Here is a 57,671-nt window from a genome sequence, read left to right as displayed (position 1 = left end):
CTGCCGGTTATGCACTTTAAGCGTTTCAGGAAGAAGCATTTCTGCACCGCCTCTTCCCAGTGACTTAATTAAGTGTAATACTCTTACTTCCTCTTGCATGTTGATAGCAATTCCTCAAAAAAATCTATATACTGATACCCTACCCTCTCGATGGTAAAACTATCAATCACTTTACTCTTGGCTGCAGCCCCCATTTTTAATCGGAGGTCTTCGTCTTCTAACATCAAGTCAGCTTTGGCAGCAAGCATTTCTGCACTTTTATCAGTTATAAAGCCAGACACAGTATCCTCAAGACATTCCTTGATACCACCTACGTTTGTGCTTACAGTTGGCACTCCGAAAAAACCTGCTTCCAATACTACTCCAGGTAAACCTTCAGTATCACTTGATAGCATCAAAATATCTGAGGCAGCAATAAAATCACCTACTTTGCTTTGATATCCCCAAAATCTGACAGCGTCTGTAAGTTCTAATTTTTGAGCTAGTTGTTCACTTTCTTCTCTTAGCACTCCATCTCCTACTATCCATCCCTTTAGATTATGATGCCGAGCCTTTAATATCTTTATTGCCCCCAGAAACCGGTCAGGACGCTTCTGTGCTGTAAGGTTTCCCAGAAAAAGAACCACCCTATCATCCTCATTTATTCCCAAGCGCTTACGGATGCTCTCCTTAGAAGATACTCCCTCAAAATTTTTAGTTGATATGGCTCTTGGAATTACTCTGGATGGTTTGGAGAACTTATGCAACTGCTGTACATCCGTTAATGAAGCACGACTCACCCCAACTGCAGCAGCAATGCTTGGCATGACTAATTTTCGGTAATACAGTTGCTTATAGGCATGTGGGTTCCAAAATGTAACGCTGTCTATTATTCTGTAAACTAATGGTACTGTTATACCTTTAATTTTTTTTAACGCAGCGCCATATTTTAGCGTCCTTGAACCATTCAGCAATATTAAGTCAGGCTTCCATTCATTGATAATGGTTGCAACTCTATTTAATACAGACGGGTTAATAGTTGGGAATTTCTCAAAGAAATGGGCATCATCTCCTCCAATTACCGCATCGCCACTATTCAGTTCTAACCTGGCAGCGCCTTCTTCATTATACAAATAAACTTTCTTGACTTGATGCCCCCTGCCAATTATTTCATTACTCAAATCATGTAAAAAAACCTGAGCGCCTCTCCTTATTGGTTTAGTGTCTAGAAACAGTATTTTCATCAATTAAATTACGGTATGTGTCTAAGTATTTTTTGGTTACAGCAGATATTTCTAAATGTAAGTTGGCAAATTTAAATGCTTTCTCTACTTTTAGTTTGCTGTCCCCATGATTCTGGAGAAGAAGCTCCATTTTATCGTATAACTCCGACCAATCTCCTTTCTTGAATGTCCACCCTCTATCATCACCGACTAACTCCAGGTTAGGCTCAATGTCAGAGGCGATAATAGGAAGATTACTAAACATCGCCTCAATAATGGCTCCAGACAAACCTTCGTAGTATGTGCTTGTCACGAACGCATCAGATATATTAAGCAGAGACGGTATGTCGTTTCTGTTGCCTAATAAAATGGTATTAGCCTCTAGGTTGTTGGATGAGATATATTCCTCAATTTCTCGTCTAAATGGCCCCTCTCCAACAATCAGCAAAGAGGTGTTAGGATACTTTAGAGACAGTTGTTTAAATGCCTGTAGTAAAAGTAGATGTCCTTTACTCTCTACTAATCGACCCACACAAACAAATACAAAATGCCCCTCCAAATTATACTGTGGTGAAACTTCTTTTTTAACCTTTTCAGAGTTAACGCTTTTAATATATTTGCCGGCTTCTCTTCCTCTGTATATCGTTACTATTTTACTTTCTGATATGCCTAGACGAGAAGAGTAAGACCTTTTAACAGCGTTAGAATTGGAAATAAATAAATTTACTTTTCCTGAAGTTATCTTGTCAAGTAAAAAAGTATAATAGTGTTTTGCTCTTCTTACAGGATGCATTGAAGATAATCGCTCTTCGCCATAAGAATCGCTAACAATACTGTTTATAACCGGAAGCTTGTATTTCCTGCCGATAAAACGAGATAAAATACAAGACCGAAAAAGCGTGCCATGTATTATATCTGGCTTCTCCCTATCAACTACTTTGGATATCTCCTTGAATGCTTTTCTCCAGTTGTATTTGCCATTTATGCTGAGATGATAAATATTTATGCCTCTTTTGATAAATTCCTGAAGCAAATCATCTCGTTTATACACTCCACATACAACAACTTCTGCTCCTGGTAGATTTGATGTAATATCTAAAAGACTCCTCTCTGCCCCGCCGATCTGAAAAGAGTCAATAATATAAAGTACCTTCATTTATTTTATGGTTTTTAAAGGGGCACTAGCTTAAGTTGATAGAGCTGTCAATGATTATTTAGGTTATTTTAAATCACATTAACTCAATAAATACTTAACCAACCTCGCATAATTTTTGAAGTAGAATGGCCTATATTTTATAGCTTTGATAGTAAAACTCAAGGCATTTTCTTTATTCTTCAGCTTATAGAATGAATGAGCAACAACTGAATAAGAGTTGGATAAAAAATCTCTTTTGTGCTTTTTAAGAAAAACATAATGCTTTTCTGTAAATGCTAATGTACCCGAGCTCACCTTTTGCCAGTTTGTTCTGATCCTGGCGCCTTCATGGACATTGATCTGGATTAGGCATTCATCCAAATTGGAAATTTTGAAAGGGTTTTCCTTCCAGTACATCATTAATCTATACCCTAAATCTGTATGATGATTAGAATGTAACGCTGTATCATAGCCTTTAACTGCCTGGAAAATTTTCCTCCTTACAAACAGAGACCCAGCAGTAAACTTCACAAAGAATTCCTTAGAAAACAGTTTTAAGCTGTAAGGCCGCTCTAAAACAATACTACCATTAGGGAATTTCCTGATAGCACCAACACTAATCAATCCTGTGTCTTTTTCTACTTTCTCTGATACTGACATTAGCCATGAATCTTTGACTTCATCATCACTATCCAGAAAAGTCAGGAAATCACCTGTCGCACTTTCAGCACCTACATTTCTACTATGAGCAGCTCCAGTGTTATCCTTTTGTATAAACCTAATTCTTGCATCGCTTTGATACTCATCAACTATTGTCGGTGAATTTTCAGTAGATCCGTCGTCAACTATGATTAACTCCCAATCGGTAAAGGTTTGTCCCTTCACGCTCTCAATCATTTTTGGGAGTAAGTCAGCTCTGTTAAACGTAGGTGTTATGATTGAAAAAAGAGGCATTGAAGTAGTTTGCTAAAGGTTATGCGTTAACCTTTTTGGATGTATTAATATAAAAGGCCAGGTACCAGTCAACGAACTTCTTAACCCCATCCTTAACACTAGTTTTTGGCTTATAATCAATTGCCGACACTAGTTTCTCTGTATTGGCATGTGTTGCTAATACATCTCCTGGTTGTATTGGGAGCATATGCTTTATAGCTTTTATGCCTAATGCATCCTCAAGGGCCTCAATATAATCCATGAGTTTGATAGGGTTAGAGTTTCCAATATTAAAAACACGATAGGGAGCGCTTGAAGTATCTGTCTTTGGGGCAATACTACTCCATGTTCTATCTGCCGAAGCGGGTTTATTAATAAGCCTACTTATGCTTTCCACAACATCTTCAACGTAAGTGAAGTCTCTTAGCATATCGCCATTATTGAATACTTTTATAGGTTTACCTTCAAGAATAGCTTTTGTAAAAAGAAACATAGCCATATCCGGTCTGCCCCAAGGGCCATACACTGTGAAGAAACGAAGTGCTGTCGTAGGGAGATTGTAAAGGTGACTGTAAGAATGGGCCATCATCTCATTTGCTTTCTTAGTAGCTGCATAAAGAGAAACCGGATGCTCTGTTGACTGTTCCTCAAAGAACGGCAAGGATGAGTTAAGACCATAAACACTTGATGAACTCGCATAGATAAGTTGCTTGACTTTATTAGAGCGACATCCTTCAAGAATATTGAGAAATCCTACAAGATTACTTTCTGCATACGCATATGGATTTTCAAGAGAATAACGCACACCAGCCTGTGCAGCTAAATTAATTACAACATCAAACTTTTCGCTCTCAAACAACTGTCCAATATCGTCCTTGGCCTCTAAATTGATTTTAAAGAATTTATAGTTTCTATAAATAACACTTTGCGAACTCTCAAGATCCTTCCTTATAGAACTAATTCCAGCTTGTTTTAGCCTTTCGTACTTTAGCTGAACATCATAATAATCGTTAATGCTGTCTATGCCTATAACTTCAAATCCTAACTTAGCGAGCTTCAACGAAAGATGAAACCCAATAAATCCTGCTGCTCCTGTTACGAGTATCTTCATTTAATGCCTTCTATGTGTCCTGAAAAACAGAATAATACTTATTTATAGCTTAGGCTAATTAATTAGCTCAAGCTTTGCTAAAACTGGTGGTCTAACATTAACTTTATGCAACTTTAATCTAAATATACTGTGTGTTAAAGCTTGGAATAGGGTTTTCATAAAATATGCTCCTTCAAATGTTTTAATATAAATAAACAACTGCCTACTTATTGTTTTGATTAAATACCTCTTACCTCTATTTCCAGAAGTTATCAATATATCTAGAGCCATAATTCTTGCTAATATCCTGTTATAGAAATATTCAGCGTCTCTACTCTTATATGAAATTGAATCTTCATGTGCTCTGATTCTTACAAGAGATGAGTTTATAATAGCAATCTTAGCTGGAGAACAAAGAATAGTGAAATGGAATAACCATTCTTGAGCATTCTTAAGATTTTGGCTGAAAGGTTTTAATTTTTCACACAGATCTTTACTCCAGAGTCCTGTGCCTGTTTGCCAAGCCAACTGACCTCTGAGATACTCTTTAAGATAATTCGAATCATATATTTTTTTTCTCCAGCCATGCTTTATAATTACGCTAAAATTCTCGTTGTAGATAGAACAATTACATAACACACCATCGTATCCCTTTTCTAAAGCCATGACCTGTTTTTCTAACAAATTTTCCTCCATTAAGTCATCCGAATCGAACCACTTAATATATTTCCCCTTTGATAACGTTAGTCCATATCTCCGACAGGAATTTGCACCTTTTATGAAATGTTCAGGTCTGCTATATAGAGATATCCTTTCATCATCCTTAATAATACTCCCTATTTTATCAAGAGTTTGCCCAGTAGAGCCATCATCAATTATTAAGCATTCCCAATTTCGATAAGTTTGATTGCTAAGGCTTTTGATAGTTTCTTCTATAAGCTCAATTCTATTGTAATGCGGTATAATAACTGATACTACTATATTTGAAATCATATTTGCAATTTTTATGCACATTATCATAACATTCAAAGAATAGATAAGATACTCTTTAAATCTATTTTAGAGAGTATTATAGCTATGACATAGTGCCTGAAGGAAACATATTAATATAATCTGTTCTCTATAAAATTAAATCCCTATAAGAATTCTAATAGATACATTTTTATAATATTTATATCGCATAATTGATTCCTATTTCAGCATTTGCATTGTATCGTTTGTCTGCCTAAGGGAATCGGCGATTGAACTTATTATATTCTCTGCATCTAAATTCCCAGGATTAACTATACTAGGCATTACGCTATCGACAATCTAAAAAAGTCTACTATTCTTCCTGATTTTATCAGCCTCTTAAGATATTTATGCTTCTTTATCTTAATTTCTTTAGCAATTTCCTTCTTCTGATTAGCGTTAAAAACAGCTGACCTCAGCATTACACGTCTGCTCCTAACTGAATTAACATATTTGCCGATTTGTGAATCTCCTGAGTAAATACCACCACTATGTTTACGATAACAGGCTCCTACAAATCCGAGGTTTGCCCCACCACCATATGAAGTTAGAAGTGCAAAGAGTAGAATATCTCCGTTAAGAATTTGTTTCGTTTCTGGTGGATACTGAAGTGGTATATTTCTAAATACCACAGATAAGGGCGGAATATAAATATGGAAAATATCTTGCCAACTATATAAAATTGGAGAATTCATTCTAGTTGCACTAAATAATAAAGTGTTATTTTGATCTACAACATCAACATTATGGAAACAAAATGAAGTGTTTGGATTGGCTTCCAAGAAATCTACCTGCTTTTGTAGTTTAAAGGAATCAGTCCAAAAATCATCGCCTTCACAAATAGCAATATACTTGCCTCGAGCTGCACCAAAAGCAATCTGGGTAACAATACCGTTCCCCTTAGATTTTTGATTCTCTTTTTGGAAAATTGGTTTAATTATATGCGGAAATCTAACTTCATATTCTCTTATAATTGATTGTGTGTTATCTGTAGAGGCATCATCATGAATAACTATTTCAAAAGAAAAATCTGTTTCCTGCATCAAAAAGCCATCAAGGGTTTGCCTGATGAACTTCTCATGATTATACGTTAAAGAGACTATACTTATTAAAGGTTCCAAAGCTTATAAAGGTTTTATTTGTTTATTAAACTCTTTTGCTGGATTACCATATACTTTTTCACCATCGTTTATACTTTTGACAACATTTGAAGCCATACCTATAAAGCAATGGTTCCCAACAGTGATATAGTTATTAAATGTTGAATTAAGACCTACAAAATTTGCATTGCCAAACTCGTTGTTGCTACCAATTGCTGAATGCGCTGCAATAAAGTTATAATCACCCATTTTAGTATCGTGCCCAATTAAGCTATTGGAATGTATAGAGCAGTGATTACCAATTTTAACATTAGGATTAATGACAGCATTTGCTAGAATAGAGCACCCAAATCCAATACTTGCACTTCTCGCTACAAAGCTTGATGGATGAATGAAAGTATAAAATTTATCAGCTGGAATCCTATAGCTATTTAGGAGATCTATTCTTCCCGCCATAACGTCTGGCCGGTACAACTGGTAGATGAACTTGATATCTGAAAATCTAGAATATCCATCCTTAGCTTCATATGTTTTACAAAGTATAGGAAAGCCATTTATTTCTTTACCCAATGATTCATCATCAAAGGCAAAGCCTAAGAGTTCTACATCGGCTCCTTTTATTTGTGCATCATAAATTTGCTCGGCCACAACTATAGCTGCCCCTTTTCCTCCTATAATAATAACCTTAGTTTTCATTCCTTACAATTTTTACTATCCTTTCTAAATCAGATATATTATACCTTTGATCGATTGGCAAATGAACTATGCTTGAAGTATATCTATATTCAATACTATCCTTTCCAACCCATTTTAAAACATTTTCCCAATATCTAGCTGTATAAATTTTGTAATTTGCTAGAATATTCCTTAAAAAACTATTATTTGATAAGAAAGGGTAAGTCATGGGGACTTGACTTTCGTGCAACTCAAAATCAAGTAAGTTTATGTCTTTCAGAGATTCCTTCATAAAAAGGAAGTTATACCTTCTTCTATTAGAAATCTCTGTATAATCTAAAGATTGTAAAATCTTGCATGTTAAATTCGACATTTGAAGCATGGGTTGATTAGATAGAAAAATCTCATTTCTTGTATAGTAATAATAGCCATCTTCAGCATTATTTTCAATTCTTCTCATCAAATGCTCTAATCTTTCGAAGGAGTAGTCTATTTCAAGTTGATTATTTATTAACTTATCTGTATATAGATAAGCTCCATCTGAAACACCAAAAAATTTTCGAGGAGAATAGAACGTATGTGCTCCCTCTAAAGGAAGTGAGAAAAAAGCTTGCGCATTATCTACAATCAAATTATCAACAGTGTTTTTAAGCTTTTTAAGATACTTATCTTTTAAACCAAAGTAATTTGTATACAAAAAAGCTTCATTTTCTTTCAATAGATCAAAATTAAAGATTGGTTCAAGATTAGAGTCTACGGAGTAAAATTCGTAGTTAATAGCCATTTCCTCAATTGGCTCCAGCATTACCTCACAAGTATAAAATGGAATGTAAACCTTTGAATAGGAGTTAGCTAACAAGATATACTTAAATGCGTTCCGACCAGTATTTAATTTAATAGCATTAGCATGCAATTCTTCTCCTCTTCTCAATTCTAGTTCGAAATATCCTCCAATAGCATTCATAGTAATTCATACTGGTTCAACATAAGTTGAGTCTCTTCTTGTGAATTAAACATCAAAATATCAATTATTGATAGCCAAGGTATAAACTCATTTTTCAACTGTTTATACTCTGACAAGTGTGATTTAATAAAATGAAGCTTGATACCAGATTTCAAGAAGGCTTCTTTAGAGTAAAGTTCTGCTCCTCCTATAGGGTTAATATAGTGAGAAGCTTGTTCTTTCATACATATATCCAGCACTCTGTCCTGTGAACTAAGGTTCTGATTATTATATATCCTTGATGTTGCTACGATTTCTGTATTTATTTTAAGATAGCGCATTATTTGTTCTAAGCTATTAAAGCACAACTCAGAAATTGACTCATAATCCGACTCTATGATATCTTGTATCAACTTTAATGTTACTTCATAGTTTGGTGCCTTTTTATAGTTTTGCTCAATAGTTTTATAAAAGGAATTACTCCACCTAGTCAAGTTACCAACATTTATATCGTATATTAATTTGTTAGAACTAGCTCCAACTAACGGAACTGTAAAAAGTGACGCTTTTCCATTAACTAATATATTATTTCGATTAATCCATCCTTGTTTGATATAGGTTACATCATCATAAATAATAAATCTATTTACAGCATGTAGTAAATGGAAATATCCTATATATGGAAATAAGTAAGGTTGCATAATTGCAATCTTCATAGAATTCGCTTTCTGTTAATTAATTTACTCTTCAATAATGTTTTGCCCGCAGCCTTTATCATTGGGGGACCGATGAACTTACCCTCTTTTATGGCCACCCCTTCACCATTCTTAGATGCTTCACCTGCTAATTCGAGCATTTCGACTGCATCCGCCACTTCTTTATCTGAGGGGGAGAAGTATTTATGGACTAAAGGAATTTCTTTGGGATTTAATACTAGCATCCCTTCATATCCAAGTGTTTTTGAAAGCTTTAAGTTTCTCTCCAAATCTTCTAAATCATGCACCTTGACGTGAACAGTATCAATCGGGGTAATATTATATGCTCTTGCAGCCATTGCTATCAGTGCTCTTGGAGTAAACAAGCTAATATGCTCTCTATCATGTACTCCTTCCAAATCAGTGATAAAATCCTCAGAACCATATGCAATCGCTATTACCCGTTTCGACGCTGCACATATTTCCTGTGCATTTAATACTGCGGAAGCAGTTTCTATCAGGGGTATAATTTTAAATGTACCGATTGGGAAACCTTTTTCATACTCAATGGTTTCCAGCAATTTGCAAAAGAAATATATGTCCTCACCTCTCTTGGCTTTTGGATAGACAAACCCATTTATGCCAGGAATAGTTAATTGATATATATCACGCAGTAGTTCACCACTTTCGCGGTCATTCACCCTAGGGTAAACTATACGCTTGTCGAATATACCATCTTGTATATACTTCTGTATTGTATCTCTTGCAACTTGCTTGTTTATAACGGGCTGAACAGAATCCTCTATATCAAATAATAACACATCGGCTTCACTTTTTGCAGCACTTATAAGCAACTTTTCATTGTGCCCTGGCACAAACATCAGGCTGCGCATCAAAAATTCGCTCATGTTTCTTATCTTTTAGGTATAAGTACTTTGCGTCTAAATTTTAACACCTGCTCATGCTTTTGATTGTAAGCTGTAGTCTCAACATAAACAACACCTCTATCTTTTTTTGAGGTTGACTCGCGCTTATCCAAAACTTTTGTTTCGGCATATATTGTATCGTTTATAAATACAGGGTGTAGGTGATCTACATTTTCATAAGCTAAGTTTGCAATAGCTTTACCGCTTATATCTGGGACTGTGATTCCCACCACAATACTGAATACAAGTGTACCGACAACTAAAATTTCTCCATGTTGTCTCTGAGCAGCATAATCAGTGTTTAGATGTACAGGATGATGGTTCATCGTCAACAGACTAAAAAAATTATTATCACTTTCGAATATAGTCTTCGAGAGCGAATGTCTTATTATTTCTCCGACTTCAAAGTCTTCATAATAATTCCCGAGGTTACTTGCTTTCATTTCTTTCCATTTTCTTAATAATCGCTCTAGCTCTATTGAGGTGAGGCCGTTCGATAACTTCATCGTTTATAACGATAGGGGAGAACTCTCTGCTACCGCCTGATAACTTATATGCCTTTAGTACCTGAGTTGCCCACTCCACGTCCTTCTCAGAGTAGTAAGTATAGTTGTTAAAGAGTTCTAACTGCCAGGGGTGTATAAGAAACTTGCCGTCGAACCCTTTCTCGAATCCGTCTTTCAACTCTTCCAGAAAGATATCCTTCCTTTGCAATTCCATAGAAGCGATGTCTATAGCTTCTATACCTACTGATTTTGCCGTATACAGTAGCTTTTGCCGAGGATATTCTAAATTACTAAGAGCATGCTTTGCTCCCATCATTGACATTAAGTCATGACTCCCCAATCCTATGCTCCTAATATGAATATCGTGAGTAGCTAAGAGAAAACTTTCAATCTCGATTAGCAGACGAGGATGCTCAATTAAAACTACTAATTCAACATCAGCTTTACAGATATTAAGTACCTTCTTAAGTTCTTCCTCCGATTTTAATTTTGGTAAAACCATTTTAGAAAATCCATTTCGCATAAATAGAGACAAAAAATTGGTGTCAACTTCCTGCTCAAAGCTTTCTCTTAATGGTACTCTCAACCAATATTTCCTACTATCGGAGGCATTACAAAGGGTATTAATAATTTTTTCACGCTCGGATCCTTTTACTGCGTCCTCCAAATCTATAATAACCTCATCCACTAATTGTGCCTTAACCTTACTTACATTATTGTATAATGTTCCAGGGATGAAGAAGTATGATTTCATATCAGATTAATTATTTTGAACCCTTAGAATAATTCGTACTATCATGTGAATCTCTTCATATGTAAGAGTATGATATAATGGAAGACAAAGAACTCGTTCAACTACAGAATTACATACAGGCAACTCTGTCTCATTTACGTAGTGAAGGCTTGCCAAGGATGGGTAGAAATATCTTCTGCAATTAATGTTACTTACTGCTAGCTTCTTATAACAAAGCTGCATTAACTCAGGTGAATCAAAAACAAATGGGTAGTATGCAAAATTGTATTCTGCCTGAGAATCAAGTTGCGGTGACCGCCCTTTCACATTCTTGAGAAAGGAGTCGTAATATTCACTTAACTCTTTTCTCTTTGCAAGAATTTCTTCTATATACTTAAGGTTAACTAGTCCCATAGCAGCGTGAAACTCCGAATTTTTCCCGTTTATACCTATTTCTGCAAAGCTCTCAGGCCCATCATGCCCAAAGTTTCGCATAAAAGACATTTTTTTTAGAACTTCAGGACATTTCGAGAATACAGCTCCTCCCTCTATGGTATGAAATAGTTTAGTAGCATGAAAGCTAGTGGTACTTACATCACCATATTCAAATATTGACTTACCTTTATACTTCGTGCCGAAGCAATGTGCTGCATCATAAATGACTTTTAGATTATGCCTATCAGCAATTTCCTGAATCGCATCTACATCACAAGGGTTGCCGTACACATGAGTTGCTAGAATACCAGTTGTTTCGGGAGTAATGGCTTCTTCAATTTTTGTTGGGTCTAAATTTAGAGTGTTAGGGTCAATGTCCACAAAAACAGGCTTGCACCCCTCCCATACGATAGAACTTGTTGTGGCAACATAACTAAAAGGAGTAGTAACAATTTCCCCCCTCAGTTCTAATGCTTTTATAGCTATTTGCAAAGCAATAGTACCGTTGCTCAGATAAAGTAGATGAGGCACATTTAGATACTCCTTGAGCTTAAGCTCTAATTCATTAACTAGTGGTCCATTATTGGTTAACCACTGCCGCTCCCATATACTATCGACAAGGTTTTTGTATTCCTCTCTTGGGGGTAGAAAAGGTTTTGTAACAGGTATCATTTCTTAAAAACAAGTAATCTAAAGTCTAAAATAGCAGGCATTTTCGAAAAATAACTTATGCCTAAATAAAGTGTGAAATATATTACTCCTAGAACAATTACTCTAACCACATCAAGAGATAAAGCATGTTTCAGAATAAAATTGTCTATTGCCCAGACAACGCTACCCATAAGTAAGGCGAGCATAATTGTTGGTATTATATCTTTAAGTTGCTCATTTATCCTATAATTAATCATGCGACCACTATACCTAGTGTTTATAAAAAAACCAACAATTGAAAAAATAAGTTGAAAATATAATAGCCCATATATTCCAAACGGAATCGCACACGCTATACCTATTGTTATAATGATTTTTTTAATAATTTCTAACTTAAGAAACAAATCACTTCTTCCCTTAACTTTCAATATATTTAGGTTATAAGCATTTAAAGGGTACATGATACCAATTGCGCACAGAACCTGAAAATAAGTTACAGCCGGGAGCCACTTTTCTCCTAATAAGAAACGAAACAGAGGCTCTGCTACTATACCTAAAAAGATCATAGCTGGCGCTATCCAAAAAAGAACTTGCTGCATTAATCTTTTATAAGCTCCTTTTAGCTTTACATTATCATTTTGAATTGAGGAAAACAAAGGATAAGTAACTTTATTCAATGCTTTAGATATATTCTGAACCGGTAGCTGTTTAAGTGATTGAGCTCTCGTATAAAACCCTAACTGATCTGCTGAAAAGAACTTCCCGATGATTATGTGATATGCATTATTAAAAGTGGTTTCTAAAATTCCTGAAAGAGTAAGCTTATAGCCGAAATTGAAGTGATATCTGAATTTCTCTATATCAAATATTAAGCTCGGCTTCCAACCACTTCTTATCCAAAGTTGTACTGTGGATAGCAACGATTGAAATAGGTTCATATAGACTAAACTCCAGACACCGTAACCATTATTTGCTAACATAATACCCAAAATACCACCTCCTATAAGCGATGGTATTTGGATCGTCATCTGCAACTTGAAGTTCATTTCCTTTGTTAACTTCGTTCGCTGTACACTTGCAAATGCATTGATGATGAATGAAAGGGTGTAAACTTTAATTATATTTTCAAGAATAGATTGATTATAAAAAGCGGCAATGAAAGGAGCAGCGAAAAACAGGATAAAGTATATTACAATACTTCCAACTAGATTAATTAAGAATACGGTAGAATAATCCCTTTGATTTGGCTCCGCAGTTCTAATTAATGATGATGTCAGGCCACTATCAATTAAACTGGATCCAATGCCAATGAATATGGCTAGCATACCTATCAGACCAAAATCAGCAGGCATCAGCAATCTTGCAAGTACAATCGATACCAAAAAATTGATAAATTGAACCCCAAATTGCTGGCTGAATGTCCAAAAGAGCCCTGAAATTGTTTTTTGTTTTAAGCTCAAAATTCCTGTATTCTACTGCTCTTTTAAAATTCTTATGAGATACTCGCCATAACCACTCTTGCGTAATGGTATAGCAATTTCATTGAGCTGCTCTTCGGTGATATAGCCCATGCGCCAAGCCACTTCCTCGATGCAGCCTATCTTGAGCCCCTGCCGCTCCTCTATCACCTGCACAAAAGTGGCAGCCTGCATCAAGGCTTGTATAGTGCCAGTGTCAAGCCAGGCCATACCGCGATTGAGGATACCTACCTTCAGCTTGCCTCTTCTCAGGTATTCCCGGTTCACATCCGTAATCTCATACTCCCCACGCAGACTCGGCTCCAGGCTCTTAGCAATCTCTACCACGGCATTGTCGTAAAAGTAAAGCCCAGGCACAGCATAGCTGCTCTTAGGCTCCTTAGGTTTCTCCTCTATTGAGATGGCGCACCCATTTTCATCAAATTCTACCACACCATAGCATTCCGGGTCCTGCACATGGTAGGCGTATACCACGCCCCCGTCCGGGTCTGAATTCTGACGCAGCACCGAGCCCACTCCCGCTCCGTAAAAAATATTGTCGCCTAGCACCAGCGCCACTTTATCCTTCCCGATAAATTCCTCCCCTATCACAAAAGCTTGTGCTAACCCGTTGGGTACCTCCTGCACGGCATAGCTAAAGCGGCAGCCGATTTGGCTCCCGTCCCCAAGTAACCGCTCAAACATAGGCAGGTCGTGCGGCGTGGAGATGATTAGGATCTCCCGGATGCCGGCCAGCATCAGCGTCGAGAGCGGGTAGTAAATCATAGGCTTGTCGTAAACAGGCATGAGTTGCTTGCTTACTGCCAAGGTAAGGGGGTGGAGACGGGTGCCGGAGCCCCCGGCCAGTATGATTCCTTTCATGTGGTTAATTGTTAAATTGTTGGATGGTTAAATTGTTGTTGGGCTTCCAGCGATGGCGGCCGCTAGTTGCGATAGCTGCACCTGCCCCTGTCTTTTAACCATTTAGCAATGTAGCCATTATCTTTCCCCGTACTGCTGCGCGTAGTAGTCGCGGTAGTGGCCACTTGTCACCTCCTCCAGCCATTCCTCGTTCTGAAGGTACCAATCCACCGTTTTCCTTAGCCCTTCCTCGAAAGTGACTGAGGGCGCCCACTCAAGTTCCCCCATCAGTTTAGAAGAATCAATGGCATAGCGGGCGTCGTGGCCTGCGCGGTCCTTCACGAAGGTGATGAGTCTCCTCGACTCGCCAGGCTGCCTCCCTAATTTCTCGTCCATCACGTCGCAGAGCAATTCTATCAGGTCAATATTGCGCCACTCGTTTACTCCGCCCACGTTGTAAGTATCCCCTAACTTTCCTTTGTGGAATATTACATCAATGGCCCGGGCGTGGTCGAGCACGTAAAGCCAGTCGCGTACGTTATCGCCTTTGCCGTATACCGGCACCGGCTTCCCACTTTTGATATTATGGATAGCCAGTGGGATAAGCTTCTCAGGGAAATGGTTAGGACCGTAATTGTTGGAGCAATTGCTGAGCTTTATGGGCAGACCGAAGGTATGGTGCCAGGCCCGAACGAAGTGGTCAGAGGCGGCTTTAGAGGCCGAGTAAGGAGAGCGCGGGTCATAGGCCGTGGACTCGGTAAAGAGCCCCTCATCCCCCAGAGAGCCATATACTTCATCAGTAGAGACGTGGTAGAAGAGCTTACCCTCCAACTGCCCCAGCCAGTGCTTTCTGCAGGCCTCCAGCAGGTTGACTGTGCCCATCACGTTGGTTCGAACAAAAGCCATGGGACCGGAAATGGAGCGATCCACGTGAGACTCAGCCGCTAGGTGGATAACCGCGTCAAATGCATTCTCAGAGAAGATACTTTCCAGATAGGCCGAATCTGTGATGTCACCTTTTAGGAAGGTATAGTTCTCCTCTACCTCCAGGTCCTTCAGGTTCTGCAGATTGCCTGCGTAAGTGAGTTTATCGAGGTTGAAGACCTGGTATTGTGGGTACTTCTCCACGAACAGCCGCACCACATGAGATCCAATGAATCCTGCACCTCCGGTAATGAGTATTTTCATTATGCTTTACTAAATTTTCATTTAACTGTTAGCTCGCCCCTGTCTTTCTTATGATGGGAGTGATACATGAGTTATAACCTTCTTGAAATAGGCAGCGGTGTGTTACACTAGTGCAGAACAATCCAACCTAAGCCTTGGCTTTTATCTCTACCTTATCATTGTTCTCCTTGTACCAGCCGAAGGCAATACCCAGTCCTTCTAACACTGAGTAGGAAGGCGCATAACCAATCAATTTGTTTGCTTTCGAGATATCTGCTAAACTATGCCGCACATCACCTTTCCGCTCCTCTCTATATTCTGGTGATAGTTCAATACCTGCAATTTCTGTGATTCTTCCCCACAGTTGGTTTAAAGTAGTGCGCTCCCCAAATGCAATGTTCACTACTTCATGTTTCTCCACACTTGTAGCAAGTAATGCCTTCACATTGGCCTGCACCGCATTTTCCACGAAGGTAAAATCGCGGCTTGTTTCACCATCTCCATTGATGTAAGGAGTTTCATTTTGAATAGCTGCTTCAATAAACAGTGGTATTACAGCTGCATAAGGCCCTTTAGGATTCTGCTTCGGACCAAACACGTTGAAGTAGCGCAATCCTATGGTGTGAAAATCATAGGTCTTTGAGAACACGCTTGCATATAACTCATTCACATACTTGGTCACAGCGTAGGGCGATAGTGGATTTCCAATCTTATCCTCCTCCTTAGGCAGGCCTGGATGGTCGCCATATGTACTGGAACTTGCAGCATATGCCATACGTTTCACGCCTGCATCTCTCGCGGCTACCAGCATGTTCAGGAAGCCGCTGATGTTGACATCATTGCTAGTAATAGGGTCATTGATAGAACGAGGAACTGAACCCAGTGCGGCCTGATGGGATACATAGTCTATACCTTCCAATGCTTTCTGGCATGTCTCCAGTTCCCGGATATCACCCTCTAGCAACTCAAAGGCTGGATTGCTTTTGAACTCTTCTATATTTGTGTGAGAGCCGGTAGAGAAGTTATCAAGTACACGCACCTTCCCTGCACCGTACTTGAGAAGGTATTCGACAATGTTGGAGCCGATAAAGCCCGCTCCTCCTGTTATCAGGAAGCTGCTTTGGCTTAGGTCTGTTGTGTGGTAGGGAGTGTTGTACATATATTTACTATCCAAATGGCTTAATTTAACCGGGTCAAACCACCCCTAACCCCTCCTTGTCCAAGGAGGGGATACTTCACTACAAACGTGCGTCGGAAAGTTCTTTTGAGAGGACGCCTTTAACGTCGTAGATCACGGCTTTCTCTTTGCAAAGATCATTTAGGTCGAGCAATTTGAACTCATTGTGAGAAACTGCCAGGATAATGGCATCGCAATCAGTTACACCATTTAGCTCTTTCACAGAGTCCCAACCGTACTCGTGTTTGACCTCTGCTGGTTCAGCCCACGGGTCGTAGATCGTGATATTGGTATCGTAATCTTTGAGCGTTCGTAGGATATCTACTACTTTCGTATTGCGCACGTCCGGGCAGTTCTCCTTAAATGTAATACCGAGTACTAGGATATTTGCTCCCTTCACAGGAATGTCCTTCTTCACCATCAATTTAATCACTTCATGGGCCACATACTCGCCCATACCGTCGTTAAGACGGCGACCAGCCAAAATGATCTCCGGGTGATAACCGGCTTCCTGAGCTTTTTGTGCCAGGTAATAAGGGTCTACCCCGATGCAATGTCCACCAACCAGGCCGGGCTTGAATTTGAGAAAATTCCATTTCGTTCCGGCTGCTTCCAATACCTCGTCTGTATCAATACCCAGACGATTGAAGATTTTGGCAAGTTCGTTCACGAAGGCAATATTGATATCACGCTGTGCATTCTCGATCACCTTCGCTGCTTCTGCAACTTTTATAGATGCTGCCTTGTGCGTTCCTGCTGTGATTACTGCTCTATACAGCTGGTCTACTTTTTCTGCTGTTTCAGAAGTAGAGCCGGAAGTGATTTTTAGAATTTTAGCTACGGTATGTTCCTTATCTCCTGGGTTAATGCGTTCAGGAGAATAGCCTGCAAAAAAGTCTACATTAAACTTTAGTCCAGACATGCGCTCCAGCACAGGTACGCATTCTTCTTCTGTAACGCCTGGGTAAACGGTCGATTCATAAATTACGATATCGCCTCGTTTTAGTACCTTCCCCACGGTCTCGCTCGCCTTGTAGAGCGGCGTCAGATCGGGGCGGTTATTTTTGTCTACCGGGGTAGGCACCGTAACGATGTAATAATTACAATCTTCAATGTCTTTCAGGTTATTGGAGCAATAAAGACCAGTCTGCCCATTAGAGCTTGAAGTTAGAACCGATTTTAAATAATCATTTTCAATCTCTAACGTGCGATCATACCCCTCATTCAGTTCCTGCACCCGACTTTCATTGATGTCGAAACCAACAGTAGGGAACTTCTTAGCAAACTCAACAGCTAGTGGTAAGCCTACATAACCTAAGCCGATTACGGCAATTTTCGCGTTATCTATACCTGACATTTTTTTATGTTCGTTTTTCTTGTCTTGTTATTCTGCACACGATAGGACAGGTTGCGACCTGTCCTTACTAAGTTTACTAACTCCTAAACTCTAAAAAACTTACTTCTTCAACTACTACTATCCTTTCACTAACTTCCTCAGCTTCCCGCCAAAGCCTTTCTTCTCCTCCTCATAATAGTTACCATAGCCATAACCGTAGCCATAAGAGTAGCCATAACTGTTTGACTTTTTGGCATCATTCAGCACGATCATTGGATGCTTAAGTTTACGGGATTTGTAAAGGTCATCAATGATTTGTAGTTGTTTCTTATGCGTGTAATTATAGCGTACAATATATAAACTAGAATCTATATACGGGGCTAAGGCCAAAGTGTCTGCTACTTGGCCAACGGGCGAGGAGTCCAGGATAATATAGTCAAATGCGGCTTTCAATTCATCGATAAGAGTACCAATCTTAGGCAATAACATCAGTTCTGCTGGGTTCGGGGGGATAGGCCCTGAACCAACAATGGCCAATTCTGGCATCTCGGGTGCGAACTGGATCAAATCCTCTATCTGTACCGTATCAGAGATTAAGTAATTCGTAATACCAACGCTATTGGGCAGGTTTACACCTTGTGTCAGCTTCGGCTTTCGTAAGTCAAAACCCAGCACAACCACTTTTTTACCTGTCATCACCAAACTGGCAGCCAGGTTAAGGCTAAAGAAAGTTTTACCTTCTCCACTCATACTGGAGGTAACCAGTATTACTTTATTTTCTTTACCACCAGCAGCGAATTGTAAGTTAGCGCGTAGTAGCCTAAAGAGTTCGGCACTGGAACTTCGGCTTTCCCGTGTGATTACGAGCATATTACCAGAATCATTATGCCCGATTTCCCCTAAAATTGGCGTAGAAGTGCCTTTCTCCACATCGCGCAATTCCTGCACGGAATCATTGAGCATATCGCGTAGGAAAATTCCGGCAAAAGGTATAGCCAAACCGGCTAGCAAGGCCATCAAGTAAATATTGGTGGATTGAGGTTCAATCGGGCTTCCACCAGCGGCAGCTGGATCAAGGACGCGGGAATTGGATGGTGTAATAGCTTGTGAAAGTGCGGCTTCTTCGCGCTTCTGCAAAAGATAAAGGTATAAACCCTCTTTTATACCTTGTTGCCGACTGATATCAGTCAATTCACGCTTCATGGAAGGAACCTGTCGCACTTGAGACTCAAACTGACGGGCGCTAGCCTGTAAATTACGACGAACAACTAATAAGCCCTCCCTGATGTTCCTGATATTCTCAAGGATATTCAGACGTAAAATTTCTAACTGCTCATTGACATTGCGCAGCACTGGATTGTTCTCTGTGACAGACCTGCCTAGGCGGCGACGTTGGTTTTGCAAGTCATTGAAGTTCGCAATTAAGCCTCCAAGAGTTGGATCTGAAATATCAAGGCTAGTTGGTACCAGTTCGTTCTTATTCTCCTCATTTTGGAGATAGGACTCAACTGATTTTAAGATTTCAAGTTTAACCTCATTATCAGTTATTTGCTGGTTGTATGCATGTGCCGTACTTTGGTATATACTCCCACTTGCAGCAGGATCGATGAGTCTGTTATTCTGCATGTAACGCTCGACGTCTTTCTCTACGTCAGTGAGTTCCCGTGTCAGGTATACCAGGCGATCATCAATAAACTGAATGGTTTTGGTAACAGCCAGGTTCTTTTCATTGATCGTTTCACGATTGTATACTTCAATCAACTTATTGATAATATCTTTGCCCTTAGCGGGCACAGGATCTGTCAGGCTAAGCTCCATTACCGTAGCATATTCATTCACGCTTTTAACGCCCAACTGCTTGCTATAGCTATTTGCCATTTTGCCCAGGTTATTAAAGCGCACTAATACACGACGTCCTATATCATTGGTAACATCAGAATCTGCTACAATGGTAAAGACCCCATATTTCTTACTGATCTGCTCCCCGAACTTATGAGTGGATACTTTATTTTCTCCTTCATAAATGCTGAAGGAATTATTATCTTCCACCTCAACAACAAAGCTCTTGCCTAAGCCTGCCGAGTCAAGCTGTGCGATAATCGCCTTAATCGGGCTCCGGCCTCCGTATAGTTCGGGCGACTTGATGCGGCCCTCTCCGAAATAAGAAACCTCCATTCCTAATTCGGTAAGCACACGCTCCATTAAACCCTTAGATTTGATAACAAGTACTTCATTAGAAAAAGATTTATTAGCCTTCAATCCGGCTAAATCGCCGAATACCCCACTGGTAGCCAGGTCTGTACCGCTTTCATCCTTAATCAGGATGGTAGCTTTCACACTAAACACAGGAGTAGAATAGCGCAGATATAAATGAGCTGCAGTAAGGGCCAGTGCCACACCAATCACAAACAGGTACCAGTAACGCAAGTACCGCATGATTAGGCCTTTTATATCTAAAGACTCACTATTGTCTTCCTGGAAATCAAGTTCAGACATTATTATAAATAAGGAAACGTTATATTACTTTAACAATTGGTAAAGTACCCAGGCTGAGGATACGATACCGGCAGCGAAGCCCCAGTTACGGCGGATAAAGCTCGTACCTGTTACTTTAGCCTTATCTGGCTCCACATACACAATATCATTCTGTTGCAGGTAAAAATAAGGTGAGGTCAGTGTTTCCTTGCTATTCAGGTTTAAGCGGGCCATGGTACGCTGCCCATCCTGCTCCCGAATCACCAGTACATTGTTCATCTTACCATAAATGGAAATGCCACCCGCCATGGCCAGGCCCTCCAGCAAATTCACTTCTTCATTGTCAGCAGGCACCTGCACAACGGTTGGTCCAGTTTCACCCATCATCGTGAAGCGGAAGTTCTGTAATCTTACCTTCACAATAGGATCTTGCACGTACTCGCGTACCTGTAACAGAATGGAATCCCGAACTTGTTCCGTTGTCATACCGTGTACCTGCATATTGCCTAGCACCGGAAAATCAATTTTCCCTTTTGTATCTACCAGGTAACCCTGGTTCTGATTTCCCTGCTGGCGCATCATTTGTCCCCCACCGCCAGCTCCTTCTTCCATAATAATGCCCCTATTGAACAGCATGTTCGTTTCCATGTTAGGAGTGAGCACTTCAATCGCCAGTAGATCACCAGGCTTGATAGTCAAACGTTTCAATTCAACCGGCTCCGTGATAAGCGGCTTCTGTTCAAGATCACTAAAATAGACAATATTACGTGTGCGGAGTGAGCTACAGGAGGCAAAAAAGAGAAGACTCAGAAAGAGTACCAGTTTAATTTTCATACAGGGTAAAATAGCATTTGCTTTGCTAACAGGCCATGAAGCAAAAATGTAGAATATAGATTAAAACACATTCTCACTAGAAAGCAAAATTACGTAAAATGTTTTTGAAAACAGTTATATAGTATAGTTAATTGTCTGAATCTCTACATAGGGCCCCTACCCCAAGGATTTACAGGATTTCTCTTTTTTTGTTTTGCTCAAGGTATAGAGTTCTTTTCTGTCATCTCGACGATAGGAGAGAGCAGGATCAATTAACAGCATTGCCACAATCCCAGATTTCTCACTTAAGTTCGAAATGACACGTTTGCTTTCTCCTTTCTTTGCCTTCTTCATCTATACAATTCGTAAATTGCAGTTCCTGTTAATACATTCTTAGACAGATATTCCATGAAAACCATAAACCCGAAAGAAACCAAAACGTCAGAAGTACATGCTTTATTGCTGGGAGCCATAGCACCGCGGCCGATTGCTTTTGCCAGTACGGTGGATGAGGAAGGAAACGTGAACCTGAGCCCGTTCAGTTTTTTCAACGTGTTCAGTGCCAAACCGCCGATCGTGGTCTTCTCCCCTGCCCGCCGCGTACGTGACAATACCAGCAAGCATACCCTGGAGAATGTGCTGACCACAAAAGAGGTGGTCATCAACATCGGTAACTATGACATCGTGGAGCAGATGTCGCTGGCGAGCACGGAGTATGACCATGGCATAAACGAGTTTATCAAATCTGGACTGACACCGGAGCCATCGGTGACGGTACGCGCACCCCGTGTGAAAGAAGCGCCTGTGGCAATGGAGTGCCGGGTGAACGAGGTGCTCAGCCTGGGACCGGAAGGCGGTGCGGGTAATCTGGTGATTTGTGAGGTGCTCATGCTTCATGTAAGCGAAGACATCCTGAACGAGGAAGGTAAGATCAATCCTTACAAACTCGATGCCGTGGCTCGTATGGGGGGCGACTATTATCTGCGGGCAAACGGCGATAGCATTTTTGAATTACCCAAGCCGGTTCGCAACAAGGGCGTTGGCGTAGACCAGATCCCGGAGCACATCCGCCATAGCAGTATTCTGACCGGCAATCACCTGGCCCGACTGGGCAATACGGAAGTTATACCTACACCTAAGGAAATTGAGGCTTTCAAATCAGATCCGCTGGTAAGCTATACCTTCAGCAAGTACGGCAAAGACAAAAAGCTGCTACGTGAAGAGCTAGAGAAACTAGGGATAAAGCTGCTGGATGATCATCAGGTGCAGGAGGCTTGGAAGGTGTTCTTGATGGTTTAATTATTGTTTGTGCACGATTGTCATCCCCCTGCCCCCTTCAAAGGGGGACTTTTTGTGCACGATTGGACAGGTCGCGACCTGTCCCTACAAGGCTTTTAACTCTCTTACCTCAATCTCTTCCAGCAACACCTCCGACACTTTCTCCATTTTACCCGCCTCAAAGGCGCGGTCGTAGTTTTCGAGTGGGGTATCTTCTTCTAGGGTGTAGTTTATGTAGTCTTGGAAAAGAATACCGCCGACGGTACGGGGGTTGATGGCTTCGCGGAAACGGGTGCCTCCGTCGTTTTCCTGGAACGAGTAGGCCAGGTAATCCATCGTGTGGCGCTGCTGGTGGAACCAGTAGACGTAGACATCCTGGTAGCCTTCGCCACCACCTTCCTGCGCAAAGGTTACCCGCACTTTGTGGTAAGACTCTCCTTTAATTGTCGCTTCGCCCAAGTATTCTTTGCGTACCGCCTCGTCGTTCAGCGCATAAGGCAAGAGCGCAAAGTAAATCACAGAATTAACGGAAGCGGTGTAAGCTTTCTGTTTTTCTTCTGGCAGCTCCACCTCCATATCGTTAATAGTGCGGGTAAAGCCGCTGTTGCGCCACACATCCCGCACCTGCTGCCCCGTGGAATCAGTAAAAGTACGGCTATACACAAAAGCTCCCCCATCGCGCAAAGCCCTATACTGTCGGTCCCGGAATTGAAAGCTGATCGCACTCTTGAGATACCGATCCCCGCCATGTATGGCAATTGCTTGGTCCACGATCTGCTGTGCATCCAGCTTTTTTTCGGTTTGACAGGATGCGATGGTGAGCAGGAAGAGAAAGAATAAGGTATAGAGTGCTTTATGCATCATGGCTTGTCGAGTTTTAGATGCAGGCAAGTTAATCATTTTTCAAGTTCCTCTGTAGGGACAGGTCGCGACCTATCCGAATCGTGCATGAATGATTAACTGGACACTCAAGCTGTCAACCTATATTTTGCCATTTAGACCTGGGGGAAGGGGCCCTCTATTTGGGAAAAATCTGAGCTATTATTTAAGTTCTGGTCAGATCCAGACCTCTCCTATCGTCCAGATGACAACAGTAAAAACAAAAAACCCCCTCCTGTTTTTAGGAGGGGGTTTGGGGGAGGTGATACTTAATTACTTCTTAGCCGTAATATCCAGGCTCACTGTGAAGTTATCGTCGATTACTTTGTCGCCTAGGTCATCGAAGAAGCTCTTTGAACCGTAACGCACGTCGTATTTCGCGCGGTCTACGATCACATCAGCTTTGGCAGTTGCTGTACCGTTTTCAACGTTGATAGTAGCCGGGAAGCTTACTGGGTTTGTTTTGCCTTTGATAGTCAGGTCGCCTTCTACGTTGTAGTTTGGCTGACCGGCAGCTGCGTTTGCAATCGGGCTGATGCGGTTGATCTTGAAGTTAGCAGTCGGGTGCTGCTCTACACCGAAGAAATCGTCTGACTTCAAGTGGCCAACCAAGTCGCTGTTGTACTTAGCATCCTCGATGTCAGTGTTTGTGATCGAGGCCATATCGATGGTAAATTCACCACCTACTATCTGCTCGTCGGCTACTACCAGCTCACCACCTTGCAGGCTGATGTTGCCGGAGTGCTCACCACCTACTTTTTTGCCATTCCAGGTCAGTTCGCTGGCAGCTGGATCCACAGCATACGCATCGCCTTCGGCTGCCTCAACAGCTTCTGTAGTAACGGCAGTAGTGTTTTCAGTTGCAGTGTTGCTGTCGGTGCAGGCAGTAAAGAAAAGCGCTGCGGCCATGGAAGCAAGGATTGCTGTCTTTTTCATGTGATTCTAATTTAGATAATAATAGTTTTCTGAATTTGAGCTACAAATTTAATGTATATACATTTATTGTACAAACATAGTTCAGTAAAACTTTTAAATTGTTGATTGCTTATTGTTAAATGCTAATAAGAACCTGTAAGGACAGGTCGCGACCCAATGCCGTCAACTTAAACTCTTTTTGTCATTTCGAACAAAGTGAGGAATCTGAAATATTGTTAAAACCCCTAATTAACCCCGATCTCTCATTGCATTCGAGATGACAGGTTAGGCACAGCGTTTCTTAAGTTGACGGCATTGGGTCGCGACCTATCCTGATCGTGTACTGGCAAATTGTCAGAATCAATATTTGTAGGATTAAAGAGGGCCCCTCCCCGCGGATTAACAGGATTCTCAATATCGATTGTTTCAAAGATCAATCCTGAAAATCTTAATATCCTGTAAATCCTGATTCAGACAATAAAAAAAGCTCTCCCCTTTCACAGGAGAGAGCTTTACTAAATATTGAGGTTTAATCTATTAGCTATTCGTCTGCTTCGCCTTCACGTTAAAACTTACAGTGAACTCATCATAGATCGCTTTGTCGCCTAGGTTCTCAAAGAAGTTGCTGGAGCGGTAGCGGATGTCGAATTTGGTGCGGTCAACGGTTACGTCGGCTTTAGCAGTGGCTACGCCGTCTTTCACGGTGATGGTGGCAGGGAAACTTACCGGGTTGGTGATGCCTTTGATGGTCAGGTTACCTTTCACATTATAATTTGGCTGACCAGCGGCGGCTTTTGCGATCGGAGTAGTTTCGGTGATCACGAAAGTAGCGCTTGGGTGCTTGTCTACACCGAAGAAGTCGTCTGACTTGAGGTGACCTACCAACTTGCCGTTCATGCCAGCATCCTTGATGTCTTCCACTGTGAGCGAGCTCATGTCAATCTCGAAGGTGCCACCTGTCACACGGTTCTTGTCTACCTGCAACTGACCGCTTTTCAGAGAAATAGCACCATAATGCTCTCCGGTTACTTTTTTAGCGTTCCACTTCACTTCGCTGGCATTGGTCTCAACAGTATAAGTACGGCTCTTGGCAGGAGCGGCCACTTCTGTTGCACTCAGTTCGGTGTGGGTTGTACCTGTGAAGGCAGATAGCATCAGTGCAGCTGCGAATGATGCCAGAATAGCGGTCTTTTTCATGGTGTGAATTATTGATTTTTAAGCGGTTGGATAGTTTATTTTTATAATGGTTTAATAGCCTTAACTCTTTTCTCTCACTTTGTCCAGAAGTTTGCTCAGTTGCAGGGCCTCTTCGTCTGAGAGATTGGTGATACCTGTTCCCTTCCCTCCTTCCAGTTCGTCCATCTGTTTGAGCAGGCTCAGCCCTTTGTCGGTGATCAGCACATCTACGGTGCGACGATCATTGGGGCACTGCTGGCGGGTCACCAGTTCTTTGGCAACCAGCTTATCCACGATCCGGGAAGCATTGGAAGTCTTGTCGAGCATACGCTCAATCAGCATGCTAACGGTAGCGGGCTTTGGGTATTGCCCACGCAGGATACGCAAAATATTATACTGCGGCAAACTTACTCCAAATGGCTTGAACTGCGCACTTTGCTGCTGCTCTAACCAGCCGGCGGTATACACCAGGTTGATGTAAGCCTTTTGGTGCGGGCTCCTGAATACTGGTTGCTTAATCTCTTCTTCTATCTTCATGTTATGATGTTTCGTGTCTGGTTGTTAGCAGTAATCTACCTTTCCTGTTGGGAGGGATAGCTGCATCCGGCGACTGTGATAATCCTGCTAACCCGTGAGAGTAGGGGCTCTATATAAAGATTCAATAAATTGCCCCCACAAATATATGTACATACATTTAATACACCAACATAGTTCAGATTTATACTCAAATATCTCCCGCCTTCACATCAGGAAAACAGGGCTGTACTAATAATGTAATAGCGAAGCTATAAAAAGGCTTGATTATAAAAATATTTATTATAATTATTACAGTTTAAAGATATGCAAAAACCTGATCCTCTAACCTTATACCTCTCACTATTATGAAAAAAGCATTTAAAATTATTGGCATGCTTGTGGTAGCACTGGCTGTCGTCGTGGCGGCGGGGGTGGTATACCTGCGCTATACCTTCCCGAAGGTAGATGCGGCTCCGGTCATCACCATTGAAAAAACACCGGCATTGGTGGAGCGGGGTGAATACCTGGCCAATCATGTGGCGGTGTGCATCGATTGCCATTCTACCCGCGATTTCTCCCGCTTCTCCGGGCCTATCGTGGAGGGCACCTATGGCAAAGGCGGTGATGTGTTTGACCACACCATGGGCTTCCCCGGCACCTTTTATGCCCGCAACATCACACCCGACAAAGAAACAGGTATAGGTAACTGGACTGACGGCGAGATTTACCGCGCCATCACAACCGGAGTCAGCCGCAACGGAGATCCGCTCTTTCCGGTGATGCCTTATAAGTCCTATGCCAGCATGAGCACCAATGATGTGTATGCTATCATTTCGTATATCCGCACTCTTGATCCTATCAAACACAAGGTACCGAAAGGTGATCCGGACTTCCCGATGAATTTGATTCTGCGCACTATCCCATCTGGTAGCCCTACTCCTACCGATGAACGCACCTTAACCAGCGAAGTGCTGCGTGGCAAATACCTGCTATCCATCGCCGCCTGTGCCGATTGTCATACCCCCCAGGAAAAAGGGGCTCCTATTGAAGGTAAGTACCTGGCTGGTGGGTTTGAGTTTAATTTTCCAAATGGAGCCGTGCTGCGCTCTGTCAACATCACGCCGGATAAGCAGACAGGTATAGGCAGCTGGACTGAAGATGCCTTTGTGCAACGCTTTAAGAACTATGAAGCACCGGAAGCCACTGCCGCAAAACTGGAGCCCGACGCATTTAACACGATTATGCCATGGGCCATGTATGCCGGCATGAAAGAAGAAGACTTGCGCGCCATCTATAAATACCTGATGTCTGTGGAACCAAACAGCAACAAAGTAGAGCGCTATACCCCACCAGGGGCTGTTGCTAAAAAATAAGCCTACTCGAAAATATGCGCGTTTGCTATCCTGTTTTAGAAAATAGGATGGCAAACGTGCGTTCGTATGGTTATATTTGAGGTATAGCCAAACGCAAAACACGATAAGCATGACCTATACTACTTATATAGACTCACCTCTCGGACCGCTTCGGATCAGCGGTACAGACCAAGGTGTAACAGAAGTGCGGTTTTGCGAAGCTGAAGAAGTGTCAACAGTACAGACGACTGCTCTGCCTGCCTGTCTTAGTGACTGCGTACAGCAGTTGGAAGAGTATTTTGCAGGTGAACGTCAGGATTTTGACTTGGTACTTGCGCCTGCGGGTACGACTTTCCAGAAACAGGTATGGCAGGAATTGCAAGGTATACCGCATGGCAAAACCACAAGTTACCTGGCTGTGTCAAGGGCTGTTTCGGGCGAGAAAGCTATACGTGCGGTGGGAGCTGCGAACGGCCGTAACCCGATCTGCATTGTGGTGCCCTGCCACCGGGTGATTGGCAGCGACGGAAGTCTGACCGGTTATGCAGGCGGTCTTTGGAGAAAAGAATGGTTGTTACGACACGAAGGTGCCTTACGAACAGCTCCACAAACTTCACTCTTTTAAAAATTCTAATATTAACCAAAATATTGCAACCCACTTGCATGTATACAGTATAAAGTAAAAGCACCCTATGTTAAGGTGCTTTTACCTGCTATTACGTATGCAATTGTCTTATCAGAAAGCGAAACCACACCTGCTTGAAGCCCAATTGGGCACGCGTGTGCTTGCTTTTTGCCTGGACTCGCTCTTCCTGGTTTCCATCATCGGTCTGATCGAGTACTTTACCTTTAGCAGTGACGAGGAGGCGCTGCTTTTTAAATCAGAGCGGCTGCTTCACATGCTGCTGGGCTGGCTATACTTTGCTGGCACCGAAAGTGCTGCCTGGCAGGGCTCTATCGGGAAACACCTGCTGGGGCTCCGCGTCGTAGGGCACAGCGGCGACCGCATTTCGTTCCGACGCGCCAGTCTCCGTTATCTGCTCAAGCCAATCAGCATATTTGTGCTGCTTATGCAGGCTTTGACAGGGACTTCGGTTGCTTCCTACTCCCGCCTGTTTCATGACCGCATCTGCAAAACCAGGGTGTTGTCCTAGCGTCTAAGCTCCAAATTCAGTAACCTCTACACTAGCTGTGTTGTCCGGCCGAACAGTCAGCTTGAACAGGTAGCGATACTGGTTGTCCTGAATCTCCTCAAAAGGCTTTTGCGCACCGAATGCCTCTAAGATCGGCAGAAGCGTGTTGGAGTGCCCGGCCACCACAACCGTCTGGCCTCGATGCTCTTGTAAGATACGCTCCTTCAGGCCTTCAAAATCATGTCCTTCATACTGCACCACCTCAATATTGCGTTCCTGTGCCAGCGGATAAAGTGTCTGACCGGTGCGCATATACTTTGTAGCGTACAAGGCATCTACCTCCTGCCCTTCCAGTAAAGCACGCAAGGCCTCAGCACGGGCATGCCCCGCCTCTGTCAGCTCCGGATCTTCGTTAGAGGCTTCGGTGGTATCCTTCTCCGCATGGCGCACCAGGTATATAGTCGTTACTTCAGTAGCAGTCTCAATCTCCTCGATCTGCTGATCAGAAGTAGCGGAGCCGGAGTTGCAGGCACTGAACATGCCCAGAAATAAAAGTAAGAGGCTGAGTTGAAAGATGTTTTTCATGAGTTGAGATTTAAAAAGTTTAAAATATTGTCTGAATTTTCACACAAAACCCCTGTCCTAGGGATTTACAATTTATACCCCAGCTCTATACCTGCAACCAGCAGACGTTCGGCCTGGTTGCTTTTACCTTGCTGGTGCAGGAGGCGGACCAGGCTTTGGCGGGCTTCGTAGAGGTATGGGTTTTCGCGAAGGGCGGCTTCGTAAGCTTTTTGGGCACGTTTTGGCTCTTCATCTGCTTCCCATACCTTGCCGGAGGCAAACAGAAAATCGGCCAGCTCGGCAGGGGTGTGCTGCACGGGTTGTTTCTTGAGTTCTTCCTGCGCCTTGTGAGCATCCCCCAAGCCGGCGTAAACCCGTGCTAATAGGGTAGCTTCGCTGCGGGCACGCACTTTTCCACTGCTGATGGGCTCCAGCAACTGCTGAGCGGCTGCTTTGTCACCGAGCTGCAATTGCCAGGCGGCCATACGCACCATGTAGCCTGGGCGGGGAGTACCTGCTGCTGCCAGTATACGTTGTGCTTCTGCCAAAGTCGCAATAGCCTCGCTGTACTTACCCTGTGTGGCCAGTACTTCGGCATACTGCTGACGAAGTTCATAATGCTGTGGCTTGCGAGCTACCAGTGCCGCCAAAGTGCGTTCCGCATCGAGCGATGGGGCGGCCGTACCACGCAACCAACTGGTATAGGCCTGTGCCTCGTCACGACGGTCGCGTAGGTAGGTAGAGATGGTTGAAGCTTCCTGCACGTAGCGTTCCCCGACTGCAATAGCCTCCGGAAGCCTTCCGTAAGCGGCATACATTTCCCGGAAAGCCTGGTTGATGCGTGCGCGGGTAAGCAGATCATCTTCCAATAGCAGGGCCTGGTCATAACGTGATTGCTGCTCCTGCACGGCACGGCGGGCTGTTAACTTACCGGCTCTGCGGCGGGCCTCTAACAAATCAGCCTCAGCGGTATAGATCGGCGCATAATCTTTATTCACTTGTTGGGCACGCTCCAGCCATTGCTGCGCCTCATCGAAGGCCAACTGTCGTTGCTTCAGCCCGGCATAGGCCAGCAGGGCAGGTTGGTAGTTGGCGTCCCAAGTAAGGGCGGAATCGAGCAGCGCAGCGGCTTTCGGAAAATTATGCGCTCTGATTTCGCGCTCCGCCAGGTTCAGGTATACCTGTGCCCAGTTGCTGGCCATGGCCTGTTTGTCGCCAGCAAGGTAGGCTTCTTGCCGCTTCACCAGTTTATCTAGGAAGGTATAGAGCTCCGGATCCTTCGCTTTCAGGTCGCTGGTGGTGTTGATGGACTTGTGATTGAGCGGATGCACTTTTACAGGCTCAAAATAGGCCGGATAGGTCTGGGCCAGATATTCGTGCTCGTTGTTGGCTGAATAGTAGTCGAGGGTACGGCCTTCCTTCATCGCATTATGATAGAGGCGACGCACTGCCCGGTTTTCAGCATCAGTGAAAACCCGGCCATGAAACAGGTGCACATACTCGTGCAGCACCACGTTACGCTCCAGGTAAGCACCCCGAATCACATACTCGATGGCGGCTGCTCCGCTCCCCACTCCCCGAATATCCATCCATTGGCGGTTATCAAAAGTAGTGGCCTGTCGGAAGTAAGGCGAATTCATGGCAATGGCTAGGTCAATGTGCAGGGGCGGGATCACGAACTTCTCCCCTTGCCGGGACAGAAACGGGAAGTATACGGTACTGGCATAGAGTTGCGACCAGACCATTTTCTGCACGGTCTCTCCCGGGTAATACGTCACATCCGGAAACACTCGGGCAAAGTTCACAGGGTCCTTGATCTCGGTCTGCTGAATCACCTGCGTGAGCGAGTCATAAGCAGCCAGGTATACGAGCTGCTTTTGCTTGATGACCGCTGCCAGCGCATTGTGCGCCGGTCCGTAATGCTGTTTGGTGCGAAGTATACGCTGGAAGATAACTTCAGCTGAGTCGAGTCGTGGCTGGCGCGGCAGGTCAAAAGCCATGTAGTAGGCAGAACCCCGTAGCATGTCGGGCAGTACAGAGGTCGGATACGCTTGCTGCACCTTGCGGATCTCTTTCAGTGCCTCCTGCAATTTGTTTTGAGAGATCAACTGGTCAGCCGGTTGCAGGGCTTTGCGCACGGCTTCATCTTCCGGCTGGGCATAGTCAGCATAGGTGAGGTTGGTATGGCCGTTGCCCCAGTGCCAGTGTGTGACATAGTGCAGCTGGTTTAACGCAAGAGCCAGCTCCCATTGGGCAGCCATGGCGTTGAGCTGCGTGGCATCCACCCGGCGCCAGATGGCATAGCCGTAATTGAAGCGGGCATCGGCATCAAATGGGTTTAGGGTCAAGCTCCTGACAAGTGGCTTCTCAGCCTCCTCGGGCTTCTGGTCCCAGAACAGCACATCTGACTCCAGTAGGTAGGCGGCGGCATTATTGGGGTTCCATCTTTGCACCTTCACTGCCTGGGCCAGGGCTTCGTTGTAGCGCTTCTGCAGCATTAGAATACGGCCTGTAATCAAAGTAGCTTCCTCGTCTTTCGGGTCAGCACGCAATAGCCGCTGCGCTGTAGCCATGGCGGCTGGGAGTTCCCAGGCTTGTATCTGCAGTTTACTTTGCAGCAGCAGTGCTTCCCGGTTGGCAGGCTCTTGTTTCAACACCTCTCCTACCAGCGCTTCAGCGGTATGGTACTTGTGCTGCAGCATGGCAAGCCGGGCTTTTGTCAGCCTCACTTCACGAGATGCAGCTGCTTTTTGCAGAAGCGCCTCTGCTTCCTGCCACATCCCCAGCTCCAGCATGCGGTCGGCTCTGTCTGCCAGTGTCTTGGCCTTATCCTGTCGCAACTCCTGTCGTTCACGCTCCAACCGGGCTTTCACTTCAGCTACCTGGTCCGGGTGCTGGGCAAAGGCAACAGGTATAGCCACAAAAAAGAAGGTATAGCAAAGGCAGGCAACAAGCAGGCGGGACATAGTTTCTGTTTAGAGAGGCGATTGACAGCCCTAAAATACGCTACCTGATCCTGAAGACAAAGGGATTTGTTGAATTGTTAAATGGTCTGAATCAGGATTTCCAGGATTTTATAATTTTCAGGATTCATCTTCTGTATAATCAATATTATAAATCCTTGAATCCTGTAAATCCTTGGGGCAGTGGCCCTATGTAAAGATTCAGACAAAAATTTGGTGTACGATTCGGATTGAAAATCTGAAAGGCGACTGTTAGGGGGCTGATCATGGATAAAGCTAACGTTAATCTTCGAAGGTCAAACCAAATCTATTTCACTTTCAAACAGTATAATATCAAGATACAATTTGCATTATTGAATACAAAATAAATGGGATACCAGGCTACAAGCGTACCCTCTACTCCGACTACGGCATTTGCCCTAAGCGTACCTTATAGTGCCCTTTACTTACTGCTCTTTTTATTTTACATCCCTGCGCTGTTCGTGCCGCTTATGGACAATGACTCTGCCCATCATGCCAACATTGCGCTCAAGATGTACCTCGACGGAAATTATACGCACCTGATAGACCAGGGACTACCCTATCTGGACAAGCCCCATCTGTTATTCTGGACCTCAGCACTTTCATACCATTTCTTTGGCGTAAATGCTTTTGCCTACAAGTTACCCTCCTTCCTGTTTACCATATTGGGCACCTATGCCACCTACCGCCTGGGTTGGCTGCTTTACAATAAAGAAGTTGGCAAATTGGCGGGCCTGATCGTCGCCACAGCTTTTGCTTATGTGCTATCCACGAACGATGTCCGGATGGATGCTATGCTAACGGGCTCCGCAATCTTTGCAATCTGGCAACTGTGTGCTTACATAGCGCACAAAAAGGCCATTCACCTTGTGCTGGCAGCATTGGGACTGGCTATGGGCTTTGCTACCAAAGGCTGGGTAGGGGCCGTTGTGCCAGCCATTGCCATTTTGCTGCACCTGCTTTACCAACGCAACTGGCGCATGCTTTTCCATGGCAGGTGGCTGCTCTTAATACTCCTGTTTTTCGTCTTTATTTCACCGGTGCTCTATGCCTACTATGTGCAGTTTGATCTGCACCCTGCCTTGGAAGTGCGCGGCAAGACAAATATATCTGGGGTGAGATTTATTCTCTGGGATCAGAATTTTGAGCGAATGCAAGGAGAAAGTTTTTCGACCAGGAAAAGAGACGTCACCTTCTTTCTGCACACTTTCCTATGGGCGTTCCTGCCCTGGAGTCTGCTAGGTGTGTATGCTATAATTGCGCGAGCCAGGATTTTTATAGCCACCAGATTCCGCTACCAGCGTACGCTAGAGTTCATGACATGGGGGGCTCCGGTATTCTTTATTATGCTCTTTTCCTTGTCTAAGTTCAAGCTGCCGCATTACCTTAATATTCTGTTCCCGCTTATTGCGCTACTGCTCGCCATCCACCTTTACAATAGCCGGAACGCACCCAAACAAACTAAAATTTATTGGTATACGCAGCTGTTTGTACTCACTGGCATGGCATTGATCGGCCTGGCCCTCAACCTCTGGGTCTTTCCTTTTCAATCAGTCTGGGTAATGTTGTTGGCAGGCCTGCTGCTGCTCGTGTGGCTCAGCACCTTATTCCTGAACCTGGAGAAAAGCCAAAGAACCATCTACTGGTCTGTTACAGGAGCCGTTTTCTTTTTTTTCATGCACCATACCAACTTTTACCCGCAGTTGCTCAACTACCAGGCGGGCACCACACTGGCCAAATTCTCAACAGAGAAAAACATTGCCCCTGAGCAGGTATTTATCTACCAGATGGACAGGAGTTTTTCATACGACTTCAACACGGCTTACCTGCACGAGACCATTACGCTCGACCGTATCAAAACCTTGAGCCAGGCAAATACAAACCTCTGGATCGTAACTGACGAGCGAGGCCTGAGCAATCTTCAGAAAAGCGGAATCCCGTTTCAGCAACAGTTCCAGGCACAGGACTACCACGTATCCAAAGTAAAGTGGAAGTTCCTCCACCCTGACACGAGGCAGGAGGCACTTTCCTATATGTATCTCATTCAATTGTAAATCCCCGGTACCATGAAAGAGCTATCAGTCGTTATCCCTGTTTTGAATGAGCGCGAGAACATCAAGCCGCTGCTGGAATCGATCCGGCATGCACTGGACGGCATCGATTACGAGGCCATATTTGTAGATGATGGTTCGCAGGATGGCACTCCCGGGGAGATAAGGAAATGGGCGGACCAAAATACCCGTCTGGTCGAGCTGCGCAAAAACTATGGGCAGTCTACCGCCATCACCGCAGGTATAGACCATACCACAGGAAACTATATTGCCCTGCTTGACGGCGATCTGCAAAACGACCCTTCTGACATCCCCTGCATGCTCCAGAAAATGCAGGAGGAAGACTGGGACGTGGTAGCCGGCAACCGGAAAAACAGGCAGGACGATGTGGTGCTGCGCAAAATTCCTTCAAAAATAGCCAACAACCTGATACGTCATATGACGGGGGTGCACATTAAAGACTATGGCTGTACCCTAAAAGTATTTAAGCGGGAAATAGCGCAGGAACTTGACATCTATGGCGAACTGCACCGTTTTATACCTGTATTGGCCAAAATGCAGGGTGCCAACATTGCACAGGTGGATGTGAAGCACCATCCCCGAAAATTTGGCCGCTCGAAGTATGGTATAGGCCGCACCATCAACGTCATGGCCGATTTGGTCACCATGGTTTTCTTTCGCAAGTACATACAGCGCCCCATGCATCTCTTTGGCACGATGGGTTTTATTTCGCTTGGCCTGGGTTTTCTGGTGAACTTCTACCTGCTGATTCTTAAGCTGCTGGGGCAGGATATCTGGGGGAAACCCCTGCTTATTCTGGGGCTGATGCTTGTCCTGGGAGGTATACAGCTTATCACGATCGGTATTCTGGCCGAAATATGCGTGCGCATATACTTTAAGAGCAACAACAGCAAAACCTATCATGTCAGGCGGATTTTTGATCCTTCAAAAGAGCCCTTGCAAGTGGTGGCAGAGAAGCTGGCAAGCTGATGGAAAAGCGGGCGATGTGGCATACCATCAAGACTCCTCTCAAAATACTGGTAACAGGTATACTGCTATACCTTGTTTTCAGGAAAATAGACATCGGCCAGGTGCAGGAACTATACCGGCAAAGCAACCCGCTTTACTTCTTACTGGCCCTGCTGGCCTTGGTTGGCTCCCAAGTGGTTTCATCCTCGCGGCTCCGTGTTTTTTTTAAAGCGAAGGGCCTTGCTCTTCCTTTTCTGTATAACCTCAAACTGTACTTCCTGGGCATGTTTTACAACCTTTTCCTGCCGGGAGGGATTGGTGGAGACGCCTACAAGATTTACCTGCTCCGGTCGAGGTTTCAAAAACCAGCCAGAAAGCTATTGAGTGCTATTTTCCTGGATCGGCTTAGTGGGTTCTGGGCAATGACAGGTATAGCCACCCTTCTTTTCACGCAGATAGCCGAGATCAAACTACCTGCTCTTATACCTGTTTCACTGTATGTGATCGGGTCTGTGGTATACTTTGTACTGCTCGGGCGATTTTTCGACATCAGCCCCCGGATAGCTGTTATAAGTCACACAAAAGCATTGGTGGTGCAATTGCTGCAAGTCCTGTGCATTGTACTGATTCTTTTGGCACTGAACACAGAGCAGCCTTTTACAGCCTACTTGTTTACTTTTCTGGTTTCTTCGCTGGTATCTCTGTTTCCTTTTACGATAGGAGGTTTGGGTGCCCGGGAGTACGTCTTTGTGCAGGCTGCCAACCTGCTCCCAATGGAAAAGTACATTGCCCTGACCATTAGCTTATCGTTTTATCTGATCTCAGTCACGGTGGCATTGACGGGACTTTACATCGCCTTCCGATCCAAAGAATTTGCGCTCACGCCTGAAGAAAGTGAGGAGATAAAGCAGGAGGAGCCAATAGCTCACACACAATCGCCTCGAAAGGTATAAAAACAAAAAAGCCGGCTTTGCAGCCGGCTTTTTTACATTTTGGATTAGTGCGCACGGGGAGAGTCGAACTCCCACGCCCGAAGGCACAGGCTTCTGAGACCTGCACGTCTACCAATTCCGCCACGTGCGCGCTTGGTAGTAATCAAAATGTGTTTCCCAAAACCCTTTAACCCTTGTTGATTGGGATTGCAAAGGTATAACAGAAATTATTATCTGCAATAGTCCACCCGAAAAAAAATTGCTTTCACTAAAAATCACTCTTCCTCCACCACCGGGGCAATCTCTTTGCGGGTATACTTCTCGATGCGGCGCAGTAGCCAGATGCCAATGATAACCCACAGAATACCAGCAGCAAAACCCGCCACTACATCGGTCGCATAATGCACGCGCAGGTAGATGCGGCTGAATCCGATGAGTAGAATAAAAATTACGAGCAGGGCCACTAAAAAATTTCGAAGTGGCTTGGATTCCACGTGTCGCCAGGTCAGGTAAATGATCAAACTGTAGAACGAGGCGGCGATCATGGAGTGTCCGCTCGGAAAGCTCAGGCCCGAAGCGTCGACCAGTGGCATGGCAGGTCGCTCCCTGTCAAAAAAGAACTTGAGGACCAGGTTGAGCGAGATACTGCCCAGCGCCACCACCGGCACTTTGAGCGAATACCACCTGTGCCGTCGCACAAACAGGAAGTAAGCGATGAGCAGCAGCGCCGCTGCCGTCATGAAGTGGCGGGAGGCAAAAAAGGTAATGAACTCAATGAACCGGGTGAAGCCAGTGCTTTGCATATCGGCGGCAACGGCAAAGGCTGCCTCGTCGAACTTGATCGGGCCGGCTGCCGAGGCCACCTCTGCACTGACATACAAAAAGACAATGACACAGGCCAGGAAAACGGCCATCACAAAGATCAGTTCGAGGGTAAACAAGGCAAAGCCTGCTGCCAGCTTCTTATAGAAGTTTCGTATCATGAATATCCGGGGGTCTTGGTTATAGCATAGGCTAAGTATACGCCTGCCCACTAATTACGTATGCGAAGCCATACAGGATAGATACGTAGCACATGAGCCAAACCACCAGACTATTCATCGCAACTCCGCTCCCGGAGGACTTGAAGGAGTATCTTACCGGACAGGCTGATAGGTATAAGCATGAGGCCATCCGCCTGGTTCCGATCGACAACCTGCACCTGACGCTTTACTTTATCGGCAACGTACCTGCCAGTCAGTTAGAAGCGATACAGGAGGTCACCGCACACATGGCGCAGCAGTTCGCCCCCTTCACGCTGCAACTGGAGGCGATAGAGCCCGGACCCAAGCCCCGCTCCCCACGCCTGATCTGGGCCCGGTTTAAAAGCCATGATGCCTTTGCCCAACTTAGCCGCAGCCTCACACAGGCGCTTTCTGCAGAACCACCCCTTAGCCGGGAACCCAAGCCGCATGTCACGCTGGCCCGCTTTCGCAAAGATAAGCCAGTACCCCACCACCTGGAATCCTTCCACCCGCATCACCCTGTCACGCTGCAAGTTCATGAGATCGCGGTCTGGCATTCCGAGTTAGGATCGCCACATCCCCGCTACAGCATTGTGCAACGCTACCCGCTGACAGGTAACCACTCGGAGGGCAAAGCAGTATGAGAAACACCCCTTATCTGAATACGAATATACCTTATGAATCAAACAGAGCTTACCGAACTGACCATGATGCTGAAAGACAATGGTCTGACCATTGCCTTTGCAGAGAGCTGCACAGCTGGCATGCTATCTTCTGAACTGGTAAAAGCCAAAGGCAGCAGTGATGTGCTGATCGGCAGCCTGGTGGTGTACAATGTCGAAGCCAAGAAAAAACTGCTGGGCGTGAAACAGGATACCCTGGATCTTTACACGGCCGAGTCGCAGCAGGTAACTAATGAGATGGTGATGGGCCTGAAGAAGGCGCTTGATGCCGACATCAGTGTCGCTACCACAGGCCTTGCGGGGGAAGGAGGTTCTGAGACTTCTGAGAAGCCGGTGGGTACCATCTTCGTGTCTTTTCTATATGATGGCAAAGCAGAGGAATTCAGGGAAGTATTCAAAGGCAATAGCCAGAGTCTGCTCAAACAGTTCACCGAGTATGTGCTCGAGAAGCTCAAAGGGATTGTAGAGGAGCATTATGATCGGTGAATTCCTGTCATTTCGAACGCTAGTGAGAAATCTGGAATGATAATAGTAGGTTAATCCTCCCAATCCTTAACTTCGTCATTCAAAGGAATCCAATCAGGATTAAATTGGCTGATTAATTCATCCTTTTTCTTTCTGCTCCACTTTTTCAATTGTTTTTCTCGATCTATCGCATGTTGGATAAAGGCAAAGCGTTCATAATATACAAGATTATAGCAGTAGTATCGACCAGAGAAAGATATAGGATTGCCTGCATTTAAGACATGCTCGTCCATCCTACGATTCAATTCATTAGTAACTCCAATATAGAGTGTAGTCTTCTTTGGATTAGAAGTTATGTAAACGAAATAGTTGTGGCCAGACATAACAATAATCAGGTTTATTGCCCTTCAACCAGTAAAAGAAAAAAAGAGTTTGATACACGCCATCCTCAACCCAGATTTCTCCCTTTGGTCGAAATGACAAATCCGTGAGCAACACCAACTTCAACAGCATCGCCCCGGTTTATGACGGCCTTTCGCGCTTGGTGTTTGGCAATGCCTTGAGGCGGGCGCAGGTAGCACACCTGTCGCTTATACCTGCAAAAGCGAACGTATTGCTCATTGGGGGCGGTTCTGGTTGGCTACTGGAGCAGCTACTCAGGTATAGCCCATTGGTGAAGGTCACTTACCTGGAGGCCTCGGAGAAAATGCTGAAGATGACCCGGAGGCGCATTGGGCAGAGAACTCCTGCTGCTCTTCCAAACATCACTTTCCGGCTCGGCACAGAAGACAGCCTTCAGTATGGCGAAACCTATGACGTCATCCTTACCCCTTTCCTGCTCGATCTCTTTCCGGATGAACGGCTGGTATACCTGATGGACCGGCTGTGTGCTGCGCTGCACCCGCAGGGGCTATGGCTATTCAGCGATTTCTGGCCTACGCAGGTGCCGGCTCCGGCTTGGCACCGGCTCTTACTAAGGAGCATGTATACCTTCTTCGGGAAAGTGAGCCAGGTAAGCGCTACCCGCCTACCTGATTTTGATCGCCATTTCGCCAGACTGCCCTTGTATGAATTAGAAGCGACTGCATTTTACGGCGGATTGGTGCAGGCCAAGGTCTACCGCAAGGTATAGCGGCTTTGCGCGACAGCTATAAAATCCCTACTTTTATTTTCGAACCAAATACACCCTTATGTCCACGAGACTTTTTGGCGCCCTGTGTGCTGCCTTGTCGCTGATGCTCACGCCGTTGCTGGCACAGGAGCAGCAAGTGCGCTATCACCTCTCCTTCCCGAACGCCATGCACCACGAGGCACAAATCAGCGTGACGTTTACAGGTATAAAAAGCGACACCCTGCAGGTGCTCATGCCACGCAGTTCGCCGGGCCGTTACGCCTTGCATGAGTTTGCCAAAAACGTATACAGCGTCAAAGCTACCGATAGCAAAGGGCAGGAACTGCGCATCAGTCGCTTTAGTCCGCATGAGTGGCATGTAAGTGGATACCAGGGAGAAGTTATCCTGAGCTATACCTTGTTTGGCGACCACGCCGACGGCACTTATACCGGTATCGACGAGACGCATGCGCACCTCAACATGCCCGCTACTCTTATGTATGCCCGCGGCTTTGAGCAGGCACCAGCTCGTGTAACTTTCCGCACACCGCAGGGCCGTAACTGGAAAATAGCCACGCAGTTGCAGCCTCTGAACGACTCTACTTTCCAGGCGCCGAACTTTCAGTACCTGATGGACAGCCCGACCGAGTTGAGTGACTTTGCCTTTGCAGAATGGCAGGTACAGGAAGGCAGCAAAAGCAAGACCATACAGGTGGCCATGCACCACCAGGGCCCTCAAACGGCATTCGACAACTATGTGGCTAGCACCAAAAAGATTGTGGCAGAGCAGCAGGCTGTATTCGGGAAGTTACCCGACTTCGACTTTGGCCGCTATACCTTCATTGCCTGCTACATGCCGCAGGCGGTGGGCGATGGCATGGAACACCGCAACTCCACGATCCTAACCAGTTCAAGACCGCTGCTCACCTCTATGAATCCGCTGCTCAACACAGTATCGCATGAGTTTTTCCATGCCTGGAATGTGGAGCGCCTGCGCCCTGCTAGTCTGGAGCCTTTTGATTTTCAGGAAGCCAACATGTCGGAGGCCCTGTGGCTGGCCGAGGGCTTTACCACCTACTACGGCGACCTGACCATGCGCCGCGCCGGCATCTTCGACCTGAAAAAGTATAGCAGCGACCTGGCCGGCGACCTGAACTATGTGCTGCTCTCACCGGGCCGCCACTACCACAGCCTGGTGGAGATGAGCCTGCAGGCTCCTTTCGTGGATGCCGCCCGCTCCGTGGACCCGCATAACCGTCACAACACTTTCATTTCCTACTATACCTATGGCAGTGTGCTGGGCTTAGGGCTGGACCTGACCCTGCGTCGCGACTTCAACACCACACTGGATGCTTACATGCAGGCGCTCTGGCAGAAATACGGCAGTCCAGAGAAGCCCTATACCTTGCGCGACCTGGAGCAGACGCTGGCCGAAGTGACAAAAGATACCACCTGGGCCTCTGATTTTTTCAAACGTCAGGTATACGGCAGCGAATTGCCGGACTATGCTGAGCTCCTGGCCGAGGCTGGTCTTCAATTGCGGAAAGCCAACCCGGGAAGAGCTAGCATGGGACCTGCCACACTGGAATACAGCAAGGGGGGGGCCAAGCTCCTGACCGGCACCACGGTTACTTCACCGCTTTACAAAGCCGGCATAAACCGTGGCGATGTGATCCTGACCCTGGATGGAAAGAAAGTAACCAGCGCCAAGGAAATGGAAAAGATCATGAAACGTTTGAAGCCAGCCCACAGCCTGCCGGTCACCTTTTTGAGCAACGGAACAACCCAGAATGCAACACTTATTATGGTAGAGGCCCCTACGCTGGAGGTTGTACCTTTTGAAGCGGCTGGCAAAGAGTTAACGCCTGCCATGCAAACTTTCCGGGAAGCCTGGCTCAGCTCCAAAGCAAAATAGGTATGCAAGGTATAGACTTTAAAGTCCTGCTGCTCTATGGGCTGATTGTACTGCTCACTTCCTACGCCTTCGTCGCGCTGGGATACATCTATGATATGCCGCTGGCTGAGCTATACCTGGAAACGGACAACTTACAAACCTTCGAGGAAAGCGCCTCCAGGTATGGCGTGAACAATGCCCGCATCGACAGATTCAAGCAGGTGCTACAGGGTGCTCCCTTTGCTGGGGCACTGTTTGGCGTGGTGCTTTCGTTTATCGCCATCAGGCGCAAGAAACTGGGTTTGCAGCATGCAGGACTTGTGCTGGTCATCGCCATCGTTTTTGCCCTGGCCGGTTTGTTGGACAACGGGATGATAAAAGGCATCCTTTTTGCTCCTGGCAGACTGGTTTCCAATTCCGTTGCAACCATCTATACCTTAAACTACCTGTTATTATTGGGTTCCAGCTTCTGGCTGGCTTTTTCGGGCAGGCTTATACCTAAGAAAGACCAGAAGTAAGTCTCCTGCTAAAAGCACCTTGGCAGTCAAACAGGTTTCCTGGTGCCGGGTTCACGTTTCAGGTATAGCCACTGACAACAAAAGACTTAGGACCTCGTTTGGAAATAGACACAGGCTTGTTTCAGAAACATTTGTACCTTAACTTAGTACCACATTCAACAGCGATTTTTCACGTGAAAATATTTTTGAGTACCATACTGACCTGCAGCCTGCTTTTTGCAGGTAGCGTCCAGGCACAGACAGGCCAGAAAGCCAGTCTGGAAGCCGCGCCGGCCCCTACCCTGCAGGAAAGGCCAGCCCCGGCTTCTGAAGAGGAGCGGCCGACAAAATTTGAGATGCCTGCAAAGCGCCTCAGTTATAGCCTAGCCGCTGGCGCCAGCTTTGGCAGCGGTTTTGGTGCCACATACCTGGAGCCGACCGTTCGCTATCAGCTTAATCCCCGCCTGCGTGTGTTCAGCAGCCTGACTTATATGTCGGTGATGCCGGGACAGTACAGCGTGCCTACTACAGACGGAGGCACCACTTTGATGCGCACCAGTCCAAGCAACCATTACATTGCCCATGTGGGTGCCGATTACCTAGTAAATGACCGCCTGATCCTGAGTGGCAGCGTCTGGAAAGACTTTTCTAATGTTCCGGCCCAGAACCCGGCTTATATGAACTTTATGACACCGGGTCGTCAGGGTATGGACTTCCGGGCAACCTATAAAATTACGGAGCACTTTTCGGTGACGGGTGGCATGCGCTACTCCAATGGTGCTTCTCCTTTCTATGGGCCTTTCCAGCACCCGGTATCTGTGGGGAGAGGCGGCGGATTCTGGTAACAGCTCCTTGTTTAGCCTAAGAAATTCAAGAGCGCCTTTTCTGAATGGAGAAGGTGCTTTTTTATGCCTGCTGACGTATTTTAATTAATTTTCAGCACACGTTTCAACTTTCGGGTGCGTTATCGTGTTTATAATCCCTGAAAACAAGCTTATTCAGATTTTGAGGCAGAAGAACGAAACAGTAAGACATCTGAAAAACGACAAACTCGACGTGGTGAAGCCAGATTTCCGCGGCAATAAGACCATCAACGGACAGTTTGTGAACGGCGGCGAGCTCTATACTCCTAAACTGAGCAAGGTGCTGCGCTGGAAAACTTCCCGTAATCCGCAGCGTGAAGAGAAAAAAGCCGACAACTACATTCCACCTATTGTCTATGGCACGGACTTCATCAACTCCACAGAAGATATGGTGGTCTGGCTGGGGCACGCTACCTTCCTGATCCGGGTAAACGGACTGACCATGATCACAGATCCTGTGTTCTATGACCTGCCCATGATCAAGCGCCGCATCGGACTGCCCTGTGCGCCGGAGCAACTCACAGGCATCGACCTGGTGCTGTTCTCGCACGGCCACCGCGACCACCTCGACGAGCGATCCATCAAAACCCTTTATCGTCAAAACCCTGACCTGAAGGCGTTGCTGCCGCTGCGGGCAGGTGATCTGCTGCGCAGTGCCGAGCCACACATGCCCTACCAGGAAGCAGGTTGGTATCAGAAGTTCGACCTTACCCCGCAAGGTGTAGAGATCTATTTTCTGCCAGCCTCCCACTGGCACCGACGGGGCATGTTTGACATGAACAAAGTACTGTGGGGAAGCTTCCTGATCAAGACACCTACCATGCAGCTCTACTTTGCCGGCGACACGGGCTACAACGGGCACTTTGAGGAAATAGAGGCATTATTTGGCCCGATGGATGTCTGCCTGATGCCGGTGGGTGCCTATCGCCCGAGCTTTTTGATGCAGAAGAGTCACCTGAACCCGCATGAAGCGGTGCGGGCTTATAATGTATTGCGAGGGGGTACGTTTATCCCAATGCACTACGGCACCTTCGACCTGTCGGACGAGCCGGCCGGTGAACCGGTGCGACTGCTTGAGCAGATCGCAGCTTCGGGCATGATGCAGGGGCTGCGTATACCTGCCATCGGGGAGCCAGTGCTGCTGCGCGGACTGCTATAGCCCGAAAACCGGCGGGCTGTGCTATATTTGCAGCTTCACGACGGCAACCCACATGTCTGCAACGCTTATCATCAGCCTCATCATTGGCTATTTCTGCATCCTGATCCTGATCTCTTTCCTGACTGGCAAGAGCACTGATTCCGACACATTCTTTCTGGCCAACCGCAAATCGCCCTGGTATGTGGTCGCTTTCGGGATGATCGGAGCCACGCTTTCGGGGGTTACGTTCGTTTCGGTGCCGGGCATGGTGCGCGACCTGCAGTTTACCTACATGCAACTCGTGCTGGGCTACCTGGCAGGCTATGTGGTCATCGCGACGGTGCTTCTGCCACTTTACTACCGTCTCAACTTAGTCTCTATCTATACCTACCTGGATCAGCGCTTCGGCTTCTGGTCTTACAAAACCGGGGCTGGTTTCTTTCTGCTTTCGCGTACCCTGGGAGCCGCCATTCGGCTCTTTTTGGTAGCCAGTGTGCTGCAACTGGCGGTATTCGATGAGATGGGCATCCCATTCGCGGTAACAGTGGGCATCACCATTCTGCTTATCTGGGCCTATACTTTCCGGGGCGGCATGAAAACCATCATCTGGACCGACACTTTCCAGACCACGGCCATGCTACTGGCGGTTGGAGTAAGCATTTGGGTAGTGTCGGATGAACTGAATATGGGTTTTCAGGGGATGGTCGACACGATTTCGGCCAGTGAGTATGGCAAGGTCTTTAACTGGGAGTACAAGGAGAACACCTATTTCCTGAAGCAGTTCTTCTCGGGCGCTTTTATCACGATCGTGATGACGGGCCTCGACCAGGACATGATGCAGAAGAACCTGAGCTGCAAAAACATTGGCGAAGCCCAAAAGAACATGTTCTGGTTCAGTGTGATACTGGTGGTCGTGAATGTGATGTTCCTCTCGCTGGGTGCTTTGCTATACCTGTACGCCTCTGCCAAAGGTATAGCGTTACCTGCACGAGGTGATGATGTATTCCCTTTCCTGGCACTGAACCATTTCCCGGCTGTGGTCGGCATCGCCTTCATCCTGGGCATCATCGCCATCGCCTATGCCTCTGCTGACTCCGCCCTCACCTCGCTCACCACCTCCTTCTGTGTAGACTTCCTCAACTTCAAAGAGCGCAGCGAGCACGAGCGTGTGCGACTCCGCTACGTCGTGCACATCGTTTTTTCAGTGATCATGATGCTGGTGATTCTGGCAGTAAATGAGATCAACAGCCAAAGCCTGATCTCTACGCTGCTGCAAGTGGCGGGCTATACCTACGGGCCGCTGCTGGGTCTCTATACCTTCGGCCTCTACACCAGCCGACAGGTGCGTGACCGCTTCGTGCCAGCCATTTGTCTTGTAGCTCCTCTGCTCACCTATATCATCAGTGCCAACTCTGTTGAGTGGTTCAACGGTTATACCTTTGGCTTTGAAGTGTTGATTCTGAATGGGTTTCTGACATTTGTGGGGTTGTGGGGAGTGTCGTTTAAAGATACCCCACTGCCAGAATTAGATTAATGATATCTGTCACCGTGCAAATAGGAACGCTATATCCTATAGTTTGTTTACCTTTGTAAGATTTTTCGGGGCCGGTGGCATTATTAGCGCTGTTTAGCTGTTATAAGCCAGCAACCCCTATTATTAAGTATAGATTTCATTAATGGCAAAACGCGGAATCGGGCTAAACGACGGCACGCAGGAGAAAGAAGGCAGAAAGAAGATCAGTAAGGATAGCTTTCGTCGCGGCATCAGGATCTTTAGCTACGTACTACCCTACAAGTTTAAATTCCTGGTCGGTCTGGGCTTTCTGGTACTCTCCAGCCTGACTTTTATGATCTTCCCGCTCCTCACAGGTAAGCTGGTTGACTCCTCTACCGGCAACGCCGACTGGTTCCTCGAAGACATCGACATGATTGCCCTTGGCCTTTTCGCCGTGATTTTGGCGCAGGGCATCTTCTCTTTTTTCAGGGTATACTTCTTTGCACAGGTAAGTGAAAATGCCGTGGCCGACATCCGTCGTGACCTCTATAGCAAGTTCATGATGCTGCCGATCCCCTTTTATGAAAAAAGACGCGTAGGCGAGATTACCAGCCGCATTACTACTGACGTAGCGCAGGTACAGGATGCCATGTCGATCACACTGGCTGAGCTTTTCCGCCAGATAACCACCCTTCTGGTAGGCATCATCATTATCATGTGGACTTCTATCAAGCTCTCCATGTTCATGCTGGCGACTTTCCCGGTATTGGTAGCACTCACGTTGGTTTTCGGCCGCAAGATCAAAAGCCTTTCCAAAAAAACACAGGACGAACTGGCTAACACCAACGTCATCGTTGAGGAAACGCTGCAGGCAATTAACACGGTGAAAGCCTATACAAATGAGAACTTCGAAATTGGCCGTTACCAACATTCGCTTGGCAAAGCTGTAAAGGCGGCCCTTTCAGCGGCGAACTATCGTGGCGCTTTCATTTCCTTCGTGATTGTAGGCCTGTTTGGCGGTATTATCTTGGTGATCTGGTACGGTGCTACACTGGTACAGAACGGCGACCTGACCATTGGTGAACTGATTTCCTTTATCATTTATACCGTGTTCATCGGCGCCTCTGTGGGTGGTTTGGGTGAGCTTTATGGCAAAATTCAATCGGCCTTGGGTGCGACCGAGCGTATACAGGAGATTCTGGCTGAGCCGGAAGAATCGACTGATAAGACCCTGCGTCCGCTAAGCGAAATCAGACGGGTACGTGGTGATATCAGCTACAACCAGGTGGCCTTCTCCTACCCTACCCGTCCCGACATTCAGGTACTCCGCGATATCAATTTCAGCATTAACTCTGGCGAGAAGATCGCATTGGTTGGACCGAGTGGTGCCGGTAAGTCTACTATTGTACAGCTCTTGCTTCGTCTGTACGACGTGAGCCAGGGCAGCATCACTGTCGATGGACAGGATATCCGCCATATGAGCCTGACGGAGCTTCGCGCCAATGTGGGCATCGTGCCGCAGGAAGTGCTGCTTTTCGGTGGTTCTATCCGTGAGAACATTGCTTACGGTCGTCCGGAAGCGACAGAAGAAGAAATCATAGCAGCAGCCCGCAAAGCCAATGCGTACGACTTTATCTCGTCTTTCCCGGAAGGATTGGATACACTGGTGGGCGAACGCGGCATCAAGCTCTCAGGCGGTCAGCGCCAGCGTGTGGCCATTGCCCGCGCCATCCTGAAAAACCCGGCTATCCTTGTACTCGATGAAGCGACCAGTTCTCTTGACTCAGAGTCAGAACACCTGGTGCAGCAGGCCATGGATGAATTGATGAAGAACCGCACAACCATCGTGATCGCACACCGCCTGGCGACGATACGCAAGGTTGATAAGATTTTGGTGATTGATGGTGGGGAGATTGTCGAAGAAGGTTCGCACGAGGTACTGTCGATCAATGACAACGGGATTTATGCGAATCTGCTCAGGCTACAGTTTGAAATGAGCTAAAATTTTCTGCATTTAAGGTAACTGAGGCCCTGTTAGTGTTTAACTGACAGGGCCTCAGTTTTTGAAGCTTCCCCATAATTCAACATTAATATATCCCAATAAATTACTAATTTGCGGAGTATTATAATCTATGCTTGCGCCAGTCGCTCCTAAACCTTCTTATGCACTTAAATAGCGCTTTCACCCGAGCCTTTCTCTTTTGCTTGTTGCTTGTACTTAGCTATTCGGCTTCGGCCCAGAATTACCGTGACACTTTTAGGGCGCGTAATGCAGTTTATGGTGAATTAGGCGGTAATGGGGACTTGCTCTCAGTTAACTACGACCGCATCGTGTACCAGAAGTCTATGGTGAAGGCAGCTTTCAGGATAGGTATAGCCAGCAATACCTTCTTCTCAGCAGAGGAGCCGGGCTTTTATCCGGTGGTGCCTGTGGAAGCCTTGGGTATGATCGGGCGTTTTCAGAAGCACTTTGAGTTTGGTATAGGCTATACCCGCCGCTTCACCAATGAGCCTGACCTTTTGCGCAACATGTACTTCAGTCGCATCGGTTTCCGTTATCAGAACCCAACCGGTGGACTTGTAGTGCGGGTTGGCTTTACACCTTTTCTTTCCACAGAAAGCAATACCAAATCACCAGGCCCCGCTTTCATTCCCCGCTTTGGCTTCAGTGTAGGTCAAAGTTTTTAGGGTATAGCCATATGCAAGCGGTTTAGGCTTTCAGCAAAAACGTTTGCTTCTCTGTCTCGTCGAGTGATAGCCCCCACTTCTTCAGGATCGGTTCCTCCAGCGCCTTTTCACGGTACTCGTCCGGTGTCATGATTGGTAAACCATATACAATAGGATAGTACCTTTTGCAGGTAGGACAGGTGAGCAACCCTTCTGTTATATCCCCATTTTCCTGCTGCGCAAAGATTTGCAATGTCAGTTCGTGCTTGTCCACGGGACAGCACAGTTTATCTAAAAATGAAAGTCTCATAAGTTATTTTTGTTAAGTGCTTGCTTGTAGGCAGCAGCGGACTCTCTGGCTGAAGCAGCGTTCAGTATACCTGAAATCACTGCCACCCCATTGAAGTCCAGCTCCCGAAGTTTGTCTATATTTTCTGTGGTGATGCCCCCGGACAGAAAGAGAGGCATTCGGGTGATCTTTCTGGCCTCCCGGATCGTAGCAGGCTGTACGATCTCGCAGCTTCCTGCTGAAGGCGAGGGGAAAACGGCGCAGAAAGATACGTAGTCCAGTTGGTGCCTGTCAGCCCAGCGAATTACCTCCAGGTCGTTGCTGCAGGTAATACCGCATACAAAGCCCCTGTTCAGTTCAGCCTTCAAAGTTTCATAATCCGAAGGGACGCTGTCAAAATGAATACCAGCCAGACCTGTATCTTTTAACAGCTGCCATTCCTCGTTTATGAGAACCGGTACCTGATAAGCGGCGGCAACAGCCACTAAGTCCTGTATGAGCAAGCGCTTGTCTGAATCGGTATAGCCTGCTGGCCAGTTATTCCAGATCTGCAGTACGTTTGTACCTCCTTCCAAAGCTTCTTTTACCTTCTGCAGCAGCAGGATACGATCCATGCTGGGGTCCAGCACCAAGTATACGCCTCCGGTAATTTTCTTATACCTGCTCATCTCCAGCCCGCCTTGTACGCTTTAAAGAAAGCCTCCCAGTAAGGGTCTTTGCCATCGAAGAGAAGTGGCTTTTCTTTATCATGTTCCACTATCGTGAATCTATCTTCCTTGGCTGTCATTTCTCCTACCACCGTTGCTCTGATAGCCTTAGAAGCAAGGTGGTCGATTATTTGCTGCTCATTGCCCGGCTTCACGGCCATGAGCATAGAGCCAGCCCCCACACTGAAGCGGTGATCGATATCAAAAAGTGCTGCAATTTGCCTTTGCGCTTCCCCCACCGGCAGGGTATCGTCATAAACCCGGAAACCGCACCCAGAGGCGCCCGCCATTTCGCAGATAGCGCCCAGCACGCCACCTTCGGTCACGTCGTGCATGGCTTTCAGGTCTGTTTTGCTGGGCAGGACCTCTTTTGCGGCTAGGGCATCGGGCAGCGATGAGGTGCGGTAAAAGTTTTCACAGCCCTTCTCCCATACCTCCTTGCCGAGCTTGTTCTTAACTGTCTCCGGAAAACTCATGGCCAGGATGGAGGTAGATACCAGAGCCGTATCCTTTGTCACGATCAGCAGGTCGCCGGGCTCCGCCTTGTTGCTCGTAAGTATTTCACCCAATGGAGCCGTCAGAAACATGGTGCCGCCGCCAGAAATGGTGGAATTCTGCCCCTCTATCTGCCCTGTGTGTCCGCCGGTAATGGCAACGCCAATGTCCTGACAGTATTGATGGATATAATGCCAGTATTCTTTGAATGACTCCAGCGACAGGCTCGTAGGCAGGTTTAGAACGAATTGCGCATACATGGGTGCAAAACCAGTAGAGGCCATGTCATTCGCCAGCAGGTGCACTGATAGCCAGGCTGATTCCTGAAGCCCGATAGAAGGTATAAGCGAAAGCGGATCGCTGGAAACTGCCATTCCCAGGTTGTTGCCCAGGTTGATGACAGCAGTGTCGACGCCGAACTGTGGGCCTACCTGCACCTCTTCCCGTTGTGCCCCGCTTTGTGGTAGCAGCACGTCTTTAAACGTGCCGGCGGCTACCTTTCCAGATTTGTCTTCGAAGGCGCTCATATCACATCATTTAAGCACACATACATCCCGAAGAAATCTCCATAGGGTTGCTGCCACTGCTGCACCGGAAACCATTCAGGCAACCCAGTAGCGTTCCACTCAATGGTATAGTCTCTGTCGTGCAGGGCTTCGGCTATTACAGCCTTCAGTTTGCTTGGCGTATAAAAGGTGGCCGTCACGTAGAAAGGGTTCTTGCCGAACATCTCCTGTACCCTCCTTCTCACCACTTTGGGAGAGTTGCGGTTCATCATGCCGAACACAATGCCATATTTACCCACACGGGCCGCCTCCCGGATTACCTTGACCGGATCTTTGTAGTACTCAAAAGTAGTAATGAATGCCAGGGCATGAAAGGTGTGGTCTTTAAAAGGCATGTGATGCGAGTCGGCCAGCACCAGATCGCCGTCGAACAGGTGCACGCCCTGCCCCAGCATGAAGGGCGAGATGTCGCCACCGCTGGCCTCAATGCCGATCTCTTTCCACCAGCGGGTGAAGCGGGTAGTGCCGCAGCCAAACTCCAGCAGGGTCTTGACGCGCTCGTCTTTCTTGATCAGCTGCCCGATCACTTTCTTCTGCCATACCTCAGCACGCTTATAGCGGCCTTCGTACCACAGTTCATAGGTGTCGGTGTGATCACGGTTAAAAAACCACTCCTCACGGCCCTGCCACTTGCGCAGGTCGCGTGTTACCAGGTCAAATTTTTGTTGTTGCAGATTACTCACAGCAGGTATTTTAGGGTTATAAAATAGCCTGACTGTACAAAGCAGATAGGAATAAAGGGCAGCACCTCACTCAGGCGCTAAAATCGGTTACATTTCCTACGCTGGCATTATCCAGATCAGGTAGCGGGTATCATCTCAGCCGGGCAGCTGTTACACTGCCAAGCACCCCGTGTACATAGGCGAAGGTACAGAATATAATCAGAAAAGAAACTCAGCTCAGGGCAAAACTTTTTTTGCATGCAAGCAGTTTGTAGCAATGCCAGCCGCCATTTACCCTGCAGAATCCACTGGTTTAATTGCGGGATTTTCTGTAATATTACCTCCTGAAACCCCTTTGAAATAAATATAAAACCATGAAAAAGATCTTATTCAGCATGCTTATGTCAGCGGCGCTGCTAGGCGGTACAGCCGTGACAGTTCAGGCCCAGCAACAAGGTATAGCCATGCCGGCAGCTAGCCCGCTTTCCAGCGTGACGCAGGAAGTAGGCCTTAGCAAGGTAACCGTAACCTATTCCCGCCCATCTATGAAAGGCCGCTCAGTATACGGCGGCGACATTGTTCCTTTCGGTAAGGTATGGCGCACAGGAGCCAACAACTCTACCACGCTTAATTTCAGCGACGACGTAACCATCCAGGGCAAAAAAGTGCCTGCCGGTGAGTATGCGCTGCTAACCATTCCGAATCAGAACGAGTGGACTGTTATTTTGTACAAAGACACCAAACTTGGTGGAAACGTAGCTCAGTATAAGCAGGAAAACGATCAGCTGCGCTTCACCGTGAAGCCACAGACCAACCCTAGAACCGTTGAAACTTTCACCATCAACTTCGCAAATCTGAAAGCGAATGCTGCTGACCTGGAAATTCTGTGGGACAAGACAGTTGTCAGCTTCACCATTGAAGCTGAAGTAGACAGCAAAGTAATGGCCCAGATTCAGGAGCGAGTGCTGAATGGTAAGGATGTGTCGCCTAGCCTGTATGCAGCCGCCGCCAACTATTACGCCGATAATAACAAAGACATGAAGCAGGCATTGGAATGGATGAAAAAAGCCAACGCCAACGAGCCAAGGTTCTGGAACCTGCACGCTCAGGCCAAGATGCAGGCCAAGCTGAAAGACTACAAAGGCGCCGTAAAAACTGCTGAGCAATCAATCGAGCTGGCCAAAAAGGCAAACAACGATGACTATGTGCGTATGAATGAAAAAGCCATAGCTGAGTGGAAGAAAATGAAGTAAGCACCTAGCTGCCTACTCACTACCGAAAGCCTCTGCTCTGGCAGGGGCTTACTTTTTTAGCATACCTAATAATCTATACCTGTTGGAAGAGAAAAAACATTCAGAAGATCACCTGGGTCCGGCCCGTGAATATTGGTGGAACGACGATTACCTGGAGCTGCTTGCTCACCGGTTGCACCTGGACTATACCGGCTCGCTGGTGGATATCGGTTGCGGCAAAGGCATGATGGGCTTTATGTTCTCGCGGCACATGCCACCGGGCGCCAAGGTATACGGCATCGATTTTGAGCCGGAGTACATCGAGGAAGCGAAGCAGAAAGCCCAAAGCATCTACCTGCACAATGACATCTCCTACGACTTCCGGGTGGGCAACGCCTCCAACATTCCCCTACCCGACAACCTGGCGGACATTACCCTCTGCCAGACCTTGCTGATCCATGTGAAAGACCCGAGACAGGTGATCGATGAGATGATCCGGATTACAAAGCCGGGCGGCTGGGTGCTGGCGCTGGAACCGAACAACCTCGTGCCCAACCTGATGTTCGACCGCTACGGCGAAACGGATTTTGATGTGGAAAGCACCCTCGAAGTGCTGGAAATAAAGCTGCGCATCGAGAAGGGCAAGAAAAGGCTCGGCGAGGGTTTTAACTCACTCGGCGACGTTATACCTGACTTATACCTGAAAGCGGGTCTCGAAAACATCAAGGTGTGGATTTCCGACAAAGCCCTCTCGATCATTCCGCCTTACGATACGCAGGAGAAGATGCTGCGTGTAGAACAGATGCTGCAGTGGATCGACTCCGACTCTATGGGCTATGACTACCAGGATAACCTGAATTACTTTATGGCGGGCGGCGGCGACAAAGACAAGTTTGACGCTTATTGGCAACGGCTGCTTTACAACAAGATTGCGCTTAAGCAAAGGCTGCTGAATGAAGAGTATGTATCAGCTGGCGGTAGCCTGGTTTATATTGTGGCGGGGCAGAAGCCGCGATATTAACTTATACCTGATAATTGGTGTTATGGCGCGAGCGTCCTCGCTTGTGTCGGGTATAGTGGGGCCTCTGGCCCAGGTATAAGTATAGCTGCGGCTATTGCAGGTATAGCAAATGATACTGTTTATCGCTTCGCCTGTGCGGCGGGCACCTTTTCGCCTTGGCCAGGCGGGCCTCACTTTTTTCCTTGATGGGGGTAGGGGCCCTCGATAAAGAAAAAATCGAGGGCCCCTACCCCACTCGCTGAACGCTCCTGACAGGGGCCCCCCTTCACCCCCAACAGTGGAGCGCCGCAAAGCGCACATGGCAATGCTGCTTGTTTCATAGCCAGCGTGCGAGTTAGTCTTACTATACCTGCCAGTGGTTTATCTCATTTAGCTGAATTAGCCTGATTCTTTCGCAATTACGCTGCCCCAATAATTAGTCCTCAAAAGAGTAATCTGTATTACGCATACAATCTGTCATCCTTCTGGCCTATAAAGAACTGAAGGATCGCTCCGAATACCACTACTGCAACACAGCCAATCACATTGAACCAGAGGAAGGCAATATCGGTGTAGAAGTGGCAGTACAGCACTACTGCTTCAGCTAGCAGTGCGGCAATGAACACGGCGTGCCCTTTGATGAACTTCACATAGAAGGCCACCAGGAAGATGCCCAGTATAGTGCCATAGAAAATCGAGCCGATAATGTTAACAGCCTGGATCAGGTTGTCGAGCAGGGAGGCGTAGGTTGCGAAAATAATTGCTAGCGTACCCCAGGCTGCGGTGAAAAGGCGGGAGGCCCGCAGGTAGTGGAAGTTGTCTTTGTCCTTTTTGACAGAGCGCTTGTAGATGTCTACTACCGTAGTGGAGGCCAGCGCATTGAGCTCGGAGGCCGTGGAGGACATGGCAGCTGAGAAGATCACAGCCAGCAGCAAACCCACCAGTCCGGCGGGCAGGTATTTCATTACAAAGGAGATGAACACATAGTCTGTATCCTTGGTCTCAGCATCAGGCGTGGCTTTGGCAATCAGCGACTTCACCTCGGTGCGGACCGCCTTGGAGGCATCGGTTATACCTTGCACCTCAGCTTGGGCAGCAGCAATGGCACTTTCATCGTCGGTGCGTAGCGCGGCGACCAGACCGTGCACTGCTTCCTGTTTTTGGTTGAACAGGGTGGTGTGCTGCGCTTCCAGTGCCTCCATTTCCGGGGCAAACTCAGTGGCGTATACCTTGTCTTTAGCGGCTTCATTGAAGAAAAGCGGCGGCTGGTTGAACTGGTAGAACACAAACACCATCACGCCAATGAAGAGAATAATGAACTGCATCGGTATCTTGAGCAAGCCATTGAACAGCAGCCCCAGCCGACTCTCCCCTACCGATTTGCCTCCCAGATAACGGGCCACCTGGCTTTGGTCGGTGCCGAAGTAGGAAAGCGACAGGAAAAGCCCCCCCGTTAAACCAGACCAGAAATTATACCGGTCGTTCCAGTCGAAAGAAAAGTCCACTACGTTCATTTTGCCCATCTTACCTGCCACAGCCACAGCATCACCGAAGGACACGCTCTCAGGCAGGTAGCGCACCACCATAAAACCGGCTACCAGCATGCCGCCCATCATCACGGCCATCTGCTGCTTCTGCGTCACACTCACCGCTTTGGTACCACCCGACACGGTATAGATGATCACGAGTATACCGATCAGCAGGTTGGTTACTGTTAAATTCCAGCCTAGTATGGTAGACAGGATGATAGCGGGGGCGTAGATCGTGATGCCGGCTGCCAATCCGCGCTGCACCAGAAAGAGCAGGGCAGCCAGTGAGCGGGTTTTCAGGTCGAAGCGGCTCTCGAGGTATTCGTAGGCGGTGTATACCTTGAGTCGGTAAAAGATCGGGATAACCGTGATCGAGATGATGACCATGGCAATCGGCAGGCCAAAGTAGAACTGCACGAAGCGCATACCGTCTTCATAGGCCTGACCCGGCGTGGAAAGGAAAGTAATAGCACTGGCCTGCGTAGCCATGATGGACAAACCGATGGTCCACCATTTCATGCTGTTGTCACCTTTGAGGTAGCCCTCAATATCCTTGCTGCCCCGTGTTTTCCAGACGCCGTAGCTTACAATAAAGCCCAGCGTGCCGAGCAGTACAATCCAGTCAAGCAGTCTCATGAATAGATGCGGGTGATGATGTAAAACAGGGTGATCAGGAAAGCTAGGTTGCCCAGCACCAGCCAGTACATACTTTTCCAGCTCTCAAAAAAAGGCGGCTTGTCGAGCTCCTCGTTAGGCTTGCTATCGATTTCTTTCATGGTTTTCTTCAGACAGTAGTCTTTGTAACAAAAAGCACAGGACTACTCACTGGATATCTTGAACTGCAGATTTTGAATGGCTCCTTTTATTTGACAGCACTCTCTGCGCTGCTCCCCTGGTTGCCGTGCCCATTGCCGAGCGAGATCAGGTTGGTGAAGATGCGGTAGGCACCCGGCACACCGGCAGGCAGCTGCCGGAACCAGGAGTAGCCGGTATACACAAAGTGCCCTTTGCCATAGCGGGCGATCAAAAGGCCGCCGTCGCGGGCCGGTTCGCCCGGGTCGTTGCTTGAAAGGATCGCTTCAAACTCTTTGCTCCATTCGCTCGGGAAGTATAAGCCGCGTTCCTGTACCCAGCCTTCAAAATCCTTTTTTGTGATCTTGTTCGGGCTGTTCAGCGCCTGGTGATTCGGCTTCAGGAAACGTACTTCGGCATCTTCTACCGTCACCCGCTGGCTTGAAATCTTCAAAGGATAGGGAGCAACATTGTTTGTCTTGAGACTATGCCCAGTGTTATACTGCACGATGACTGTACCGCCTTGTTGCACGTAGTTGAGCAGGCGCGGCTGATAGAAATTCATGCGCTCTATAGTATTGTAGGCCCGAACCCCCAGTATCACCGCATCGAAGCGCTTCAGATTCTGGTCTGTCATATCCTCGTCTTTGAGCAGGGTCACGTTATACCCGATTTGCTGCAGACTCGCAGGTATGTCGTCGCCGGCACCCATCAGGTAAGCGATCTGCTCCCCATTTCGCTTCAGGTCAAGCCGTACGGCTTTAGTCACAGCCTCCGGGAAGGTAGTCTGCGTTGGGATGTGGCTATACTGAATCACGTTGAGTCCGCGGGTATAGGACTTGCCTGCTACCGTGGCCACGGCTTTCAGTTCTACCTCCTGCTGCCCTTTAGGCGGATGCACCATGAAGCGCACCAGTTGCTCGGCTCCGTTTTGCTCCAGATCAAAAGCCACTTGCGCCGGCTCCGCTCGCCAGCCTTTCGGGAGTTGCAGTGCCAGGTTGCCTTTTATACCTGCCTTAGCCGATTTCACCAGCACGTGCACTGGCTTCGGCTCCTGCGAAGCGAACATCAGCACTTTCTCGGAGATGTTCACAAACACGGGCGGCGTAATGGCCAGTGGTCTGTACTGCTCTCCATCCACCGGATCGTTGCGCTTGTACACCACCGGCACGGTATAGCGGAAAGGTTCTCCACTGATTAGCAGGTTCATTTGCACTTCGGCGGCCGGCTGATTTTCGGGGGCACCGATTTCCTGCAGATCATCTACCCGAAACAGGCCCAGCGTTCCCTCCTGCCGTAGCCAGTACGGCTGCGAGAGCGGTGCTGAAGCCGGAATCTGTATTTTAAAAGGGATAAGATGCCCCTCGTTCGGAGCGAGTGTTTTATTCAGGCTGCTGTCTTTGGCGGCGAAGGAAGGACGCATACTCACCAGTTGCACAGGTATAGTTGATCGGTTGATGGCTTCCAGTTGCATGTTCAGGTGCTCACCCGGTGTCACGGCATATTCCGTAGCCACTGCCTCCAGGTATAGACCCAGGCTGTGTTTCACTACATCCTCCAGTTCCTCTGTTTTGAGGCGCTTCCAGTAACTGTCGGGTAGTTTGGCCAGTTCTTTTCGGGCTGCCAGCAAGGTTGGCACTACGGCCGCGGGCTGCTCCGGCTTAAACTCCGCCACCGCCTGCTGCAATAGGGCTGCCACTTTTTCGCTGCCTTTCACGCGGCTCCAGCTGGTGTTTATACCTTCAAACAACTCTTCTTTAGCTCGTTCGCCTTTGGTATGCTCCAAATATTCTATCGTAACACCACGTGTACCTGTGGCGCCGAAGCCCTGGCTCTTGTGCATACTGCGGCTCAGGGCGGCAATCTCCGGGTACGATTTGCCCAACAGCGGATTATAGCCACCTACATCCACTTTAAGCAGTTGTGAACCGTAGTCTTCAAACTCTTTCTGACTGCGGAAGGACCATACGCCGGTATTCCAAAGCACCCGCTTGGCCTGCCATACCTGCACGTGCTTGAGCTGCTCAGGAAAGCGCTTTGGGTCAGCAGCTGCTTCAAACGCTTCATTGGCCAGCAGGGCCGAAGCGGTGTGATGCCCATGAGTTTCAGATGGACGGGGAGAGAAGCGGGTGATGATCACATCAGGTCTGAACTTGCGGATCGCCCATACCACATCGTGCAGCACCTTCTCCTTATCCCAGGTTGCAAAGGTCTCTTCCGGATTTTTTGAAAAGCCAAAGTCATTGGCACGGGTAAAGAACTGCTGCCCTCCATCCGTGCGACGGGCCTGCAGCAACTCCTGCGTGCGGATAAGACCCAGCCCCTCCCGGATCTCTGGCCCGATGAGGTTCTGTCCGCCATCACCGCGGGTCACCGACAGGTAGCCGGTGTTGTAGAGCTTCTCGTTAGACAGGTAGGCGATAAAGCGGGTATTTTCATCGTCGGGGTGCGCCGCCACATACAGCACAGTGCCCAGCACGTTCAGCTTTTTAATATCCTGCAGTAGCTCGGC

General features: G+C 46.7%; 55 protein-coding genes, 1 tRNA gene and 1 riboswitch (2 of these 57 running past the window's edge). Of the genes, 19 read left to right on the top strand and 37 right to left on the bottom strand.

The window, feature by feature from the left end:
• From I0P70_RS13320 to I0P70_RS13220, 21 genes are all read right to left on the bottom strand, one after another.
• Positions 1-39, bottom strand: partial view of a glycosyltransferase gene (locus I0P70_RS13320; RefSeq protein WP_196118734.1) — the start only. The gene continues 1,110 nt to the left of window position 1, outside the view; 39 of the gene's 1,149 nt are visible here — the first part of the coding sequence; the start codon lies at positions 37-39; the stop codon falls past the left edge of the window.
• Positions 40-83: 44 nt separating this feature from the next.
• Positions 84-1,223: a glycosyltransferase family 4 protein gene (locus I0P70_RS13315; RefSeq protein ID WP_196118731.1), complete on the bottom strand. Its 1,140-nt coding sequence runs from the start codon at positions 1,221-1,223 to the stop codon at positions 84-86.
• Positions 1,198-2,358: a glycosyltransferase gene (locus tag I0P70_RS13310; protein ID WP_196118729.1), complete on the bottom strand. Its 1,161-nt coding sequence runs from the start codon at positions 2,356-2,358 to the stop codon at positions 1,198-1,200. Before I0P70_RS13310 ends, I0P70_RS13315 begins: the two co-directional genes overlap by 26 nt.
• Before the next feature lie 78 nt (positions 2,359-2,436).
• Positions 2,437-3,291, bottom strand: a complete 855-nt coding sequence (locus tag I0P70_RS13305; protein ID WP_196118727.1) for a glycosyltransferase family A protein — start codon at positions 3,289-3,291, stop codon at positions 2,437-2,439.
• Between the two features lie 19 nt (positions 3,292-3,310).
• The gene (locus I0P70_RS13300; RefSeq protein WP_196118724.1) at positions 3,311-4,381 is read right to left on the bottom strand and encodes an NAD-dependent epimerase; all 1,071 of its coding nucleotides are present in this window, start codon (positions 4,379-4,381) and stop codon (positions 3,311-3,313) included.
• A 54-nt stretch (positions 4,382-4,435) separates the two neighbouring features.
• A complete protein-coding gene (locus I0P70_RS13295) occupies positions 4,436-5,353 on the bottom strand; it encodes a glycosyltransferase family 2 protein (RefSeq protein WP_196118722.1) in 918 nt (305 codons plus the stop codon).
• A 302-nt stretch (positions 5,354-5,655) separates the two neighbouring features.
• Complete coding sequence (locus I0P70_RS13290) at positions 5,656-6,492, bottom strand: glycosyltransferase (protein ID WP_196118720.1); 837 nt, start codon at positions 6,490-6,492, stop codon at positions 5,656-5,658.
• A gap of 3 nt (positions 6,493-6,495) precedes the next feature.
• Entirely contained in the window at positions 6,496-7,167 is a 672-nt protein-coding gene (locus tag I0P70_RS13285) for a sialic acid O-acetyltransferase (protein ID WP_196118718.1), read from the bottom strand.
• A complete protein-coding gene (locus I0P70_RS13280; protein WP_196118716.1) occupies positions 7,157-8,110 on the bottom strand; it encodes a hypothetical protein in 954 nt (317 codons plus the stop codon). Before I0P70_RS13280 ends, I0P70_RS13285 begins: the two co-directional genes overlap by 11 nt.
• On the bottom strand, positions 8,107-8,805 hold the full coding sequence (locus tag I0P70_RS13275; protein WP_196118714.1) for a WbqC family protein: 699 nt from the start codon (positions 8,803-8,805) through the stop codon (positions 8,107-8,109). The genes I0P70_RS13280 and I0P70_RS13275 overlap by 4 nt, the downstream gene beginning before the upstream one ends.
• The gene (locus I0P70_RS13270) at positions 8,802-9,692 is read right to left on the bottom strand and encodes a CoA ester lyase (protein ID WP_196118712.1); all 891 of its coding nucleotides are present in this window, start codon (positions 9,690-9,692) and stop codon (positions 8,802-8,804) included. The genes I0P70_RS13275 and I0P70_RS13270 overlap by 4 nt, the downstream gene beginning before the upstream one ends.
• A gap of 5 nt (positions 9,693-9,697) precedes the next feature.
• Positions 9,698-10,153, bottom strand: a complete 456-nt coding sequence (locus tag I0P70_RS13265; protein ID WP_196118709.1) for a MaoC family dehydratase — start codon at positions 10,151-10,153, stop codon at positions 9,698-9,700.
• Positions 10,140-10,970, bottom strand: coding sequence for a CoA ester lyase (locus I0P70_RS13260; protein WP_196118706.1), 831 nt, complete (start codon positions 10,968-10,970; stop codon positions 10,140-10,142). Before I0P70_RS13260 ends, I0P70_RS13265 begins: the two co-directional genes overlap by 14 nt.
• Before the next feature lie 6 nt (positions 10,971-10,976).
• The gene (locus tag I0P70_RS13255) at positions 10,977-12,056 is read right to left on the bottom strand and encodes a DegT/DnrJ/EryC1/StrS aminotransferase family protein (RefSeq protein WP_196118703.1); all 1,080 of its coding nucleotides are present in this window, start codon (positions 12,054-12,056) and stop codon (positions 10,977-10,979) included.
• Positions 12,053-13,495 (bottom strand): lipopolysaccharide biosynthesis protein, encoded by a 1,443-nt coding sequence (locus tag I0P70_RS13250; protein WP_196118700.1) that lies wholly within the window; start codon positions 13,493-13,495, stop codon positions 12,053-12,055. The genes I0P70_RS13255 and I0P70_RS13250 overlap by 4 nt, the downstream gene beginning before the upstream one ends.
• 12 nt (positions 13,496-13,507) lie before the next feature.
• Positions 13,508-14,374: a glucose-1-phosphate thymidylyltransferase RfbA gene (rfbA, locus tag I0P70_RS13245; protein WP_196118697.1), complete on the bottom strand. Its 867-nt coding sequence runs from the start codon at positions 14,372-14,374 to the stop codon at positions 13,508-13,510.
• 117 nt (positions 14,375-14,491) lie between these two features.
• Positions 14,492-15,541 carry a dTDP-glucose 4,6-dehydratase gene (gene rfbB, locus I0P70_RS13240; protein WP_196118693.1) on the bottom strand — a complete coding sequence of 350 codons (1,050 nt, stop codon included), beginning with the start codon at positions 15,539-15,541 and terminating at the stop codon, positions 14,492-14,494.
• Positions 15,542-15,668: 127 nt separating this feature from the next.
• The gene (locus I0P70_RS13235) at positions 15,669-16,679 is read right to left on the bottom strand and encodes an SDR family oxidoreductase (protein ID WP_196118690.1); all 1,011 of its coding nucleotides are present in this window, start codon (positions 16,677-16,679) and stop codon (positions 15,669-15,671) included.
• Positions 16,680-16,758: 79 nt separating this feature from the next.
• On the bottom strand, positions 16,759-18,054 hold the full coding sequence (locus I0P70_RS13230; RefSeq protein WP_196118687.1) for a nucleotide sugar dehydrogenase: 1,296 nt from the start codon (positions 18,052-18,054) through the stop codon (positions 16,759-16,761).
• A gap of 117 nt (positions 18,055-18,171) precedes the next feature.
• The gene (locus I0P70_RS13225) at positions 18,172-20,529 is read right to left on the bottom strand and encodes a polysaccharide biosynthesis tyrosine autokinase (RefSeq protein ID WP_196118665.1); all 2,358 of its coding nucleotides are present in this window, start codon (positions 20,527-20,529) and stop codon (positions 18,172-18,174) included.
• A gap of 24 nt (positions 20,530-20,553) precedes the next feature.
• Positions 20,554-21,342 (bottom strand): polysaccharide biosynthesis/export family protein, encoded by a 789-nt coding sequence (locus I0P70_RS13220; RefSeq protein ID WP_196118662.1) that lies wholly within the window; start codon positions 21,340-21,342, stop codon positions 20,554-20,556.
• A gap of 387 nt (positions 21,343-21,729) precedes the next feature.
• Between I0P70_RS13220 and I0P70_RS13215 the strand changes: the two genes are divergently transcribed.
• Positions 21,730-22,620, top strand: coding sequence for a flavin reductase family protein (locus I0P70_RS13215; protein ID WP_196118659.1), 891 nt, complete (start codon positions 21,730-21,732; stop codon positions 22,618-22,620).
• An 84-nt stretch (positions 22,621-22,704) separates the two neighbouring features.
• Here the strand turns inward: I0P70_RS13215 and I0P70_RS13210 are convergent, their stop codons facing one another.
• The 4 genes from I0P70_RS13210 to I0P70_RS13195 all read right to left on the bottom strand — a co-directional run bounded on the left by I0P70_RS13210 (position 22,705) and on the right by I0P70_RS13195 (position 26,106).
• A complete protein-coding gene (locus I0P70_RS13210; protein ID WP_196118656.1) occupies positions 22,705-23,463 on the bottom strand; it encodes a DUF6503 family protein in 759 nt (252 codons plus the stop codon).
• Between the two features lie 288 nt (positions 23,464-23,751).
• Positions 23,752-24,414: a YceI family protein gene (locus I0P70_RS13205; protein WP_196118653.1), complete on the bottom strand. Its 663-nt coding sequence runs from the start codon at positions 24,412-24,414 to the stop codon at positions 23,752-23,754.
• Positions 24,415-24,930: 516 nt separating this feature from the next.
• The gene (locus tag I0P70_RS13200; protein ID WP_196118650.1) at positions 24,931-25,590 is read right to left on the bottom strand and encodes a YceI family protein; all 660 of its coding nucleotides are present in this window, start codon (positions 25,588-25,590) and stop codon (positions 24,931-24,933) included.
• Between the two features lie 60 nt (positions 25,591-25,650).
• Entirely contained in the window at positions 25,651-26,106 is a 456-nt protein-coding gene (locus I0P70_RS13195; protein ID WP_196118647.1) for a MarR family winged helix-turn-helix transcriptional regulator, read from the bottom strand.
• 344 nt (positions 26,107-26,450) lie between these two features.
• On the opposite strand from I0P70_RS13195, the gene I0P70_RS13190 reads away from it, so the two are divergent.
• The 3 genes from I0P70_RS13190 to I0P70_RS13180 all read left to right on the top strand — a co-directional run bounded on the left by I0P70_RS13190 (position 26,451) and on the right by I0P70_RS13180 (position 28,591).
• The gene (locus I0P70_RS13190) at positions 26,451-27,458 is read left to right on the top strand and encodes a c-type cytochrome (RefSeq protein WP_196118644.1); all 1,008 of its coding nucleotides are present in this window, start codon (positions 26,451-26,453) and stop codon (positions 27,456-27,458) included.
• A gap of 109 nt (positions 27,459-27,567) precedes the next feature.
• A complete protein-coding gene (locus tag I0P70_RS13185) occupies positions 27,568-28,062 on the top strand; it encodes a methylated-DNA--[protein]-cysteine S-methyltransferase (protein WP_196118642.1) in 495 nt (164 codons plus the stop codon).
• A gap of 97 nt (positions 28,063-28,159) precedes the next feature.
• A complete protein-coding gene (locus I0P70_RS13180) occupies positions 28,160-28,591 on the top strand; it encodes an RDD family protein (protein WP_196118639.1) in 432 nt (143 codons plus the stop codon).
• 3 nt (positions 28,592-28,594) lie between these two features.
• Here I0P70_RS13180 and I0P70_RS13175 read toward each other — a convergent pair whose 3' ends face one another.
• Positions 28,595-29,155 carry a histidine phosphatase family protein gene (locus I0P70_RS13175; RefSeq protein WP_196118636.1) on the bottom strand — a complete coding sequence of 187 codons (561 nt, stop codon included), beginning with the start codon at positions 29,153-29,155 and terminating at the stop codon, positions 28,595-28,597.
• A gap of 65 nt (positions 29,156-29,220) precedes the next feature.
• A complete protein-coding gene (locus I0P70_RS13170; RefSeq protein ID WP_196118633.1) occupies positions 29,221-32,100 on the bottom strand; it encodes a hypothetical protein in 2,880 nt (959 codons plus the stop codon).
• Positions 32,101-32,465: 365 nt separating this feature from the next.
• On the opposite strand from I0P70_RS13170, the gene I0P70_RS13165 reads away from it, so the two are divergent.
• The 3 genes from I0P70_RS13165 to I0P70_RS13155 are packed head-to-tail and all read left to right on the top strand — an operon-like array spanning position 32,466 to position 36,091.
• The gene (locus I0P70_RS13165; RefSeq protein ID WP_196118630.1) at positions 32,466-34,172 is read left to right on the top strand and encodes a glycosyltransferase family 39 protein; all 1,707 of its coding nucleotides are present in this window, start codon (positions 32,466-32,468) and stop codon (positions 34,170-34,172) included.
• A gap of 12 nt (positions 34,173-34,184) precedes the next feature.
• Positions 34,185-35,159, top strand: coding sequence for a glycosyltransferase family 2 protein (locus I0P70_RS13160; RefSeq protein ID WP_196118627.1), 975 nt, complete (start codon positions 34,185-34,187; stop codon positions 35,157-35,159).
• Positions 35,159-36,091 carry a lysylphosphatidylglycerol synthase transmembrane domain-containing protein gene (locus I0P70_RS13155; protein WP_196118624.1) on the top strand — a complete coding sequence of 311 codons (933 nt, stop codon included), beginning with the start codon at positions 35,159-35,161 and terminating at the stop codon, positions 36,089-36,091. The genes I0P70_RS13160 and I0P70_RS13155 overlap by 1 nt, the downstream gene beginning before the upstream one ends.
• A gap of 48 nt (positions 36,092-36,139) precedes the next feature.
• Here I0P70_RS13155 and I0P70_RS13150 read toward each other — a convergent pair.
• Together I0P70_RS13150 and I0P70_RS13145 are read right to left on the bottom strand one after the other, a co-directional pair.
• Positions 36,140-36,221 (bottom strand) — tRNA-Leu (locus I0P70_RS13150).
• Positions 36,222-36,345: 124 nt separating this feature from the next.
• Complete coding sequence (locus I0P70_RS13145; RefSeq protein ID WP_196118621.1) at positions 36,346-37,053, bottom strand: phosphatase PAP2 family protein; 708 nt, start codon at positions 37,051-37,053, stop codon at positions 36,346-36,348.
• Positions 37,054-37,145: 92 nt separating this feature from the next.
• On the opposite strand from I0P70_RS13145, the gene thpR reads away from it, so the two are divergent.
• Both thpR and I0P70_RS13135 read left to right on the top strand, forming a co-directional pair.
• Positions 37,146-37,718, top strand: a complete 573-nt coding sequence (gene thpR / locus I0P70_RS13140; RefSeq protein ID WP_196118616.1) for an RNA 2',3'-cyclic phosphodiesterase — start codon at positions 37,146-37,148, stop codon at positions 37,716-37,718.
• A gap of 33 nt (positions 37,719-37,751) precedes the next feature.
• On the top strand, positions 37,752-38,243 hold the full coding sequence (locus I0P70_RS13135) for a CinA family protein (protein ID WP_007660293.1): 492 nt from the start codon (positions 37,752-37,754) through the stop codon (positions 38,241-38,243).
• A gap of 50 nt (positions 38,244-38,293) precedes the next feature.
• Here the strand turns inward: I0P70_RS13135 and I0P70_RS13130 are convergent, their stop codons facing one another.
• On the bottom strand, positions 38,294-38,605 hold the full coding sequence (locus tag I0P70_RS13130) for a GIY-YIG nuclease family protein (protein ID WP_196118613.1): 312 nt from the start codon (positions 38,603-38,605) through the stop codon (positions 38,294-38,296).
• Positions 38,606-38,709: 104 nt separating this feature from the next.
• On the opposite strand from I0P70_RS13130, the gene I0P70_RS13125 reads away from it, so the two are divergent.
• The 8 genes from I0P70_RS13125 to I0P70_RS13090 all read left to right on the top strand — a co-directional run bounded on the left by I0P70_RS13125 (position 38,710) and on the right by I0P70_RS13090 (position 47,908).
• A complete protein-coding gene (locus I0P70_RS13125) occupies positions 38,710-39,354 on the top strand; it encodes a class I SAM-dependent methyltransferase (RefSeq protein WP_370583222.1) in 645 nt (214 codons plus the stop codon).
• A gap of 58 nt (positions 39,355-39,412) precedes the next feature.
• Positions 39,413-41,248, top strand: a complete 1,836-nt coding sequence (locus tag I0P70_RS13120) for a M61 family metallopeptidase (RefSeq protein WP_196118610.1) — start codon at positions 39,413-39,415, stop codon at positions 41,246-41,248.
• A gap of 2 nt (positions 41,249-41,250) precedes the next feature.
• Positions 41,251-41,745, top strand: coding sequence for a hypothetical protein (locus tag I0P70_RS13115; RefSeq protein ID WP_196118607.1), 495 nt, complete (start codon positions 41,251-41,253; stop codon positions 41,743-41,745).
• A 173-nt stretch (positions 41,746-41,918) separates the two neighbouring features.
• Positions 41,919-42,569, top strand: coding sequence for a hypothetical protein (locus I0P70_RS13110; protein WP_370583221.1), 651 nt, complete (start codon positions 41,919-41,921; stop codon positions 42,567-42,569).
• Between the two features lie 160 nt (positions 42,570-42,729).
• Positions 42,730-43,746 (top strand): MBL fold metallo-hydrolase, encoded by a 1,017-nt coding sequence (locus tag I0P70_RS13105; protein WP_230392174.1) that lies wholly within the window; start codon positions 42,730-42,732, stop codon positions 43,744-43,746.
• Positions 43,747-43,798: 52 nt separating this feature from the next.
• Complete coding sequence (locus I0P70_RS13100; protein ID WP_196118601.1) at positions 43,799-45,259, top strand: sodium:solute symporter; 1,461 nt, start codon at positions 43,799-43,801, stop codon at positions 45,257-45,259.
• 142 nt (positions 45,260-45,401) lie between these two features.
• Positions 45,402-47,222 (top strand): ABC transporter ATP-binding protein, encoded by a 1,821-nt coding sequence (locus I0P70_RS13095; RefSeq protein ID WP_196118598.1) that lies wholly within the window; start codon positions 45,402-45,404, stop codon positions 47,220-47,222.
• 161 nt (positions 47,223-47,383) lie between these two features.
• Positions 47,384-47,908, top strand: coding sequence for a hypothetical protein (locus I0P70_RS13090; protein ID WP_196118579.1), 525 nt, complete (start codon positions 47,384-47,386; stop codon positions 47,906-47,908).
• Positions 47,909-47,930: 22 nt separating this feature from the next.
• Here the strand turns inward: I0P70_RS13090 and I0P70_RS13085 are convergent, their stop codons facing one another.
• Genes I0P70_RS13085 through I0P70_RS13070 form a run of 4 tightly spaced genes read right to left on the bottom strand, consistent with a single transcriptional unit; the run spans position 47,931 to position 50,627 of the window.
• Positions 47,931-48,197, bottom strand: coding sequence for a Trm112 family protein (locus tag I0P70_RS13085; protein WP_196118576.1), 267 nt, complete (start codon positions 48,195-48,197; stop codon positions 47,931-47,933).
• Positions 48,194-48,844 (bottom strand): thiamine phosphate synthase, encoded by a 651-nt coding sequence (locus I0P70_RS13080; protein WP_196118573.1) that lies wholly within the window; start codon positions 48,842-48,844, stop codon positions 48,194-48,196. The genes I0P70_RS13085 and I0P70_RS13080 overlap by 4 nt, the downstream gene beginning before the upstream one ends.
• Complete coding sequence (locus tag I0P70_RS13075; protein ID WP_196118570.1) at positions 48,841-49,905, bottom strand: AIR synthase-related protein; 1,065 nt, start codon at positions 49,903-49,905, stop codon at positions 48,841-48,843. Before I0P70_RS13075 ends, I0P70_RS13080 begins: the two co-directional genes overlap by 4 nt.
• Entirely contained in the window at positions 49,902-50,627 is a 726-nt protein-coding gene (locus I0P70_RS13070) for a class I SAM-dependent methyltransferase (RefSeq protein ID WP_196118567.1), read from the bottom strand. The genes I0P70_RS13075 and I0P70_RS13070 overlap by 4 nt, the downstream gene beginning before the upstream one ends.
• 75 nt (positions 50,628-50,702) lie before the next feature.
• A riboswitch (TPP riboswitch) is annotated at positions 50,703-50,807 on the bottom strand.
• A 173-nt stretch (positions 50,808-50,980) separates the two neighbouring features.
• Between I0P70_RS13070 and I0P70_RS13065 the strand changes: the two genes are divergently transcribed.
• Positions 50,981-51,859 (top strand): DUF2911 domain-containing protein, encoded by an 879-nt coding sequence (locus I0P70_RS13065; RefSeq protein WP_196118564.1) that lies wholly within the window; start codon positions 50,981-50,983, stop codon positions 51,857-51,859.
• Between the two features lie 82 nt (positions 51,860-51,941).
• Positions 51,942-52,859, top strand: a complete 918-nt coding sequence (locus tag I0P70_RS13060; RefSeq protein ID WP_196118561.1) for a bifunctional 2-polyprenyl-6-hydroxyphenol methylase/3-demethylubiquinol 3-O-methyltransferase UbiG — start codon at positions 51,942-51,944, stop codon at positions 52,857-52,859.
• A 440-nt stretch (positions 52,860-53,299) separates the two neighbouring features.
• Here I0P70_RS13060 and I0P70_RS13055 read toward each other — a convergent pair whose 3' ends face one another.
• The 3 genes from I0P70_RS13055 to I0P70_RS13045 all read right to left on the bottom strand — a co-directional run.
• Positions 53,300-55,003, bottom strand: a complete 1,704-nt coding sequence (locus tag I0P70_RS13055; RefSeq protein ID WP_196118558.1) for a sodium:solute symporter — start codon at positions 55,001-55,003, stop codon at positions 53,300-53,302.
• Complete coding sequence (locus I0P70_RS13050; protein WP_196118555.1) at positions 55,000-55,143, bottom strand: hypothetical protein; 144 nt, start codon at positions 55,141-55,143, stop codon at positions 55,000-55,002. Before I0P70_RS13050 ends, I0P70_RS13055 begins: the two co-directional genes overlap by 4 nt.
• An 86-nt stretch (positions 55,144-55,229) precedes the next feature.
• Positions 55,230-57,671, bottom strand: the 3' portion of a protein-coding gene (locus tag I0P70_RS13045; protein ID WP_196118552.1) for a PIG-L family deacetylase. Its footprint extends 90 nt past the window's final position; only the last 2,442 of its 2,532 coding nucleotides appear in the window; its start codon lies off the right edge, out of view; the stop codon is at positions 55,230-55,232.

This window comes from Pontibacter sp. FD36, from assembly GCF_015686655.1.
Taxonomy (GTDB): Bacteria; Bacteroidota; Bacteroidia; order Cytophagales; family Hymenobacteraceae; genus Pontibacter.
The sequence above is the reverse complement of the archived record's forward strand: the minus strand, read 5'-3'. Positions and strand labels throughout refer to the sequence as shown.

What these genes read in the sequence shown, in the direction of transcription:
- I0P70_RS13055 (WP_196118558.1), bottom strand. Translation starts at nt 55,003, where the DNA reads ATGAGACTGCTTGACTGGATTGTACTGCTCGGCACGCTGGGCTTTATT.
- I0P70_RS13160 (WP_196118627.1), top strand. Translation starts at nt 34,185, where the DNA reads ATGAAAGAGCTATCAGTCGTTATCCCTGTTTTGAATGAGCGCGAGAAC.
- I0P70_RS13285 (WP_196118718.1), bottom strand. Translation starts at nt 7,167, where the DNA reads ATGAAAACTAAGGTTATTATTATAGGAGGAAAAGGGGCAGCTATAGTT.
- I0P70_RS13220 (WP_196118662.1), bottom strand. Translation starts at nt 21,342, where the DNA reads ATGAAAATTAAACTGGTACTCTTTCTGAGTCTTCTCTTTTTTGCCTCC.
- I0P70_RS13225 (WP_196118665.1), bottom strand. Translation starts at nt 20,529, where the DNA reads ATGTCTGAACTTGATTTCCAGGAAGACAATAGTGAGTCTTTAGATATA.
- I0P70_RS13230 (WP_196118687.1), bottom strand. Translation starts at nt 18,054, where the DNA reads ATGTCAGGTATAGATAACGCGAAAATTGCCGTAATCGGCTTAGGTTAT.
- I0P70_RS13295 (WP_196118722.1), bottom strand. Translation starts at nt 5,353, where the DNA reads ATGATTTCAAATATAGTAGTATCAGTTATTATACCGCATTACAATAGA.
- I0P70_RS13180 (WP_196118639.1), top strand. Translation starts at nt 28,160, where the DNA reads ATGCAATTGTCTTATCAGAAAGCGAAACCACACCTGCTTGAAGCCCAA.
- I0P70_RS13175 (WP_196118636.1), bottom strand. Translation starts at nt 29,155, where the DNA reads ATGAAAAACATCTTTCAACTCAGCCTCTTACTTTTATTTCTGGGCATG.
- I0P70_RS13270 (WP_196118712.1), bottom strand. Translation starts at nt 9,692, where the DNA reads ATGAGCGAATTTTTGATGCGCAGCCTGATGTTTGTGCCAGGGCACAAT.
- I0P70_RS13115 (WP_196118607.1), top strand. Translation starts at nt 41,251, where the DNA reads ATGCAAGGTATAGACTTTAAAGTCCTGCTGCTCTATGGGCTGATTGTA.
- I0P70_RS13050 (WP_196118555.1), bottom strand. Translation starts at nt 55,143, where the DNA reads ATGAAAGAAATCGATAGCAAGCCTAACGAGGAGCTCGACAAGCCGCCT.
- I0P70_RS13310 (WP_196118729.1), bottom strand. Translation starts at nt 2,358, where the DNA reads ATGAAGGTACTTTATATTATTGACTCTTTTCAGATCGGCGGGGCAGAG.
- I0P70_RS13145 (WP_196118621.1), bottom strand. Translation starts at nt 37,053, where the DNA reads ATGATACGAAACTTCTATAAGAAGCTGGCAGCAGGCTTTGCCTTGTTT.
- I0P70_RS13305 (WP_196118727.1), bottom strand. Translation starts at nt 3,291, where the DNA reads ATGCCTCTTTTTTCAATCATAACACCTACGTTTAACAGAGCTGACTTA.
- I0P70_RS13300 (WP_196118724.1), bottom strand. Translation starts at nt 4,381, where the DNA reads ATGAAGATACTCGTAACAGGAGCAGCAGGATTTATTGGGTTTCATCTT.
- I0P70_RS13130 (WP_196118613.1), bottom strand. Translation starts at nt 38,605, where the DNA reads ATGTCTGGCCACAACTATTTCGTTTACATAACTTCTAATCCAAAGAAG.
- I0P70_RS13085 (WP_196118576.1), bottom strand. Translation starts at nt 48,197, where the DNA reads ATGAGACTTTCATTTTTAGATAAACTGTGCTGTCCCGTGGACAAGCAC.
- I0P70_RS13080 (WP_196118573.1), bottom strand. Translation starts at nt 48,844, where the DNA reads ATGAGCAGGTATAAGAAAATTACCGGAGGCGTATACTTGGTGCTGGAC.
- I0P70_RS13185 (WP_196118642.1), top strand. Translation starts at nt 27,568, where the DNA reads ATGACCTATACTACTTATATAGACTCACCTCTCGGACCGCTTCGGATC.
- I0P70_RS13155 (WP_196118624.1), top strand. Translation starts at nt 35,159, where the DNA reads ATGGAAAAGCGGGCGATGTGGCATACCATCAAGACTCCTCTCAAAATA.
- I0P70_RS13190 (WP_196118644.1), top strand. Translation starts at nt 26,451, where the DNA reads ATGAAAAAAGCATTTAAAATTATTGGCATGCTTGTGGTAGCACTGGCT.
- rfbA (WP_196118697.1), bottom strand. Translation starts at nt 14,374, where the DNA reads ATGAAAGGAATCATACTGGCCGGGGGCTCCGGCACCCGTCTCCACCCC.
- I0P70_RS13135 (WP_007660293.1), top strand. Translation starts at nt 37,752, where the DNA reads ATGAATCAAACAGAGCTTACCGAACTGACCATGATGCTGAAAGACAAT.
- I0P70_RS13255 (WP_196118703.1), bottom strand. Translation starts at nt 12,056, where the DNA reads ATGATACCTGTTACAAAACCTTTTCTACCCCCAAGAGAGGAATACAAA.
- I0P70_RS13170 (WP_196118633.1), bottom strand. Translation starts at nt 32,100, where the DNA reads ATGTCCCGCCTGCTTGTTGCCTGCCTTTGCTATACCTTCTTTTTTGTG.
- I0P70_RS13120 (WP_196118610.1), top strand. Translation starts at nt 39,413, where the DNA reads ATGTCCACGAGACTTTTTGGCGCCCTGTGTGCTGCCTTGTCGCTGATG.
- I0P70_RS13065 (WP_196118564.1), top strand. Translation starts at nt 50,981, where the DNA reads ATGAAAAAGATCTTATTCAGCATGCTTATGTCAGCGGCGCTGCTAGGC.
- I0P70_RS13090 (WP_196118579.1), top strand. Translation starts at nt 47,384, where the DNA reads ATGCACTTAAATAGCGCTTTCACCCGAGCCTTTCTCTTTTGCTTGTTG.
- I0P70_RS13210 (WP_196118656.1), bottom strand. Translation starts at nt 23,463, where the DNA reads ATGATGCATAAAGCACTCTATACCTTATTCTTTCTCTTCCTGCTCACC.
- I0P70_RS13195 (WP_196118647.1), bottom strand. Translation starts at nt 26,106, where the DNA reads ATGAAGATAGAAGAAGAGATTAAGCAACCAGTATTCAGGAGCCCGCAC.
- I0P70_RS13165 (WP_196118630.1), top strand. Translation starts at nt 32,466, where the DNA reads ATGGGATACCAGGCTACAAGCGTACCCTCTACTCCGACTACGGCATTT.
- I0P70_RS13095 (WP_196118598.1), top strand. Translation starts at nt 45,402, where the DNA reads ATGGCAAAACGCGGAATCGGGCTAAACGACGGCACGCAGGAGAAAGAA.
- I0P70_RS13265 (WP_196118709.1), bottom strand. Translation starts at nt 10,153, where the DNA reads ATGAAAGCAAGTAACCTCGGGAATTATTATGAAGACTTTGAAGTCGGA.
- I0P70_RS13315 (WP_196118731.1), bottom strand. Translation starts at nt 1,223, where the DNA reads ATGAAAATACTGTTTCTAGACACTAAACCAATAAGGAGAGGCGCTCAG.
- rfbB (WP_196118693.1), bottom strand. Translation starts at nt 15,541, where the DNA reads ATGAAAATACTCATTACCGGAGGTGCAGGATTCATTGGATCTCATGTG.
- I0P70_RS13200 (WP_196118650.1), bottom strand. Translation starts at nt 25,590, where the DNA reads ATGAAAAAGACCGCTATTCTGGCATCATTCGCAGCTGCACTGATGCTA.
- I0P70_RS13275 (WP_196118714.1), bottom strand. Translation starts at nt 8,805, where the DNA reads ATGAAGATTGCAATTATGCAACCTTACTTATTTCCATATATAGGATAT.
- I0P70_RS13205 (WP_196118653.1), bottom strand. Translation starts at nt 24,414, where the DNA reads ATGAAAAAGACAGCAATCCTTGCTTCCATGGCCGCAGCGCTTTTCTTT.
- I0P70_RS13215 (WP_196118659.1), top strand. Translation starts at nt 21,730, where the DNA reads ATGAAAACCATAAACCCGAAAGAAACCAAAACGTCAGAAGTACATGCT.
- I0P70_RS13100 (WP_196118601.1), top strand. Translation starts at nt 43,799, where the DNA reads ATGTCTGCAACGCTTATCATCAGCCTCATCATTGGCTATTTCTGCATC.
- thpR (WP_196118616.1), top strand. Translation starts at nt 37,146, where the DNA reads ATGAGCCAAACCACCAGACTATTCATCGCAACTCCGCTCCCGGAGGAC.
- I0P70_RS13260 (WP_196118706.1), bottom strand. Translation starts at nt 10,970, where the DNA reads ATGAAATCATACTTCTTCATCCCTGGAACATTATACAATAATGTAAGT.
- I0P70_RS13235 (WP_196118690.1), bottom strand. Translation starts at nt 16,679, where the DNA reads ATGTACAACACTCCCTACCACACAACAGACCTAAGCCAAAGCAGCTTC.
- I0P70_RS13280 (WP_196118716.1), bottom strand. Translation starts at nt 8,110, where the DNA reads ATGAATGCTATTGGAGGATATTTCGAACTAGAATTGAGAAGAGGAGAA.
- I0P70_RS13075 (WP_196118570.1), bottom strand. Translation starts at nt 49,905, where the DNA reads ATGAGCGCCTTCGAAGACAAATCTGGAAAGGTAGCCGCCGGCACGTTT.